At 48.6% G+C, this 57671-nt stretch carries 52 protein-coding genes (1 of these 52 cut by a window edge); 29 read left to right on the top strand and 23 right to left on the bottom strand.

What is annotated here, in order from left to right; genetic code table 11:
- Nucleotides 1-74 precede the first annotated feature (74 nt).
- Complete coding sequence (locus PN498_RS23095) at nucleotides 75-1508, bottom strand: MFS transporter (protein ID WP_272065771.1); 1434 nt, start codon at nucleotides 1506-1508, stop codon at nucleotides 75-77.
- A gap of 86 nt (nucleotides 1509-1594) precedes the next feature.
- On the bottom strand, nucleotides 1595-2611 hold the full coding sequence (locus PN498_RS23090; RefSeq protein ID WP_272065770.1) for a sirohydrochlorin chelatase: 1017 nt from the start codon (nucleotides 2609-2611) through the stop codon (nucleotides 1595-1597).
- Between the two features lie 793 nt (nucleotides 2612-3404).
- Here PN498_RS23090 and PN498_RS23085 point away from each other — a divergent pair.
- From PN498_RS23085 to PN498_RS23065, 5 genes are all read left to right on the top strand, one after another.
- Complete coding sequence (locus PN498_RS23085; protein ID WP_272065769.1) at nucleotides 3405-4163, top strand: DUF4114 domain-containing protein; 759 nt, start codon at nucleotides 3405-3407, stop codon at nucleotides 4161-4163.
- A 249-nt stretch (nucleotides 4164-4412) separates the two neighbouring features.
- Nucleotides 4413-5342, top strand: a complete 930-nt coding sequence (locus PN498_RS23080) for an ion transporter (RefSeq protein ID WP_272065768.1) — start codon at nucleotides 4413-4415, stop codon at nucleotides 5340-5342.
- A 44-nt stretch (nucleotides 5343-5386) separates the two neighbouring features.
- Nucleotides 5387-6031 (top strand): biotin transporter BioY, encoded by a 645-nt coding sequence (locus PN498_RS23075; RefSeq protein ID WP_272065767.1) that lies wholly within the window; start codon nucleotides 5387-5389, stop codon nucleotides 6029-6031.
- 5 nt (nucleotides 6032-6036) lie between these two features.
- Nucleotides 6037-6552 (top strand): signal peptidase II, encoded by a 516-nt coding sequence (lspA, locus tag PN498_RS23070; RefSeq protein ID WP_272065766.1) that lies wholly within the window; start codon nucleotides 6037-6039, stop codon nucleotides 6550-6552.
- Between the two features lie 127 nt (nucleotides 6553-6679).
- Nucleotides 6680-8941 carry a transglycosylase domain-containing protein gene (locus PN498_RS23065; RefSeq protein ID WP_272065765.1) on the top strand — a complete coding sequence of 754 codons (2262 nt, stop codon included), beginning with the start codon at nucleotides 6680-6682 and terminating at the stop codon, nucleotides 8939-8941.
- A gap of 6 nt (nucleotides 8942-8947) precedes the next feature.
- On the opposite strand, the gene PN498_RS23060 is transcribed toward PN498_RS23065, so the two are convergent.
- Nucleotides 8948-9379: a hypothetical protein gene (locus tag PN498_RS23060; RefSeq protein WP_272065764.1), complete on the bottom strand. Its 432-nt coding sequence runs from the start codon at nucleotides 9377-9379 to the stop codon at nucleotides 8948-8950.
- Nucleotides 9380-9703: 324 nt separating this feature from the next.
- On the opposite strand from PN498_RS23060, the gene PN498_RS23055 reads away from it, so the two are divergent.
- Genes PN498_RS23055 through PN498_RS23040 form a run of 4 tightly spaced genes read left to right on the top strand, consistent with a single transcriptional unit; the run spans nucleotide 9704 to nucleotide 13774 of the window.
- Nucleotides 9704-10303, top strand: a complete 600-nt coding sequence (locus PN498_RS23055; protein WP_272065763.1) for a DUF4129 domain-containing protein — start codon at nucleotides 9704-9706, stop codon at nucleotides 10301-10303.
- A complete protein-coding gene (locus PN498_RS23050; protein WP_272065762.1) occupies nucleotides 10300-11430 on the top strand; it encodes a DUF4350 domain-containing protein in 1131 nt (376 codons plus the stop codon). Before PN498_RS23055 ends, PN498_RS23050 begins: the two co-directional genes overlap by 4 nt.
- Before the next feature lie 41 nt (nucleotides 11431-11471).
- Nucleotides 11472-12422, top strand: coding sequence for an AAA family ATPase (locus PN498_RS23045; protein ID WP_272065761.1), 951 nt, complete (start codon nucleotides 11472-11474; stop codon nucleotides 12420-12422).
- A 29-nt stretch (nucleotides 12423-12451) separates the two neighbouring features.
- Nucleotides 12452-13774, top strand: coding sequence for a DUF58 domain-containing protein (locus tag PN498_RS23040; RefSeq protein ID WP_272065760.1), 1323 nt, complete (start codon nucleotides 12452-12454; stop codon nucleotides 13772-13774).
- Here PN498_RS23040 and PN498_RS23035 read toward each other — a convergent pair.
- Both PN498_RS23035 and PN498_RS23030 read right to left on the bottom strand, forming a co-directional pair.
- On the bottom strand, nucleotides 13741-13920 hold the full coding sequence (locus tag PN498_RS23035) for a hypothetical protein (protein ID WP_272065759.1): 180 nt from the start codon (nucleotides 13918-13920) through the stop codon (nucleotides 13741-13743). The genes PN498_RS23040 and PN498_RS23035 overlap by 34 nt on opposite strands.
- Nucleotides 13921-13964: 44 nt before the next feature.
- Nucleotides 13965-14705 carry a hypothetical protein gene (locus PN498_RS23030; protein ID WP_272065758.1) on the bottom strand — a complete coding sequence of 247 codons (741 nt, stop codon included), beginning with the start codon at nucleotides 14703-14705 and terminating at the stop codon, nucleotides 13965-13967.
- A 414-nt stretch (nucleotides 14706-15119) separates the two neighbouring features.
- On the opposite strand from PN498_RS23030, the gene dnaB reads away from it, so the two are divergent.
- A complete protein-coding gene (gene dnaB / locus PN498_RS23025) occupies nucleotides 15120-17957 on the top strand; it encodes a replicative DNA helicase (RefSeq protein WP_272065757.1) in 2838 nt (945 codons plus the stop codon).
- A 363-nt stretch (nucleotides 17958-18320) separates the two neighbouring features.
- On the opposite strand, the gene PN498_RS23020 is transcribed toward dnaB, so the two are convergent.
- A complete protein-coding gene (locus PN498_RS23020; protein WP_272065756.1) occupies nucleotides 18321-18512 on the bottom strand; it encodes a hypothetical protein in 192 nt (63 codons plus the stop codon).
- 381 nt (nucleotides 18513-18893) lie between these two features.
- Here PN498_RS23020 and PN498_RS23015 point away from each other — a divergent pair, with 381 nt between their 5' ends.
- The 8 genes from PN498_RS23015 (at nucleotide 18894) to PN498_RS22980 (ending at nucleotide 27916) form a co-directional block, all read left to right on the top strand.
- Nucleotides 18894-19355 (top strand): phosphate-starvation-inducible PsiE family protein, encoded by a 462-nt coding sequence (locus PN498_RS23015; RefSeq protein WP_272065755.1) that lies wholly within the window; start codon nucleotides 18894-18896, stop codon nucleotides 19353-19355.
- 187 nt (nucleotides 19356-19542) lie between these two features.
- On the top strand, nucleotides 19543-20145 hold the full coding sequence (locus tag PN498_RS23010) for a L,D-transpeptidase (RefSeq protein WP_272065754.1): 603 nt from the start codon (nucleotides 19543-19545) through the stop codon (nucleotides 20143-20145).
- Nucleotides 20146-20147: 2 nt separating this feature from the next.
- The gene (locus PN498_RS23005) at nucleotides 20148-20771 is read left to right on the top strand and encodes a L,D-transpeptidase (RefSeq protein ID WP_272065753.1); all 624 of its coding nucleotides are present in this window, start codon (nucleotides 20148-20150) and stop codon (nucleotides 20769-20771) included.
- Nucleotides 20772-21137: 366 nt separating this feature from the next.
- Entirely contained in the window at nucleotides 21138-22247 is a 1110-nt protein-coding gene (gene hetZ / locus PN498_RS23000; protein ID WP_272065752.1) for a heterocyst differentiation protein HetZ, read from the top strand.
- A 169-nt stretch (nucleotides 22248-22416) separates the two neighbouring features.
- Nucleotides 22417-23313 carry a hypothetical protein gene (locus tag PN498_RS22995; RefSeq protein ID WP_272065751.1) on the top strand — a complete coding sequence of 299 codons (897 nt, stop codon included), beginning with the start codon at nucleotides 22417-22419 and terminating at the stop codon, nucleotides 23311-23313.
- 284 nt (nucleotides 23314-23597) lie between these two features.
- Entirely contained in the window at nucleotides 23598-24962 is a 1365-nt protein-coding gene (locus PN498_RS22990) for an 8-oxoguanine deaminase (protein WP_272065750.1), read from the top strand.
- A gap of 63 nt (nucleotides 24963-25025) precedes the next feature.
- On the top strand, nucleotides 25026-26255 hold the full coding sequence (locus PN498_RS22985; RefSeq protein WP_272065749.1) for a glycoside hydrolase family 10 protein: 1230 nt from the start codon (nucleotides 25026-25028) through the stop codon (nucleotides 26253-26255).
- Nucleotides 26256-26647: 392 nt separating this feature from the next.
- Nucleotides 26648-27916, top strand: a complete 1269-nt coding sequence (locus PN498_RS22980) for a tetratricopeptide repeat protein (protein WP_272065748.1) — start codon at nucleotides 26648-26650, stop codon at nucleotides 27914-27916.
- 58 nt (nucleotides 27917-27974) lie between these two features.
- On the opposite strand, the gene PN498_RS22975 is transcribed toward PN498_RS22980, so the two are convergent.
- Together PN498_RS22975 and PN498_RS22970 are read right to left on the bottom strand one after the other, a co-directional pair.
- Nucleotides 27975-28805 (bottom strand): PRC-barrel domain-containing protein, encoded by an 831-nt coding sequence (locus PN498_RS22975; protein ID WP_272065747.1) that lies wholly within the window; start codon nucleotides 28803-28805, stop codon nucleotides 27975-27977.
- A 664-nt stretch (nucleotides 28806-29469) separates the two neighbouring features.
- Nucleotides 29470-30186, bottom strand: coding sequence for a hypothetical protein (locus tag PN498_RS22970; protein WP_272065746.1), 717 nt, complete (start codon nucleotides 30184-30186; stop codon nucleotides 29470-29472).
- Between the two features lie 153 nt (nucleotides 30187-30339).
- Here PN498_RS22970 and PN498_RS22965 point away from each other — a divergent pair, with 153 nt between their 5' ends.
- Nucleotides 30340-31374, top strand: a complete 1035-nt coding sequence (locus tag PN498_RS22965) for an S-layer homology domain-containing protein (RefSeq protein WP_272065745.1) — start codon at nucleotides 30340-30342, stop codon at nucleotides 31372-31374.
- Between the two features lie 104 nt (nucleotides 31375-31478).
- Here PN498_RS22965 and PN498_RS22960 read toward each other — a convergent pair whose 3' ends face one another.
- Both PN498_RS22960 and rpsF read right to left on the bottom strand, forming a co-directional pair.
- A complete protein-coding gene (locus PN498_RS22960) occupies nucleotides 31479-32021 on the bottom strand; it encodes an Npun_F5560 family protein (RefSeq protein ID WP_272065744.1) in 543 nt (180 codons plus the stop codon).
- Nucleotides 32022-32482: 461 nt separating this feature from the next.
- Nucleotides 32483-32860 (bottom strand): 30S ribosomal protein S6, encoded by a 378-nt coding sequence (gene rpsF, locus PN498_RS22955; protein WP_272065743.1) that lies wholly within the window; start codon nucleotides 32858-32860, stop codon nucleotides 32483-32485.
- A gap of 118 nt (nucleotides 32861-32978) precedes the next feature.
- Here rpsF and PN498_RS22950 point away from each other — a divergent pair, with 118 nt between their 5' ends.
- Nucleotides 32979-33800, top strand: a complete 822-nt coding sequence (locus tag PN498_RS22950) for a fumarylacetoacetate hydrolase family protein (protein WP_272065742.1) — start codon at nucleotides 32979-32981, stop codon at nucleotides 33798-33800.
- A 226-nt stretch (nucleotides 33801-34026) separates the two neighbouring features.
- Here PN498_RS22950 and PN498_RS22945 read toward each other — a convergent pair whose 3' ends face one another.
- The 3 genes from PN498_RS22945 to minC all read right to left on the bottom strand — a co-directional run bounded on the left by PN498_RS22945 (nucleotide 34027) and on the right by minC (nucleotide 35961).
- Nucleotides 34027-34530: a Tic20 family protein gene (locus PN498_RS22945; protein ID WP_272065741.1), complete on the bottom strand. Its 504-nt coding sequence runs from the start codon at nucleotides 34528-34530 to the stop codon at nucleotides 34027-34029.
- A 220-nt stretch (nucleotides 34531-34750) separates the two neighbouring features.
- Nucleotides 34751-34948, bottom strand: coding sequence for a hypothetical protein (locus PN498_RS22940; RefSeq protein WP_272065740.1), 198 nt, complete (start codon nucleotides 34946-34948; stop codon nucleotides 34751-34753).
- 173 nt (nucleotides 34949-35121) lie between these two features.
- Nucleotides 35122-35961: a septum site-determining protein MinC gene (gene minC, locus PN498_RS22935; protein WP_272065739.1), complete on the bottom strand. Its 840-nt coding sequence runs from the start codon at nucleotides 35959-35961 to the stop codon at nucleotides 35122-35124.
- Between the two features lie 222 nt (nucleotides 35962-36183).
- Between minC and tilS the strand changes: the two genes are divergently transcribed.
- The gene (gene tilS / locus PN498_RS22930; protein ID WP_272065738.1) at nucleotides 36184-37206 is read left to right on the top strand and encodes a tRNA lysidine(34) synthetase TilS; all 1023 of its coding nucleotides are present in this window, start codon (nucleotides 36184-36186) and stop codon (nucleotides 37204-37206) included.
- A 96-nt stretch (nucleotides 37207-37302) separates the two neighbouring features.
- On the top strand, nucleotides 37303-37941 hold the full coding sequence (locus PN498_RS22925) for a hypothetical protein (protein WP_272065737.1): 639 nt from the start codon (nucleotides 37303-37305) through the stop codon (nucleotides 37939-37941).
- A 79-nt stretch (nucleotides 37942-38020) separates the two neighbouring features.
- Here PN498_RS22925 and PN498_RS22920 read toward each other — a convergent pair whose 3' ends face one another.
- The 3 genes from PN498_RS22920 to trxA all read right to left on the bottom strand — a co-directional run bounded on the left by PN498_RS22920 (nucleotide 38021) and on the right by trxA (nucleotide 40869).
- On the bottom strand, nucleotides 38021-38953 hold the full coding sequence (locus PN498_RS22920; protein WP_272065736.1) for a nodulation protein NodZ: 933 nt from the start codon (nucleotides 38951-38953) through the stop codon (nucleotides 38021-38023).
- A gap of 321 nt (nucleotides 38954-39274) precedes the next feature.
- Nucleotides 39275-40375 carry an alkene reductase gene (locus PN498_RS22915; protein ID WP_272065735.1) on the bottom strand — a complete coding sequence of 367 codons (1101 nt, stop codon included), beginning with the start codon at nucleotides 40373-40375 and terminating at the stop codon, nucleotides 39275-39277.
- Nucleotides 40376-40542: 167 nt separating this feature from the next.
- The gene (trxA, locus tag PN498_RS22910; protein ID WP_272065734.1) at nucleotides 40543-40869 is read right to left on the bottom strand and encodes a thioredoxin; all 327 of its coding nucleotides are present in this window, start codon (nucleotides 40867-40869) and stop codon (nucleotides 40543-40545) included.
- 96 nt (nucleotides 40870-40965) lie between these two features.
- Between trxA and PN498_RS22905 the strand changes: the two genes are divergently transcribed.
- Both PN498_RS22905 and PN498_RS22900 read left to right on the top strand, forming a co-directional pair.
- Nucleotides 40966-41271: an ArsR/SmtB family transcription factor gene (locus PN498_RS22905; protein WP_272065733.1), complete on the top strand. Its 306-nt coding sequence runs from the start codon at nucleotides 40966-40968 to the stop codon at nucleotides 41269-41271.
- Between the two features lie 88 nt (nucleotides 41272-41359).
- Complete coding sequence (locus PN498_RS22900; protein WP_272065732.1) at nucleotides 41360-42124, top strand: SDR family NAD(P)-dependent oxidoreductase; 765 nt, start codon at nucleotides 41360-41362, stop codon at nucleotides 42122-42124.
- A gap of 419 nt (nucleotides 42125-42543) precedes the next feature.
- Here the strand turns inward: PN498_RS22900 and PN498_RS22895 are convergent, their stop codons facing one another.
- Complete coding sequence (locus PN498_RS22895; protein ID WP_272065731.1) at nucleotides 42544-42972, bottom strand: hypothetical protein; 429 nt, start codon at nucleotides 42970-42972, stop codon at nucleotides 42544-42546.
- 415 nt (nucleotides 42973-43387) lie between these two features.
- Complete coding sequence (locus tag PN498_RS22890; protein ID WP_272065730.1) at nucleotides 43388-44629, bottom strand: methionine gamma-lyase family protein; 1242 nt, start codon at nucleotides 44627-44629, stop codon at nucleotides 43388-43390.
- 80 nt (nucleotides 44630-44709) lie between these two features.
- Here PN498_RS22890 and PN498_RS22885 point away from each other — a divergent pair, with 80 nt between their 5' ends.
- Nucleotides 44710-45525, top strand: coding sequence for an acyl-CoA desaturase (locus PN498_RS22885; protein WP_272065729.1), 816 nt, complete (start codon nucleotides 44710-44712; stop codon nucleotides 45523-45525).
- Nucleotides 45526-45729: 204 nt separating this feature from the next.
- Here PN498_RS22885 and PN498_RS22880 read toward each other — a convergent pair whose 3' ends face one another.
- Together PN498_RS22880 and PN498_RS22875 are read right to left on the bottom strand one after the other, a co-directional pair.
- Nucleotides 45730-47859, bottom strand: coding sequence for a serine/threonine-protein kinase (locus PN498_RS22880; RefSeq protein WP_272065728.1), 2130 nt, complete (start codon nucleotides 47857-47859; stop codon nucleotides 45730-45732).
- A 445-nt stretch (nucleotides 47860-48304) separates the two neighbouring features.
- On the bottom strand, nucleotides 48305-50020 hold the full coding sequence (locus PN498_RS22875) for a sensor domain-containing protein (RefSeq protein ID WP_272065727.1): 1716 nt from the start codon (nucleotides 50018-50020) through the stop codon (nucleotides 48305-48307).
- Between the two features lie 455 nt (nucleotides 50021-50475).
- On the opposite strand from PN498_RS22875, the gene PN498_RS22870 reads away from it, so the two are divergent.
- Both PN498_RS22870 and PN498_RS22865 read left to right on the top strand, forming a co-directional pair.
- Nucleotides 50476-51213, top strand: a complete 738-nt coding sequence (locus PN498_RS22870) for an AzlC family ABC transporter permease (RefSeq protein WP_272065726.1) — start codon at nucleotides 50476-50478, stop codon at nucleotides 51211-51213.
- Entirely contained in the window at nucleotides 51210-51530 is a 321-nt protein-coding gene (locus PN498_RS22865; protein ID WP_272065725.1) for an AzlD domain-containing protein, read from the top strand. The genes PN498_RS22870 and PN498_RS22865 overlap by 4 nt, the downstream gene beginning before the upstream one ends.
- A 36-nt stretch (nucleotides 51531-51566) precedes the next feature.
- On the opposite strand, the gene PN498_RS22860 is transcribed toward PN498_RS22865, so the two are convergent.
- From PN498_RS22860 to PN498_RS22850, 3 genes are all read right to left on the bottom strand, one after another.
- Nucleotides 51567-52232 (bottom strand): glutathione S-transferase family protein, encoded by a 666-nt coding sequence (locus PN498_RS22860; protein WP_272065724.1) that lies wholly within the window; start codon nucleotides 52230-52232, stop codon nucleotides 51567-51569.
- 297 nt (nucleotides 52233-52529) lie between these two features.
- Entirely contained in the window at nucleotides 52530-54035 is a 1506-nt protein-coding gene (locus PN498_RS22855) for a carotenoid oxygenase family protein (RefSeq protein ID WP_272065723.1), read from the bottom strand.
- A gap of 93 nt (nucleotides 54036-54128) precedes the next feature.
- Nucleotides 54129-55559, bottom strand: a complete 1431-nt coding sequence (locus PN498_RS22850) for a folate/biopterin family MFS transporter (protein WP_272065722.1) — start codon at nucleotides 55557-55559, stop codon at nucleotides 54129-54131.
- 697 nt (nucleotides 55560-56256) lie between these two features.
- On the opposite strand from PN498_RS22850, the gene PN498_RS22845 reads away from it, so the two are divergent.
- Nucleotides 56257-56733 carry an Hsp20/alpha crystallin family protein gene (locus tag PN498_RS22845; RefSeq protein WP_272065721.1) on the top strand — a complete coding sequence of 159 codons (477 nt, stop codon included), beginning with the start codon at nucleotides 56257-56259 and terminating at the stop codon, nucleotides 56731-56733.
- Nucleotides 56734-56936: 203 nt separating this feature from the next.
- On the top strand, nucleotides 56937-57671 hold the 5' portion of the coding sequence (gene prfC / locus PN498_RS22840) for a peptide chain release factor 3 (RefSeq protein WP_272065720.1). 900 nt of this gene lie beyond the right edge of the window; the window shows 735 of its 1635 coding nt (coding positions 1-735); it begins with the start codon at nucleotides 56937-56939; its stop codon lies beyond the right edge, outside the window.

Raw genomic sequence — 57671 nt, 5'->3', positions numbered from 1 at the left:
CTGCTCCCTTAAGACACTGAGACATACTCAACCAAGCTGCACAGGGCTATATATCCTGCTTTCAAGATTTGGTTTCAGCGCTGGGGATTGCTGCTGGGGATGAGCAACAGCAGAACGGTGAGTGGAATGCCTGCACAGACATATAACCCCATACGATAGTTGCCAAAAAATTCGTTGAACATGGCTAGGAGAGACGGCCCGATCGCGCTAGCAATGACTAGCGTCATCATCTCGACGCCTGCGATCGCCCCTAGGTGTCGTCGCCCAAAGTAGCGGGGCATGGTCACTGTCGAGAGGGTACCGAAGCAGCCGCCTGTGAAACCGAGGCCGAGAATGGTGAGCAATCGCAACAGTGGATTATCCAAATGGGCCATACTCGCTACGCCCATTGCTTCGAACAGCATCATGGCCATGAACAACACCTTCAGGCGGATGCGATCTGACGCAATCCCAATGAGGTAGCCCGTTACGGTCGCTATTACACCGATAGGGAGAAAAATGGCTACAGTTTGTTTTTCCGGCAACCCAGCAGCAGCCCCAATATCAACAATGTGAAAGGTAATTCCTGTAATGGTCAACGCTTGGGATGCTAGCGCCAACGTAACGGACCAGAATGCTAATGTCTTTAAAGCTTCGCTGCGAGTGAAATCGTGGGCTGTTGAAAAGGAGCGTGGTTGGGCTGGAATGTCTTGAGAATGTTCTGTCGGTTCAACGGTAGAAGATGCAGGAACCTCTGCCAAAGATGCTAACCGACCATCCATGAGTAGCCCACATTCTTCTGGATTGTCTCGATAAAGTAGCCAGCCCAAGCTGCCCATTCCTATGCTGACTAAGGCGGCTAAACTCAACCATGCGCCCCGCCATCCCAAACCGTCAATAAAAAAGCTGAGCAATAAGGGAGCCGCTGAAAATCCGAAGGAGAGAAACACGCCCGCAGTACCGGAAGCTATGCCCCGACGGCGATCAAACCATTTACCAACGGTAGTGCGGCTCACTAAAGTCAACATGCCCTGGCCGCTAAACCGCAGACTAACGAAGCCAATGCACAGCAGAACAAAGGCAACGGGCAGGGATGAATTGAGAGAGAAGATTGCGCTAATTTCTTGGGCGAGGCGATCGCTCACACTCAAGTAGACCAGCGTTAGTCCTAACCCAATCGAAGAGACGATAACAACTATTCGTGCCCCAAACCGATCAATAAAAACACCTCCCAATGGCAAAAACAGTCCGCTTGTGAGAGTGCCGATGAGGTAGGCATTGCTAAGTGCTAACCGAGAAAGCCCAGTTGCTCTCAGGAGTGGGTCTGTGAACACGCTCACGCCGGCGGTTTGCCCGGGAATGCTCATGAGAATTCCTACGGTGGTAGCGATGAGAATCACCCAGCCGTAGAAGATGGGAAACTGAGCCGGTTGAAAGGGGAAATTGGGCTGCAAAACGCGGCTCTGATTGAGGCGATGCAGGGCGATCGCTATCAGCTTGGGCAATCGAAAAACAATGGAATTACGCAAAAAGGGTTAGTCCTGCTGAAGCGATCGTTGAAGTGGATAGCGTCAAACTCACATTCCCGCCTCTGGAGAGAAAGCTGTTCTACAGATTAGGGTACCTGCCAAGCGCGGTCATGATATTTGTCGGGTTCGGCGTAAGGATCCTCCGATAAATGAGGATGAGCATGGTGATGATGATCGGCGTGATGATGATGATCGTGATGATGCCCAGACTCGCCAGACTTATTGGCCGACAGGCGAAACTTGCACAGTTCACAGTTCATCGCAACTGTGCCCAGCTGAGTTTCGATTTCACGACGCCGCATCACGGCCATCAACTGAGGATGGATTCCCATTTCTGGTAAACAAACAATCTCAGTCTCAGGAAAAAGCAACTGCTGTTGGGCAGCGATCGCCTGAATTTTCTTCATCAGGACTCCTGTAAATAGGAAGTAAGGCAGCACAATGATACGTTTGGGCTGATAAAGACGCGATCGCCGAAATCCCTCTTCCAACCGAGGATGCGTGATGCCAATAAAGCACGTTTCAACAGTGTTGTAGCCACTGCCTTCCCATAGAAGACGGGCCAGCTTGTAGACATCTCCATTTGCATCAGGATCACTGGCCCCTCGTCCAACGAAGAGTAAAACGGTATCCTGACGTTTGATACGGCGTGAATTGTGGTCAGGATGATCAAGCTGAGCCAGGCGATCTCGCCACAAATCGAGGATCTCCGGCGCGAGTCCAAAATGACGACCATAGTGAAACCGCACATGAGGATGGCGTGATCTGGCGCGATCCAGCTCGTTGGTGACGTCAAATTTATTGTGACGAGCGGCAAACAGCAGGATAGGCAATACAGAGATATCGGTGTACCCTTCAGCGACACAACGCTCAACGCCGTCTTGAATCGTCGGTTCTGTCAGCTCTAGAAAACACGGGATAACGGGGCGAGCGGTATCCAATGCCTGATAAGCCGCCGCAAAATCTAACACGTTTTGGCGACCTTGGGCATCACGGCTGCCGTGACCAATGAGTAGGAGCGATCTCTGTTCCGGCAGCGGCGGTAAGGTTAAACGATAACCCGTATCAAGGGTGCTAGGGTCTTTCAGAATTAAAGCAGTCATTCAAATTTTCTCCAGTCCTGTGCATCGCAGGTGGTGAAGACACAACGTTACGAGTCGGCATTCTGACTTAAGCAGAGTTGAAACTCTAAATGGGCAAGTTTCAGCTTTGGCTATCACAGTTGCGGCACAGCGTCGGACTAGCAGGTAACTCCTGCGCACCGAACTTTCCCCACAGATAACGGCATCAATTTTGCTCTGCTATCTTAGCCTGGTCTTTGTATCAGTACGGATAAGTTATTAGACGTTAGTTGGGGAGCATGTCACCTTCAAAGCCTTTACCCTGCATGCCTCTTCCCTGTAATAAAAAGGGGGAATGTAGAACTTGACCTTCTCGTGAGGTTGGCCATGCAGGCCACTTGAAACCTAACAGGCTCCCCATCAGCTGTGATCAAGAAAGAGTCATTCAGATTGACTACTGATCAAAAGTCAACATATTTCAGCATATTTGATAATGGACGCATTTCAGTAATTATAACTAACGTTTAGACTAATTACCCCTTTTGCTGAGAACAAGTAAAGGTATTTTTACGTTCTTAGCTCCAGCGTTGATGTCGAAGATAAGCGATGTTATGTGATTATATCTACAACACATTTTAAGAACGTTTTAAACTCTATTTGAAAACAGTAGAAGTACCTTAATAAAATACTTTTAGGACAACCTGGATAAGTCTTTTAAGGACTATTCTTGTGAAAATAGAACCATTTCTGATTTTTTGAATAAGTTGAATCAAATCGCTTCGGTCTATTACATCAATAAGTTACTTTTTAGACATAGTTCAGTGAGAGTATCCCCATGAAAGTCAAATTTCTTAAGCACTTTTTTCTAGGCGCAGCACTTCTATCAACAAGCCTGATGGCGACAGAAGCTCAAGCATTTACATTTAACGTAACGGAAGCTCAGAACTTGAAAGAGCAAAATCAAGAGCTATTTCGCTTTTTTCGGAATTCCGTTAACCAGGAAAGAAATCACCTTGCAGAGAATCAGCTAACACCTTTAGATGCGAATGATTTGCTTTTCAACACAGCGAAGGGGGTAGAAGTCTATTTCATTCATGAGGGAGCCGGATACAAAAATCAGATTCTATTTTCTGCTGACGGTGCTGAGCCTGAAATTCTGTTTGAGAATGCTTCTAAAAGAGGCAGCGGTGGTTCTATGAGCTATGGAGAGGGCTTAGTAATCAATGACTTTGACGGGCTGCCAGAAATTGCTCAGTTCGATCTTTTTATTGCCTCTGATGGTTATCGCAATCCAAATGCTCGGAATAACCTATACGGAGCTGATGCTAGCAAAAATAGTGACGGCATTAACCACATCACAGCGTTCAGTCATGTTGATGAAAAAACAGGTGAGCGCTATACCTTCATGGGATTCGAAGACTTGCCAAATGGTGGCGATCGCGACTTCAACGATGTTGTCTTAGTTGTCAGAGGCGTCTCTGATAGCGCCGATGATCTGGTGGAGGTCCCTGAACCTGCTAGTACTACCGCAATGCTGGGTTTAGGAGCCGTCGGAGTGATGATTCGCCGTAAGCGCTCCAGCACACTAGCTTAAACAAGCTGCCTCACGGAGGCTGACTAGTAGAGGTCTAAACGTCAATTCAAGGATCCGCTATCGTAAAGTCTCTAAAAGGGTCAAGTTGTCTTAAGCAACTTGACCCTTTTGGGATGAAAGACGCTCAACCGTCATTTCGCTTTGTCCAAAACCACAACTGTTGTAAACCGAGCGAATGTTCATCTAGGATCGTTCCTAGGTAACATAGCGACATTGCGATGCCTGTTGCACAGCAACGTCAATTCACCAATGCCCTTGAAGCAAACGATCTCAGCCTATCTTGATGACACCAATCGAGCCAAGGGAGAATGGGTTACAGGCACGATCGCAGTTCTTATTTTTCTATCGGCTGTCATTTTTGTTGTAGAAACGTATGAAGTTCCTGATCAGCTGCGCTTAATTCTTAACGGTTTAGACTGGACAATTCTGAGCATTTTTGCGGTGGAGTATCTGCTCCGCATATGGATAGCAGAGCGCTGGTGGGCTTATGTCTTTAGTCCTTACGGATTAGTTGATCTGATTGCAATCTGCCCATTTGTCCTGGGATTCTTGGACATGCGCTTCGTGCGGTTGCTGCGCTGGCTCCGAGTCTTGAGGTTAGCGAGATTTTTGGGCGATCGCGCCATCCTAGGACGATTCACTGCGGCGGATACGCTGGCCGTTGTCCGCATTGTCTCTACCTTGTTTGCCATCATTTTTATTTATGCAGGGATTATTTTTCAGGTCGAGCAGCGCTACAATCCCGACACCTTCACGTCCTTTTTAGACGCTGCTTATTTCGCGGTCGTTACCATGACGACGGTGGGGTATGGCGATATTACGCCTGTGTCAGACGCAGGTCGGTTGTGTACGATTCTGATGATTCTGACGGGTATTGCTCTGATCCCCACTCAGCTTGGCAACCTGATTCGGCAGATCCTCAAAGTCTCTCAGTCGCTTCAGATCCCCTGCTCGAACTGTGGCTGGTCGGTACACGATCCGGATGCTCGCTTTTGTAAGCGATGTGGGGAATCACTGCCTGCTTTCGATGCAGCGCCTCAAATGTCTAAGAGCGATCGCCAGGACACGATTACATCGACCTCGATGCCGTTTGCGCCTAGACCAACGGTTGATCTTCCAGAATCGGCTTGGAGCAAGCCGACCAATTCACCAAGATCCTCTCCCCACGACGCTGATTAAAATCTCTGCATTTTCTCAACCTCTCCTACATAGGGCGATAGAATATGCCTTTTGCACTGGTGCAACAAGCGATGGATAAGCAACAGCGGGCATTATCTCCACTCGATTTAATATGGGCCTTAATTGGCTTGGTGCTCACCATCACGGCAACTTGGTTGGAAGCCTTCATCACCAATGCCCCTTGGGACTGGAATGCAACCGGAATTCAAATCTATTCGCTGGGCGTCAGTTTTCAAGTCGGAGCCGTTCTACTAACGGCCTGTGTCGGTGGCAAAAATGCAGCAGCTCTTGCCCAAATTGCCTATTTGACTCTAGGATTATTGTTCTTTCAGGTTTTTGGGTTGCCTATCTTTACGCAGGGAGGCGGACTTGGTTACGTGCGTGAGCCGAGTTTTGGCTATTTGGTCGGTTTTATTCCAGCAGCTTGGGTTTGTGGCTATCTTGCCTTTCAAGAAAGACCTAAACTAGAGACCTTGGCCTTTAGTGGTGTTTGTGGTCTAGGGATTGTCCACGGTTTCGGACTGTTGTATTTAGCGATCGCGTCCCTCGGGAGCTGGCTGGAACAAGTTGCCTTTCCCGCTTGGGATGCCATTTTTGCTTATTCGCTAGCGCCTTTGCCAGGGCAATTAATCATGGTGTGTGCTGTCTCTGTACTGGCGTATTTGCTGCGCCAAATCTTGTTTTATTAATGCTTATGAGGTTCAAAAACCCGCTTTTCTGGATTGCTGCAATCATTGGGCTAGTGCTAGATCAGCTCACCAAGCTTTGGGTTGTCAACAACTTTGAGCTTACGTTTCCCCCAGAAACCATTCCGCTCTGGCCTAGCGTTTTCCACTTTACTTATGTCACCAATACAGGGGCAGCTTTCAGCTTATTTAGTGATAACGGCGAATGGCTACGTTGGCTGTCGCTAATCGTTAGCTTAGCTTTGATCGCGTTGGGGCTATGGGTCCTTTTGGCAAACCGTTGGGAACAAGTCGGTTATGGGCTGATCCTGAGTGGTGCGTTGGGTAACGGCATCGATCGCTTTTTCAACGGCGAGGTCGTCGATTTTCTTGATTTTCGTTTGATCCGTTTTCCTATCTTTAATATTGCCGATGTTTGTATCAACATTGGGATTGCCTGCCTGATCATTGCAGCCTTCCGGGCTGCTGACGATAGCGGCAATGGCAACGGCAATGGCAAAAAGGTAGTGCGTCGCGACAGATAGCTTTTACAAAAATCGTTAGACCGCAAATATCTCTGTCACTCTCCTTTCCGTAACCAACTCGTTAGGATTAGTAGAATAGGGCCGAGTTGTTTGCTACAACAAAGCCAAGTTCCTTTATCGTGCGCGTATGAGTTCGTCTAAACCGCCGACACCGCCACGCACCTTTCTAGGTAACGTTACCCAGGCGTTTAAATCTGCTCAGCAGAACATTGATTTCTCGAAGATTGCTCTTAAGACTGGGGCTAAGCCTGCCCTTTTGGAAGTGAATTACCAGGGCAAAGTTGAGCAATTCCCGCTGCTGGGCGATCGCTACCTGCTAGGCCGCAGTTCCCAAAGTAGCGACATTGTTGTCGGCAGTCCAATTGTTAGCCAGGTTCATGCTTCCCTCACTCGTGACCCGAACCGTCCAGGTCGTCCTTTCGTTATTAAAGACAAGAAATCAACCAACGGCATTTATCGCGGCAAAAAAAGGCTGAACTATTGGGTTTTCCAGCACGGTGATGTATTAACGTTAGGGCCTGCTGACTTAGCTGACGGAGTCACCCTACGGTATGCAGAACCTCCGCCTTGGTATTTACAGGGACTGAAATATGGTCTTTATGGCTTTACAGGAATTACAGCGATTTTGGGGGCTTGGATTGTCGGCCTAGAATGGCCCAAAATTCCCATGCGTCCAATTCCTGACTCCGTGCAGGGGCCGGTGATTATTTATGCCGAAGAGGGCGGTGATGTGATCCCGCTACGACCCGAGCCGACCCAAGCTCACCAGGAAAAAAAGCGCATTGCTGATTATTCTGCCTTTTTACCGAAAGCGGTCGTTGCCTCAGAAGACACCCGCTATTACTGGCATCTTGGTGTTGATCCTATCGGTATTACCCGTGCCCTGGTGACTAACATTCGGGGGGGCGAGATTCGAGAAGGGGGCAGCACCATTACTCAACAGCTTGCCCGTAGTGTCTATCGCGAATATGTCGGTACCGATGACTCCGCTGGTCGCAAAATCCGAGAAGCGATCGTGGCGCTCAAGCTAGAAAGCTTTTACAGCAAAGACGATTTGTTATTGCTGTATCTCAATCGGGTCTATCTGGGGGGCAATCTCTACGGGTTTGAAGATGCTGCCCAGTTCTATTTCGGCAAATCTGCCAGTGATTTGACGCTCTCTGAGGCAGCTACTTTGGTGGGCATTCTGCCAGCTCCCAATGCGTTCAATCCTGTGCAAAACTACGAGGCAGCTGTGGACTACCGCGATCGCGTTCTAGATCGCATGACTGCGTTAGGCATGGTTAGCGCAGAAGACGCTCGGCGGGCCCGGCGATCTCGTATCGAGATTAGTCCCTCAGCGCGGGAAGAATTGCAAAGTATCCGTGCTCCCTATTTTTACACCTACATTTTCCAAGAGCTAGAAGCGGTTTTAGGAGAAGGGTTGGCTCGGGAAGGTAACTTCATCGTCGAAGCGACCCTTGACCTTGATATGCAGGCTGATGCTGAAAACGCGCTGACCTCGGATGTGCTGAGCAATGGTGCTGGTCTCAACTACAGTCAAGGAGCCGTCGTCACGTTAGATAGTCAGTCGTCAGAAATTCGGGCTTATGTCGGCGGTGTTGACTATCAGACCAGCCAGTTTGATCGCGTTTCCCAAGCGTTACGACAGCCTGGGTCTACCTTTAAGGTGTTTGCCTACGCTGCTGCTTTGGAAGACGATATTTCACCGGGTCAAAGCTTTGGCTGTGATGGTTTGAACTGGCGCGGGCAGTTTTTTGAGGGCTGTCGTTCAGGGGGCAGTCCTCTGGATATGTACAGTGGGTTAGCTCTCTCGGAAAACGTTGTGGCACTCCGTATCGCTCAAGAAGTCGGACTTGATTCTGTGGTGCGGCAGGCTCAGAGAATGGGCATTGAAAGTGATTTAAATCCCGCTCCGGGCTTGGTCCTAGGCGAGAGTGAGGTAACGCCGCTAGAGCTCACGGGAGCTTTTGGAGCGATCGCCAACGAAGGAATTTGGAATCCACCCCATGGCATTCGTCGTGTTTTGGACAGCAGCGATTGTACTGATCCCAATGATGCCAACAGTTGCCGTATCATCTATGAATTTGGACAAACGGGCAACACGAATCAACAAGTTATTTCCCCTGACGTTGCTCAAACATTGACTAACCTCATGCAGGGCGTTGTCCAGGGCGGTACCGGAGGCAATGCTTATCTCGGTTTAGGAGAAGCTGGCAAGACTGGAACGACCAACGACAACCGCGATCTCTGGTTTGTTGGCTTTGTCCCAAGTCAAGATTTGGTCACGGGGGTTTGGCTAGGCAATGATGACAACACCCCCACTGACGGCAGTAGTGGTCAAGCCGCTGAGCTATGGGGTAACTACATGGATGAGGTTGTGAGATAGCGTTCGTTAGCCCTCTTCGTCAACAGGGGGCAAGACTTCGACAGAGACGTTAACGGCTTCGTCAGAGCGATCGCTGCTGGTCACGTCTACAGCATTGACCTCAACCGTCCCTTCCGGTGTGAAACGCTCAAAACCGCTACGGGTGACTTGCAATTGAGTACGACAGTTAGGGCAAACGGTTTGAGCTTTATTTAACCCCGTTAAGGGCGTATCACAAACTGGGCAGTTGCCCTCTATCAAATTTCGGCTCAGCCACCAGCGAACACCGAAAAACAGCACAAAGGGTGCGACCGAGATCAGCACGAAGATGATAGCAATGGATTTAACCAGCCAACCTAGGCCAATGCTGCCCAAGAGGAGCGCGATCGCAATCAGCGTGAACCAGCAGCCCAACCCTGAAAAGTTAATTCGATAATTGTTTGACCCTTGTGAATACACAATCCTGCCCTCATGCCACGTCTTTGTCTTTTGCAGACAATCCCATCTCTAGAGGCGAAGTTCCTCAATGTTGTTCAACGTTGTAATCAATCGCTCTGTAATAGTGACTCTAGCCTAATCTACAGATTTGTCTTCTGTCCGGGGTGATGTCCGAACGCCTCTGTGATGAAACATAGCGTTGGATATTTTTCCTGAGTCTATAGGGTTTCAGTTTGGTACAAAGGGCGTGCTGTAGTCTTGCCATCATTCGGACCGGCGATTGCCGCAACTGCATCAAGAGACAATGGAGTAAATTAGGACAAAACCGGCCTTTACAACCCAGCTATGACTGTCGAATCCTCCATCCAAACCAATAGCCTGCCTTGGCAAGTTCGACAGGCGGGTAAAAATCTGTCGGAGTGGATTCAGCTGCAGCTATCATCAGGCGAACAAGAGACATCATCAACCCCACCTGACTTTGAACTACCCGTTTGGATCAGCGAGGCGCTGATTGGGCTATTTGCCATTGGCGCGATCATCTGGGTATCTTGGCTGATTGTGCAAGCAATTGAGCGATATCTTGAAAACCGCCAAGGGAATAGACCGTCTCAACCGGTGGTACAGCTCACGCCTGAGTTGGCCAATCAAAGTGTCAAGGAATGGTTGAAACAGGCACGACAGTTTGAGCAAGAGCGGAACTGGCGGGAGGCGTGTCGCGCACTCTATATGGCAGCGCTACAGATTTTGCACGATCGCGACTGGATTTCTCATCAAGTCAGTCGAACGGACGGCGAATATTTGCGGGAAATTCAGACTCTAAAACAACCGAGACCGGTTCAACTTCTGGTCAACACTCATGAGCGATCGCTGTTTGGAGGCGATACCCTAACTGCTGAGAACCTGAAGCGATGCCGTACCGCCTATGAGGAAATTGAAAAGCGATGAACGGCTCTTTATCTTTCTCCAACCGCTATATTCGCTTTGGTTTAGTTGCTGTGGTGCTGTTGTTCTTGGCAATCTTGGTGCTGGCACCTGCCACAGGGCAAAAAACGAGCGGTTCTACGTACAATCGTGCTCCTCAGGGATATTTGGGCTGGTATGCCTACATGGAAGCTGAAGGAAAACCCATCAAGCGCTGGCGGCGCCCCCTGACAGACCTGCTAGAACAACCTGCTTCAGAGGAGCCACAAACATTGCTGCAAGTTTATTCGGGAATGGTCAGCACCTATCGAGCCTGGGACGGTGAATGGCTGAGTGATTGGCTAGCTGCAGGCAACCGTTTTGTGGCCTTGGGGATCAATACGTGGATTGAAGATGTGCCTTTTACGACTAGCCAAGTGAGTCCATTTGGAGACGTTATTGTCAAAACTCGTCGGCGAGAACGGCTCCCCATTAACAGCGATCGCAATCTGCTGGGAGATGAATTTGGAGCGATCGTTTGGCAGGAAGAACGCAATGGCAATGCTGCTCAACTCTATGTAGCCGCCACGCCTCACCTCGCCGCCAACGCCTATCGCTATGCGCCTGGAAACTATGATTTTCTAGCAGACCTGGTGACCCAAGCCGGTGGCACCATCTGGGTTGACGAATACATACATGGTTACAAAGATGCTGACGTTGTTGTTGAAGAGGTTGTTAATAGCTGGGGAGCTTATCTAGCCGAAACGCCAATCAAAATTGCGCTAATTCAAATAGCGATTTTGCTGAGTATCTTTCTACTGGCACAAAATCGGCGCTTAGGAAATTTGACCCCCGTCAGAGAACCTAAGGTTGATAACAGTCAGGCTTACATTGATGCGCTTGCTGCGGTGTTGCACAAAGCCGAGAGCACCTCGTTCTTAGTCGATATGATTACAAAGGCGGAGCGATCGCGGTTACTCCAAGCTTTGGGCTTTAATAAGACGGGGGTTGAAGATGCCGCACTGCAAGCAGCGTGGACACAGCAAACTGGACAACCTGCTGAAGCGATCGCGCCACTACTCAAATCAACCCAGCAGCCTCAACTCACTGAATCCGCTCTCAATACCTGGTTAGAAACACTCCGACAAATCCGACAGACGCCAATCCAATAAGACCAACGTGTACTTTCCGCTATCTTATCAAGGCCGACATTATGAATGAGTTGCAAGAGCAGATCAAACAAATTGGGCAAACTCTCGGAAAAGTAGTTGTGGGCCAAGCAGATGTCATTGACCAGTTGCTGGTCGCACTCTTGGCAAACGGCCATGTCATTTTAGAAGGGGTCCCAGGCACGGGGAAGACACTGACGGTTAAAGTGTTGGCTCAGCTGATCCAGGCAGATTTTTGTCGCATTCAACTGACGCCCGACATTCTGCCATCTGACATTCTAGGAACCAATGTCTTTGATCTGAATACCCGTGACTTTACGCTCAAAAAAGGGCCTGTTTTTACGCAGGTTTTGTTAGCCGATGAGGTTAACCGGACGCCACCAAAAACTCAAGCGGCTCTGCTAGAGGCCATGGAAGAGCAACAGGTGACGCTAGATGGCACCCTGCATCCATTGCCGGACCTCTTTTGGGTCATTGCGACCCAAAACTCCCTAGAATTTGAAGGCACCTATCCTCTGCCTGAAGCACAACTTGACCGCTTCCTGTTCAAGCTTGTGATTAACTATCCTGATCCTCAATCAGAAAAGCAAATATTGAAAAATACTCAGGCCGGATTTGAAGCGAGGCGTGTCAATATTCGAAACTTTAAGCCGGTTATGGGAGAGAAGGCCGTTTTGGCAGCAAGGCAAGCAGCCCGCCAAATCAAAGCTGATGATGCAATCTTAGATTACCTCCTAGCGCTGACCCAAAAGACGCGCCAGTCCCCCGACTTATCTTTGGGAGCTTCTCCACGATCTACGGTCAGTTGGTTGCAGGCCAGTAAGGCCCATGCCTGGTTGCAAGGACAGACCTATGTGACGCCAGATAATGTTAAGGCCGTTGCCGCTCCGCTCTTGCGTCATCGTCTCATTTTGGGGCCTGAAGCTCAGCTTGATGGCCTAACTACGGACAAAGTTATTGTCTCTCTGCTGAAGCAAGTCGCTGTGCCCCGCTAATGCTCATACTTTGCACCTTAATCTAAACAATGAGTCCAACGTTGAAGCTATATGGACTACTGGCAGCTGGTGGAGCGATCGCCACTGCCATGAATGCACTGAGCGGTCCATCGGAAACATTTCTATCCTTCCCATTAGAGGCGATGTTGCTGTTTGACGGATTCGTGCTTCTAGTGGCGCTGATCGATTGGGCTCAGGTGAGTGATCAACAGCGTGCCAAGGTCCGGCGAGAGAAGTTGCCCCGGCTTTCCATTGGTCGCGACAATCCCGTCACGATTCATGTCTCGACCATGAAAGCAGCAACGCTACAGATCTTTGATCGCTATCCCAATGATTTCGATGAAGTACCCATGCCCTTGACAGTGCGGTTACCTGCCAAAACGTCTCAGGCGATTACTTATCAGGTTTTTCCCACTCATCGCGGAGAATATCCGTGGGGTGACTTACAGATTCGGCAACGGGGACCGTGGGGCTTAGTGTGGCGCAGTTGGACTGTTCCTGCTGCTCAAACCGTAGCGGTCTATCCTGATTTGGTAGGACTGCGATCGCTCTCTATTCAGCTCGCCATTCAATCTACGGGCAATGTTCGTCAGCGAAAGCGCATTGGCATTGGTACTGAGTTTGCTGAACTGCGAGAATATGCGATTGGAGATGATCCGCGCTTCATCGATTGGAAAGCAACTGCACGTCGTAGTGCTCCCCTAATTCGGGTTTTAGAACCCGAACGGGAACAATCGCTAATTGTGCTGCTCGACCGGGGGCGGCTGATGACTGCCAATGTCAGGGGGCTGTCTCGCTTCGACTGGGGACTGAACGCAACACTGTCTCTGGCGCTCGCTGGGCTACATCGAGGCGATCGTGTAGGGGTAGGCGTCTTTGATCGAGAAATGCATACCTGGATGAGTCCCACCGGTGGAAAACAGCATTTGCAGCGCCTGATAGAGAAGCTGACGCCCATTCAACCTGCGCTATTGGAGTCCGATTATCTAGGGGCCGTTACTCAAGTGGCAACGCAGCAGCTCCGTCGTGCCTTAGTTGTTGTCATTACCGATATCGTAGACAAAACTGCATCTGCGGAACTATTAACGGCTCTCACTCGGTTGAAAGCTCGTCATTTGCCATTTTGTGTAACTTTGCGCGACCCTCAGGTAGACCAGCAAGCCCACCAGTTCACTGACGATGTTGCCGATGCCTATAATCGCGCGGTTGCTTTGGATTTGTTGGAACAACGGCAGGTTGCTTTTGCTGAACTCAAGCAGGGAGGCGTGCTGGTGCTAGATGCCCCTGCCGATCAAATTACTGAACCGTTAGTCGAAGACTACTTGCGAATCAAAGCTCGGAATCGTCTTTGAAGGGACACCTGCAAAAAGGCAAGGAACGCGATCGCGTTCCTTGCCTTGACAGCGACGCTAGCCGTTATGGCTGTCGTCAGTTCCGTCAGGACAAGACGGCGAGCCATCTGGCTATGGGCTAAGCGCTCGGATGCGATTAAGTGCACAAGCCTAGATGGCTAAGCTATGTACGCAAAAAGGGGTTGGCATACTAGCGCTGTGGCGTTTCTCGGTTGTTGGGAGACTGAGAATCTGGCGAGATTACGCCATCCGTCTCATCCATATCCTCAGACTCATCCACCATGCCATCAGTAGTACTATCGTCGGGTTCAGCCCGATTGTTAGGAGACTGACTATCCGGTGAAATTACACCATCAGTCATATCGGGAGACTCCATGTCGTCCATCATGGGATCAGCAGCAGGCTGATCGGGAATGTCCCGATTATTAGGAGACTGACTATCCGGTGAGATAATGCCGTCAGTGGGGCTAGAATTCTCAGTTGAGCCTTCGTAAGGATTGATTTCACCCGTTTCTCTGAAAATTTCGAACGCCTCTTCGTAGGTCATAGGACGACGCTGAGCTGTTCCGCTACCGGGAACTGCTCGGTTATTGGGAGACTGGCTATCTGGGGAGATGATGCCGTCAGTCAGAGAAGAATCCTCTTCCATCATCATTTCACTATCGGATTCAAGTGCTCCCTCATCAGGAATCTCTCGGTTATTGGGAGACTGACTATCAGGGGAGATGATGCCGTCAGTTCCCTCTGGCTCATCCATCATCTCGCTATCAGAATCAGATACGCCCTCTCCAGGGACCTCCCGGTTGTTAGGAGACTGGCTATCTGGGGAAATGACGCCTTCGGTAGGCTCTTGATGCATTTCAGCACGAGCGACAGTTCCCACAGTGAGCGCTAGCGTTGCTGACAAAGAACAAACGATAAAGCGTTTCATAAAAACTCCATAAAGAACAAACAGCAAACTCATCCACAGACTGGCGTTGCTCCAATAATGTTTCTGAGGACTCTTTGCATCTCACAAGAGCCTTAAGCACTGTCATGGAGTGCTCAATTTAGCTGACGTTCATCAGACTAAAAGAAAGTCAGCGATCATCAATTAACCCTAAGGAAGGGACATCTTTCATCCATAGGTTATAGATTGGTTAAAGTTCCTTTCCTTTAAGCTAAAGGGCTTTGACCTAGATACCACACTCGATTTTCATCTTCCTTAATCTAGGATGAGAAAGATCTGAAATTTTAGTGAAATGAGTTCTCTGGGGACTACTAGGTCATATGAGGGAAAAAGGCATCCCATTTGATCGGGCAATCAGCTACGGTAGTAAAACCGTTCTTTATTGCCAAGAGGCTGATGGTCCAGAATCTCGATTTCCAGGGCTATAGCGATCGCCTACCTCCCCAAAATGTAGAAGCTGAAGAAGCCATTTTAGGCGGCATTTTGCTTGACCCAGAAGCCATGGGACGGGTGATGGAGATTCTAAATCCTGATGCCTTCTACATCAGTGCACATAAAACCATTTATCGGGCCGCGATCGATCTGCATACTAAGGGCCTGCCGACTGACCTAATGACGGTCACTATTTGGCTGAAGGACCGAGAGCTATTAGACAAAGTGGGTGGGCAAAGCCGAATTGCTCAACTGGTCGACCGCACCGTCAGCGCTGCCAATATTGATCGCTATGCTGCCTTAGTGATGGAAAAATTCATGCGGCGGCGGCTAATCCAAATTGGGGGTGAAATTTCTCAATTGGGCTTCGAAGCTGACCAACCGCTGGAAGTTTCTCTGGATGAGGCTGAACAGAAGCTCTTTGCCATCACCCAAGACCGTCCCCAGCAGGCCCTTACCTCTACAGCAGACATCTTGATCGAAACGTTTGCTGAGATCGAGGAACGAGCAGAGGGAATCGTTTTACCTGGTATCCCCTGTGGTTTCTATGATTTGGACGCCATGACCCAAGGTTTCCAACGCTCTGATCTGATCATTGCAGCCGGTAGACCATCAATGGGCAAATGCTTGAGTGCGGATACTAAAATCCTGCTGGCGGACGGCAGCCTCAAGACTATTGAGGAAATTTATCAAGCTCAAACAGCAGACCTGTTAACGCTACAAGCAAATTGGCGGTTTGTTAGAACTCGACCTAGTGCGTACATTGATGATGGCCTCAAGCCCGTCTATCGGGTTAGAACTGGCACAGGGCGAGTGATTGAAACAACGCTGAGTCATCCTTATCTAACCATTGAGGGCTGGCGATCGCTCAGTCAACTTCAGGTTGGACAAAAAATTGCAGTGCCTCGCTGCCTACCTATTTTCGGAACGGAGACACTACCAAACCATCAGATTAAGCTGTTAGCTTATCTGATAGGTGATGGGTGTCTCACCCAAACCGCACCTCAATTCACGAATGCAAACCCTTTAATTCAGGCAGATTTCTGCGAAGCAGCAAGCTTGTTTCCAGGTGTGAAAATCCGGCAGGAGGATTCAGGTGGTAAAAGAACCCTAACCCTTCACGTTACTGCCAGCAATAGCAGTGTACAGATCCAGCGCCGCCAGTTCGGCAAAATCCTGCATCGATCTATCCAGAATTCTGGCTATTCCGCACGATGGCTTGCACAGCAATTGCAAGTTAGTCCCAGCTTGGTGACGCTGTGGCAGCAAGGTGAGTGTGCCCCCAATCCATCGGTTTTCAACACGCTCTGTCAGTTGTTGAACATAGAATCCAAAGTGCTTGCCCCTGGAGGGCTTGCGACAATTCGCTGGATGAGTCAAAACACAATGACTCTTTGGTTGCAGCATATGGATCTCTGGGGTAAGTCGGCGCATCAAAAGGAGGTCCCTGCACAACTGTTTAAGTTGCAAAAATCGCAGATTGCTCTTTTCCTCAATCGTCTTTTTGCGACAGACGGATGGGCTACGGTGTTGGCAAGTGGTCAAGTGCAGGTCGGATTTGCCTCCGTCAGCGAGGTGTTGATCAGACAAGTACAGCATCTCCTCCTGCGATTTGGCATCATTGCTCGTCTCAAACATCGCTCAATCAAGTATCAAAATAGCCGTCGATCAGCATGGCAATTAGATATCACAGACGCACAGTCTATTAAGTTTTTCATCTGTGAGATCGGTATTTTTGGTAAAGAGTTGGCACTTCAAAAAGCTGCGGATGCACTTGCTGAGCGTCGCTATCAGACCAATCGTGATCTAGTGCCTGTTGAGATTTGGCGGCGAATTCAATCAGCAAAAGGGACCGAAACCTGGAAGTCCCTAGCGACTAGGGCAGGCTTGTTGAACACGAGCAATATTCATGTTGGGAAACGGGCTCTTAGTCGCAATCGTCTCTTTGCTCTGGCAACGGCCCTGGATGATCCTGAACTTCAAGCGATCGCCACTAGTGACATCTACTGGGATGAAATTCTTGAAATTACAGCCTTAGGTAATCGACAAGTCTATGACCTAACTATTCCTGAGACTCACAACTTTGTGGCTAATGATATTTGTGTCCACAACACAGCATTCGTTCTGAATATCGCGCGGAATATCGCCAATACGCAGAAATTACCGGTTGCTATTTTCAGCTTGGAGATGTCGAAGCAGCAGTTGGTCTATCGTCTCCTGTCTAGCGAGTTAGCGCTAGAAACCAGTCGCCTCCGCACGGGTCGCCTTAATCCTAATGAATGGACCATTTTGGGTGAAGGGATTAATCAGCTCTCAGAAATGCCGGTTTTCATCGATGATACGCCCAATATTTCAGTTAATGAGATGCGCTCAAAAACTCGGCGCTTGCAAGCTGAACAGGGCGGTGCTTTGGGCTTAATCCTGATTGATTATTTGCAATTGATGGAGGGCAGCAGCGACAACCGAGTCCAGGAATTGTCAAAGATTACGCGATCGCTCAAAGGACTTGCCCGCGAGCTCAACGTTCCTATTATTTCACTCTCGCAGCTCAGCCGAGGCGTCGAATCCCGCACCAACAAACGCCCTATGATGTCGGATTTGAGGGAATCCGGCAGCATTGAACAGGATGCAGATGTCATTATGATGCTGTATCGCGAGGAGTACTACGATCCTGATACGCCTGATCGCGGCATTGCAGAAATCATCATCACCAAACACCGGAACGGTCCCACGGGAACGGTCAAGCTGCTGTTTGAACCACAGTACACACGCTTTCGAAACTTGGCTCAGCCACCGGGATAAGTCGCTGGAGAGTGAGCATTACGGGACTAAGGCGCGTCAAGGAATTTAGGTAACCCATACACTACGACAGCAATATCCTCGTTATTCAAAACACTGGGAAAGCTTATCCGCCTTGGTTTTGAATTTTGTAGAGCTTTGCTTTTCTCGTTCGCCTTTAGTGTTCTCGAAGAGTAAAGTGTTTTTCATTTTGAATTCCGCGCAGCGGTACTAATGATGTTGCTCACGCTACAAGCCGTTTTGAATTCTGGGCTGTGAACTGACATTCAAATCTGTTTAATCAAGAGTGTCGCCAAGACGTTTAGCCGTTGCAGCTTCGTTGGGACAAGACGGCGAGCCATTATCGAATATGAGGTTCTCCGACAGCTATTTATTGATAGAGTCTGCGATCGCAGTTTCAGGCTGTTTCTCTACAGATAAACTGGACTGCGCCCAGCCAAAAGAGCTTTCGAGCAGCCCTGCTGACAGACTAGGGTGGGGCATTGTGTCAGCTAAGAGAAGCGTTACAACCAACGCCAGTACTAAACGACCGATTTTGACTTCTTTTAGAATTTGCATAGTTTTGTCCTTTAGGGCTTCAGCGAACTGCACCTCATATCGCAAAGATATGTCGCCCTAAGGCTCTAAAGAAGGGACAAATTCGCCAACCCGAATGCTATTTTCTGCAAGTGTCTATCTACTAAACTGTTTAGTTAAATTATACAGCCTTTGAACCTGCAAGATGCCCTGAAACGGCTAATCCTAAAACTGTCCTCGCCTCATTTGCAAGGTCGTTTTAACGGAATGGGTAACGGCTATATCCAGCTATATCAGCAGCTTGAGAAACAGCATTGATAGTGTTGATGCAGAGGAATGCACTTCGCTAGGGCTGACAGACAGAGACTTTACCAACGGCAGGTCATCTTCTATGCTCACAGACATACTTTTGGATGAGGTAGCATGGCCCGTCAACACAATTCTTGGCTCAGGCGACTGACTTACAACTTGAAGGATGAGATCTTTCTCAAGCGACTCGGACAAGTAGAGAGTATTGTCTCAAAAGTTCTTTCGATCGCGATGGTTTTCGTCATTCTGGTTACCGTTGTTGATCTGGGAATTGTGCTGTATCGCGCCCTCTTCGTCGTAGATACAAATGGCTTCTTCAAAACGATTTTGACAGAAATCTTTGGCCTCTTTCTCAGTGTGCTCATTGCATTGGAGATTTTGGAGAACATCACCGCCTACATCCGCAAGCATGTCGTGCAGGTCGAGTTAGTGATTGCCACCGCTCTAACCGCCGTGGGTCGAAAATTGATTATTCTGGACCTGGAGAAAGTGCCCGGTGTTAGTCTGATTGGTCTAGCGATCGCGATCTTTGCCCTTGCTGTCAGTTACCTGATCGTGCGGTCGGTGCATCGATGATCTTGGACGTCATGCAATGACGGTTTTCTAGAGGGGTTAGCCAACGTGTATAGGGGTTTGGAACTGTCTGGTAGTAATCGACAACAACGATGGCTATTGATGCGAATAGAGCTAATTATTAACTTTGATAGAATATTGGCGTCAATTTTGCTTGAGTATGACGTATTTCTAAGTGGTAGGAGGTGACGTGGCTTTAAAGGCTTGGCATCATCGGTGGATAGGAGTAAGTTTACTGCTAGTTGGGGTGCCCTTACCTGCGATCTCGCAAGTCCAAACGCCTCCGTTAACGGCTAATCCCGTCAAGGTCGGTGTGGAATATACGCCTGAGCGGACTGTCGCTGTTGACAATAATGCCTACGTTCTTGGTCAACAGTCCGACTATCTGCCTGAGGCTGTGCCGAAAGCGGATCGAATTGTCCTACGCCTAAGTGATCGGCGCGTCTACGTTTATGATGACGAACGGGTTTTGGACAGTTTTCCGGTTGCTATTGGTGCACCCGAGACTCCAACGCCTGTGGGAGAATTTGAGATTTCCCAGATGATTGTTGACCCTGCGTGGCAGAGCCCTTGGACAGGAGAGGTCTTTGCACCCGGAGCTAACAGTGCCTTGGGACTACGATGGATTGGCTTCACCGAACTTCCCAATGGCGTTATTGGATTTCACGGCACGCCCACCGTTTCTTCCATCGGTAGGGCAGTTTCCAATGGCTGCGTTCGTCTCACTAACGAAGACGTATTAGCACTCTATGCTTACGTTGAGGTTGGAATGACAGTTGTTGTTGAGCCATGACTATGTTGAATTGTAGCCTCAAGGATCTGGCCACTTCTGGTGGTGTGAGAGTGATAGCAACCATCGCCTTGCTAACCATCAGTGGATTTATCTCGGCTAATTCTGTTCAGGCTTCGTCCCCTACCGAACCGGTTGAACTATCGAATCTAGACAAGCCGCTCGATTTCGTCGGTAATTCTGCAGCAGCCTCGGACGCAATTAGCGTTCCCTCTCTCTATCTGCCAGAGCCGTCTCAACAGATATCGCGCTTAGTTCTGCGGCTGTCTGAACGACGACTATACGCTTACCAAGGCGATCGCGAAATCGCAACCTATCCGGTTGCGGTTGGCCGAGATGATTGGGAAACCCCGGTGGGAGAGTTTACCGTTTTCCAGCTTCAGCAGCATCCGGCTTGGGAACATCCGATGACAGGGGAAATCGTGCCTCCCGGTCCTGACAATCCATTAGGCTCACGATGGATCGGGTTTTGGACCGACGGCACTAATGCCATTGGGTTTCATGGCACCCCTCACGAACATTTGATTGGAGAAGCAGTTTCCCATGGCTGTGTTCGCCTTCGCAATGCCGACGTCATCGAACTCTACGAACGTGTTGGACTCGGGACTCAGGTGGTAGTCCTTCCCTAAGGGTTATCAATTGAGTGAGCAATCTGCAAGCCTCTCCGAAATTCACCTGAAGTGGAGAGTACTCTACCAGCTCGTGACTTGCGTAAGATCTCTGACCTGATAGTGCTTTTAAGATCACTAAGCTAATAGCCAGATTTAACGTTCCGTGACAAAGATTGGGGTGTTGCAAAGTTTACTACCGATGCATAGAGTGATCGCATAATCGCTTCAAGCCCGCTGTCGCAGGATGTTGACAAAAAAATCTGACGAAATCTCTAAATGTATAGATGACTTTCAATCCGCTGAGTCAGCAAAAAATGCGTCAGCAAAAAGTTTCTTGTGTTAGTGTTTTAAGGATCATCTCCATCGGGGTTGTTCTTCCGAAGCGTGGAAGCATTATCAGATAAACTTTACAAAGAGCTTAAGCAGGCTACCCGAGCTTCTGATCAGGGCTGTCTAGCAACCGCTCAGCGTTTGAGTGAAGAGGTGCAGCGAATCTGTACCCAGAGTCAGCGCATTCAAGATTCTGGCGAGATTGAAACCTGGGCAAACAACCTAGGTATGCACCGTTTGAATCAATGTTTGAAATATTACCGTCTGGGATCGTTGAAAGGACGGGTAGAGCTGCACAGCACGTTGAGCGCGATCGTGTACCGCTACATCACGCTGCCTCATACTCAAGCGAGCTATCAAGCTCGTCTCAATCTGATCGAAGACTTTCTGCAAAACTTCTATCTTGAATCCCTCAATGCGTTCCGACGTGAAAACGATACTCCTCCCAGTTTTCAGCCGCGAACGTTGCTTGAGCTAGCAGAGTACATGGCGTTTACTGAGCGATACGGCAAGCGGCGTATTCCACTTCCAGGTCGTCGTAGTCAGCAGCTCATTATTTTGCGGGCTCAGACCTTTGCAAAGCAGCAGCCGCCTGAAGCAACTGTTGATATCGAACAGGCCGCTGAAGGAAGTGGTGCCGATTCTGATGAAGCTAGAGATTCATTGCCGACCCGCCGTTTGCGAGAGGAACTGGTAGCTCAACAGGATGACCTTCCTGAGGAAGTTTTGCGTAACCGTGTCATTGAAGCACTCTTGTCCTACCTCAAAGAACGTAATCAAGAAGATTGTGCCGAGTACTTTACTTTGCGCTTGTTGGACTTGCCTACCACGGAAATTGAGGCGCTTCTGAAGTTGACGCCGCGTCAGCGAGATTATTTGCAGCAACGCTTTAAATATCATCTGGTTCGCTTTGCGCTCTCTCACCATTGGGACCTGGTGCACGAATGGTTAGAGGCTGACTTAGAACGTAATTTAGGACTTGCGCCTCAGCAGTGGGATGCTTTGCATCAGTCAGTGAGTGAGGTGCAAGCTAAGCTCTTGCAGCTGAAGCAAGACGGCATGGAAGATGCTGAAATTGCCAAAACGCTGGGTCTAACACCCACTCAATTACAGAAGCAGTGGACTAAACTACTGGAGCAGGCTTGGGAAATTCGCAATCTTTGATTTGAATCGTCCGGAGGGGGGCACGGGACTAATGAAAAGTGACGCAGATACGATTCGGAGTTTTCTACTTGCGCTCCTTGAGCACTTTAGCCGGACAGATTCCTCACCATCAGGGAAGGTTGACGATTCAGACGGAATACCCTCAAAAGTAGAACAATCTCCCCAGACAGTGAATTCCTCTCTTTTTACCTCGGAAGGTTCCCCCAATCTTTCGGAAGACGAGGCATTGTCAACCTTCATCAATAGTGTGTCGATTGAAATGCCCTCAATTTCTCAACTTGGAGAGTTACCTGCCGTGCAAGACCATTTTCAAACTGTATTGAAGCGTCGTCTCCAGATTGAAATCAGCCAAAACCCGCCACTTTTTCCTTGGGAGTCCAATTTAACAGACTATCCTGCTGAGCTTTCTGCAGATGGTCCTTTGCCTTGGATGAGCCAATTGCGATCGCTCCCTCTACCCACTTCCTTGCCTGAAGATATTCTGACTGGATTACTCAATCGCTGCCAGGAACTCGTAGCAGAAACCTTGCAGCCCGGTATTCAGTTAGTCAAGGCAGTAGAAACGCTGTTTCCAGATCAACCTCAAGCCATGGAGCAAATTGCCGGGTTGGTTCTCGCTAATGCAACCGTTCGGGGAACAGCAACTCGCGATATGGAGGGTTTGAAGGCTGCTTTTCCTGATGGCTATGAGGGCGCGAATCCCCAACAGCAAGTCACGTTGACGATGCTAGCGGCGAAAGACATCTTAGATGCTCTGATGCTGACGCTATCGCGAAATGCCCCTTCTATAGAGCGCGAATGGCAAACAACAGAAGGGAACATGAAGCTATCAGCTCAGTATCAATCGGGTACACCGGGCGAGATTCGTATCTCAGCTGAGATGCCACAAGCTGGTCAACTTAGCTTGCCCAGTGTGGGCCAAACAGTAGCTCAAAATCGCCCAGGCGAACTCACGCTAACGTTGCCAGCTCCTGCTCCTAACGTTATCTATCCTCTGGAAGTTCACTTGGCTGAAGCGGATGCAATGCCTCTGACTTTTGCAATCCGCTGGATTGATAAAGAGTAGTCATTTTCTTTCTCTCCTGTGGCGTTTGGCTGTAGTCCTAGGCAGCCTTTCCGAAATGGGGAAGGCTGTTTTTTTGGGCCTATAACTGTAGTCATCGCCTGTCTTGCCCCAATGGAATTGGCGACCGCTATATAGCGGCATGCTTGCATCGAGCACACTCCATTCCCTGTTTCCCTAAGACACTGAGATGTACTTGACCAAGCTGCACAGGGCTATAATTCCTGCGATCGCGCTCCGGATGGGTGCGAAATGCGGTGTACGACTGGTGAGTGAGGAGAAATTGCGTGGCGACCCTGTTAGTAAACAATATCCATACCTTGGCGACGTTTGACGACGAACAGCGTGAAATTCGTCAGGGTGCTTTATTCGTGCGTGACAACGTGATAGAGCGGGTTGGTACGACGGATGAACTGCCAAACACCGCTGATGAAATCCTTGATTTGGACGATCGCCACCTTGTCTTACCCGGTTTAGTCAATACCCATCATCATTTTTTCCAGACGCTCACCCGAGCTGTGCCTTTAGCTCAGAACCAAGAGCTATTTCGTTGGCTCCAGCGGCTGTATCCCATCTGGTCGAACCTAACAGCGGATAGCTTGCAGATCGCAGCGCAAATTGCCGCTGCCGAACTCATTCTCTCTGGCTGTACTACAGCTAGCGATCACCACTACATTTACCCCAATGACTGCACCTTAGATGATGAAATCCAAGCAGTGCAGGAAACAGGGCTTCGGTTTCATGCCAGTCGGGGCAGTATGAGCATTGGCGAAAGTAATGGGGGGTTGCCGCCGGATGAGTTTGTCGAATCAGAGGCGTTCATCCTTAAGGATTCTCAGCGACTCATCGAGCAGTACCACGACAATGATCGCTACGCAATGCTGCGCGTTGTGGTTGCCCCTTGTTCGCCCTTTGCCGTTTCTCAAGACTTGATGCGTGAATCAGCGGCTCTAGCTCGCTCCTACCCAGGCATCCGGCTGCACACTCATTTGGCAGAAAACGTCAGCGATATTGAATACAGCTTAGAAAAGTTTGGGCAAATTCCAGGCGAGTATGCCGAGTCTCTCGGATGGCTAGGTGATGATGTTTGGCACGCCCACTGCGTCAAGCTCAGCGATCGCTTCATCGACAGATTTGGCTCCACAGGCACAGGGGTCGCCCATTGTCCCTGTAGCAATATGCGTCTTGCTAGCGGCATTGCTCCCATTCGTCAAATGCTGAATCACAATGTTCCCGTGGGACTGGGGGTTGATGGCTCGGCCTCAAATGATGGCAGTCATCTCATGGAGGAAGCGAGATTAGCGATGTTAGCGGCACGGGTGCGTGATGAAGATCCCGGAGCGTTAACGGCCAGAGATGCGCTATTGATCGCAACGCGAGGGGGCGCTAAAGTGCTGGGCCGAGATGACATTGGGGTATTAGCTCCCGGTATGGCAGCCGACTTCATCGCCATTAATTTAGACCGTCTTTCGTTCGCTGGGGCCTTACATGATCCCGTTGCAGCGTTGCTGTTCTGTCATGTAGACAAAGTTGACTACAGCTTTATTAACGGACGGCGAGTCGTTGATCAGGGCAGGCTCACAACCCTAGATCTCCCTAAATTGCTAGAGGCCCATAATCGAGCTGCTTTGACCTTGGTCAAGGACTACTAGCTATCCATGAATACCCTCAAGTTCCCCCAAGCACCGTTGTCAGTCTGAGGATACGCGATCGCAATGCAACGCTTGTATTATCTAAGTCTCACAGTTTTGACTGCTTTCCTGATCTGGATGAGTCAGGGCTACTTGGGGACAGTGAACCGAACAGCTCAGGCGATCACGCCTACTGAAATCCGAGGTGTTTGGCTAACCAACGTTGACAGTCAGGTTCTGTTTTCAAGCGACGCCGTTGCAGCAACATTGCAGCAACTGGCTGACTACCATTTCAACACCGTCTATCCAGCGGTGTGGAGTTGGGGCTATACCCTTTTTCCCAGCACTGTGGCAAAACGAGTCACAGGCTATCAGCAGGGACTTTACCCCGACCTAGAAGATGAAGGACGCAACGAAGCTTTGGAAAATGCGCAGGGCGATCGCGACATGCTTTTGGAAGTCATTGAGCAGGCCCACAGCACAGGCTTGAGCGTCATTCCTTGGTTTGAGTTTGGCTTCATGACTCCAGCTAATTCACCATTGGCGGAACGTCATCCTGAATGGTTGACCCAAAAACAGGGATCTTTGCCAGCTGCCCGTCTTTATCAACAGGGAAGGCATACTCGACAATGGCTCAATCCTTTTCATCCGGAGGTGCAGCAATTTATCCTCGACCTGATTGCAGAACTAGTCTCGAACTACGAGGTCGACGGGTTACAGTTGGACGATCATTTTGGCTTACCCGCAGATTTTGGCTACGACCCCTACACGATTGGGCTGTATCGACGAGAGCACAACGGACAAGCACCGCCCTCCAATCCTTACAATGCGGAATGGACTCGCTGGCGGGCTAATAAAATCACTGAGTTTATGCGTCGTATCTTTTGGCTAGTAAAAGATACGCGACCCGATGCCATCCTATCTGTTTCCCCCAACCCGGCGGATACTGCCTATGTCAACACTTTGCAAGATTGGCATCGGTGGCGCGTCGAAGGCTATATCGAAGAACTCATTATTCAGGCTTACCGTAACAACATGACTCAGTTTCGAGCTGTCCTCAGTCGCCCTGAGTTACAGGAAGCACGTCTGCATATTCCCACAGGAGTAGGCATCTTGAGCGGTTTGAAGAATCAACCTGTTGCAGTGTCGTTGATTCAGCAGCAGGTGCAGGCTGCACGAGACATGGGTTTTGGAGGCGTCTCGTTTTTCTTTTACGACACGCTGTGGACTGTGGCACCGGGGGAAAATGACAGCGATCGCGCTAGCACTATTCAGCAACTCTTTACAGAACCAAGAGTCCGTACTCGTCTTTGATCATGAGGTTTGAGTGATCATGAGATTTGAGTGAATTTTTGATAGAGAAATAGCGACCTTAAATGAAGATTACGTAAATCTAGCGGGGTGAGATTTCGGTAATTATTCTTCGTCAGACTACGCTAAAAGGTGAATCAGGACTCAGTAACGCTTGCAGGAATATACTAAATGGTCCGGATATCCCCTGTATTTTTTGTAATAAAGACTTTAAGTATACGGTCCAATTGAGTTGATATGACGGCTTCACTCTTAGAAACAGTTTTTATAGAGTAATGCCATACTTACAGCATAGTAAATAGATAAATGTCTTACTTTTTAGAAGTATTGCGTTTTGTCCATCTGATTAACTGTAAGCAGCATGGGGATGGTTCTAGGGAAGTTGGGGTTCCGCCATGCATTGGAAAACACTGCTAAATGAAGCTATTGACCGGGCAAGACGAGGAGACTTGATCGAAGCAATAGCGCTGTTTGATCAAGCAATTAGACTAGAGCCTGGATATAGTAAAGCGTATTACAACCGAGCTTGCGCTCTCAGTGATGTTGGGCGCACGTCTGAGGCGATCGCTGACTTTACTGAAGCGATCCGGCTGAACCCTACGTATGTCAATGCCTATCTCAATCGAGGTAACTTGCATCGTAAGCTCGGTGATTATATTGCTGCGATGGCTGATTTTGAAGCAGCTTTACAGTTAGAACCAACCTCAGCCAAAGCTTACGGCAGCCGAGGCTTAACCTACTTAGCTCAAACATCTTATAAGGCTGCTATTGGAGACTTGAACCAGGCGATTGCGTATTCTCCAAAGTTTGCCAAAGTTTATTTATGGCGGGGCTGTGCCTACCTACAGCTAGAAGATTATTCGCAGGCCATTACTGATTTTGATACTGCATTGACCTACAAGCCAACTTTGGCTGACGCCTTCCATAGTCGCGGGTTGGCCTATATGCATCAGGGCAATCTTTATCAGGCGATCGCGGACATGAACCAAGCTGTTAGCCTCAATCCTGATTTTGTGGAAGCCTATAGCAATCGCGGTTTATTACGGCACAAACTGGGTGATACTGACGGAGCTGTTGAAGACTATCAGACCGTGATGACGCTGACCGCAGAGCTGACATCGGGTTCTCCGAATGCGACACCTGCCACGATTCAGTCAGCGGAGAAGCAAGCAGACTCCGGCATGACTCAGACCTACGAGAAAACTGCAACCTCTGCACCACAGCTAGCAGAAATTTACAACCACCGTGGTCATCTCCGAGCAGAGTTGGGAGACACTACAGGTGCGATTTCCGACTACACTCAAGCCCTCTCTATTGATCCAGATAAAGCCAAAACCTATAACAGTCGCGGACTACTCCACGTTCAATCCGGTGCCTTCAACCTGGCAATTCAGGACTTTGATGCCGCCATTCAGCGCAATCCAACCTCTGCATCTGCCTATAACAATCGCGGCAATGCTCATTATCAAGCAGGCGATGCAGCTTCCGCGCTTAAGGACTTCAGTCAGGCTCTCAAGTTAGATCCCAATTGCACTGAAGCTTACATCAGTCGCGCTCAGGCCAGAGCCGCAGTCAACGATTCCGAAGGTGCCTTGCAGGATTATCAAAAGGCGCTCCGTCTTAAGGAGCAAAACTTCAACAGCTCTATTCCGCTGTCTAAATAAACAATTTTGCTCAGGGGTGTATCCCCAGAAGCCAGGCGAGAGGCTGCTCGTCTAGGCTTCAAGCATCCTCATCGGGCCAGATTTCTTCAGAATCAACATCGATAGTCGTACCGGGAACCTTTGGCTGCGGAGAATTTGGCGGGTTCTGCAAGTTGGAAGCAGCATCGGCAAAGCGATCATTGACCTGCGATCGCAACTGTTTGCTACGCTGCCGCACCTGCCCAAAAACCTGCCCAAACTGCGTTTTTGCTTGTTCACCTAGTTTTCGAGCCTGCTCTTGAGCTTGCCCGGCAACCTCTCTGGCACCGTCAACTGCTCCCTTGACGTCTTGACGAGTCTGCCTGACGTCCTGGTGTAGGGCATCGACAACTCGATCCTGAATGCCGGGCACGAATTGAGGTGCATTATCAAGTGCCGTCTGACGTACCATAATGCGTTTCTTCCCCGCACTGACAACGGCTTCTGGCTGGAAAGTATAGAGACCTTCTGTCAGCCCTTGCCATCCAGGAAAGGCAAATACATATTGAGTAATTGCTCCGGTTGTCAAGTCAAGCCGGTAATCGACTAGGGTCGCTACGTTGTTACCCGAATCAGACCAAATGGCCTGACTTTCGAGCACTAAACCTTCATCAAAGCGCTCTGAAATGACATTGCCACTGCGCCGTACCAAAATGCTGTCCTGTCCGACGGACTCGACTTGAACCCACATCACTGGGGTACTACTGAGGCTTAATAGCCCTTTGCGGCACAAAAATCCTTCGACCTGATGGTGTTGGACATCAACTACGAATTGCGTCAGGTTGCCGAGTTCTTCAGTAGTTTCAATGTCAATGACTAGCCGACCATGTAGTTGACTTTGCCGAATTGGCCCATTCTCAGCTTCAGTCATTGCAGACTCCAGGATGTATCCCTTTTATGGTAGAGCAGAAAACAGGCAGATGGGCTACGAGCATCGCTATGCTAGAAACACAGTGAATGTAGGTAAGTAGGGGCAGATTAAGAGAACAAGATGTTAGCCTATGGCTGATCTTTGAGACGGCTGATGGGGATAACTGTGTCGCTACCAATAGGCGTGGACGGTATTTAAATTTTTACCGCTTAATGCCTGAATCCAAATTGGCTCCTATAAAAAGGGTAGAACACGCCCGAGGAACTTGTGCCATCACGAGGCCAAACGCCTGCTACCCTTTCTCTGCCTTGTCTAGATAGCTGAGGTCTCCCGTCAGGAGAGCGAGGCGAACAAGGTTGGCAATTGCAACACCATTCGCAGAAGGGACAGCGCTGTCTTGATACGTCCGTTTAAGAACGAGCAGGCGATCGCTTTGGTCTGAGGCGGCATTGTATAGCTGTCGCCAGTTCCGTTAGGACAAGACGGCGAGCCATCTGACCTATGCTAAGCACCCAGATGCTATTGAGAATGCACAAGCCTAGATGGTTACAGCTATAACTACCGCCAGCATCCGAACGATCCATTCTTATGGAAAAAATTGGCGTTTAGATCAGCAAGGCGATTTGGCATGAAAGACCTCAGCGCATCTTGCACAATCTAGCGCTTAGACACATCCATCAGGCCAAGTGACTGCTGGAAACTGACCGGTACGATATTGTACGACCTTACCTTCAGCGTCTGTTTCAAATACCAAACGATACAGAGACAATTCTGGATCGTTGGGAACAAACGTTAAAAACTTACCCTGGGTATAGGAATTAGGTGTAACCTCAAGCTGATCAGAATAGTGTTCGAAGAGTGTTTCCTCGGTATCTCCAATGATGACGCCGCTGACAGTTGCCAAAGAACTACCCGACCAAACATCAACTCGGATGATCCGGTCGTCTACAACCATAAAGCCCAAGGACTGGGAAGGCGTTTTAGGCTGATAGTAGGAACACTCACCCGTAACGTTTCTGGCCAAAGGGACTACAGGTAGATTCATCGCGTCCGCAGCTTCTTGAACCGTCATGCCAATCTGAACGGGGCCAACGCCGGTCAGTCTGACAGTAGATTCTGCAAACACATCTTCCGGTTCAAACGCCTCGACATTGCTGGCAGCGATCGCCTGCTTCATTGTTGAAAAGTGCGCCAAAGGTTGGGCAGCGATTTTGAGAAACTTGAAGGTCTTGCGAACAGGCGTTTGTGCGTGTTCGTCACGAGAGGTAACTCGTGGTTCGGAGGCCGTGCGGCCAGGAGCTGATGGATAGTGAACTGCCGTCAAACTCAATACAAACGCACTCAAGACCGTGACCGAGCCGATTAGAGAAAGTCTCTTCATAGGAGTTTCAGCACAATACGGGTTTTACATCTACGAAAAGGGAACATTAAACTTTTTTAACTGATCGTGAGAGTCTTGACCAGTCCACAGTGAAAAATTTCTGTAAAAATATCGTCAATATGACGCTCTACAATCCTAAGCGAGGAGCTTGAAGTGTTTACTCCCAACCCCAATCGGCGACCATCGGGATCACCTCAAAAAGACGACGACTGGGTTGCCGTTCTGGTTGCCCTAGGAGTCATTGGTGGTGCTGTCGGTTGGATCCTAGCGGGAGGAGATTTTTTATGGGGAGGTGAAACATTGAATAGCGCGCTGACTTCGGCCACTAATTCTGCTACTACGGAGACCTCTCCCTCACAGCCTGGGTTAGACCAGCCTAACACTATTAGTAGGAATGATATGCCTGATCCACCAGGGGTGGCTGACGCCAATATGCCGTCTAACGAGAACGCAACTCAGTCTGCCGCCGTTCCTTCAGTAACGTCAGCTGGGAAGGCTCCTGCTAACGCGCCTACCCAGTCGCAGCCCCCTTCCTCGAATGGTTCACTAACGGTTCCCACTCCTAGAATCCCCGACAGTGAAAACAACATGGCTTTACCTGTTATTCGGGCACCGCTGACATTTGCGGACGTTCCTGAAGGATATTGGGCTAAACCCTACATTGATGCGCTGACAGCACGTGGCGTACTTAACGGTCTCCCTAATGGCACCTATGCTCCTAAGCGCCCTATGACCCGAGCCGAATTCGCCGCTCAGATAGCCAACGCTTTTGATATTGAATCTCAAACAATCAGCAAAACGTTTAAAGACGTTCCAGAAGGGTATTGGGCTGCCGATACCATTGATGAAGCTGTTACCACTGGCTTCATGACAGGATATCCTGAGAATACTTTTCAGCCTAAGAAAACAGTTCCTCGATTGGAAGTCCTTACTGCCTTGGCGACCGGGCTTTCTTTACCGCAAGCAACGACTCCTAGCGCTCTTTTGCAATCCTATTCAGATCAAGCTGCTATTCCTGCTTGGGCGAGGGAACAAGTAGCTTCTACGGTAGCGGTTGACATTATTAGGCCATCATCAACAGCAAACGATACCGCTTTGCGTCCTAGAGAGCCTGCGACTCGGGCAGAAGTTGCCGTTTTAATTTACAACGCTTTGGCTTATATGGGCCAAGTTGAGCCTATTCCATGAGATATTAATTGCCTCATCGCTCATCAGAGGCTCATACACCACAAGCCCGGATAGGTACCTACCTATCCGGGCTTGAAAACCATAGTCAAGATTGCTGGCAGGAATTAGTTCGTCAATCCAGGAAGGCTAACCGTATCTCCAGCAAAACTGGGTAGGTCAAGCTGCTGCGATCGCCGCGCTCGTACAGCAAGACGATAGCTCACGCTTTGCAATTCAGCCTGCAAGCGTCGGTTTTCATTTTGCAACGTCTTGACCCTATCGCGTACGCTGCCCATACGATCTTCAAATTTCTGTCGATAAACTTTGGGCAGTTCTTGGACAACTTGCTCCAGCATACGAGTGCGATCCGTCAGTTCTTGCACAGTTTGCCGCAACTGCACCACTTCCCCATTGCGCTCTTCCAGTTGGCCTTGATAGAACGTCACCTGCTGCTCTACCCCTTGTAGCTGCTCTCGCAGTGCTCGAACCTCAGCCTGATACTGTTCAGAGGATTCATTAGTAGCAGGCACCACACCCGCGTTTCCTTTCACAAGGCGAAAAAGCTCACGCGAGAGCTGCTGAACCAACTCATCTCGCATTTGTAGCTCTTCTTGGAGGCGAGCAACCTCAGCTTGATTGGTGGAGTAGGAGGAATTTATCACTTGCATTACCCCGTTAATTCCAAATCCCAAAAGTCTTGATCAACGTACTACCCGTAACTCGTGCACCGATTCTGTTGCCAATCCGAAAAATGCTATGACCAAGGCCCTCACTACTCTCTCAACTTTAGAAAAAAGATCTTGAAGGTGCCCAAAAGACCATAAGGCAAGCGTTTCAAATTGATTTGCTGATACTTTAGCACTTCATTCAATAAATGCCACTGATTTTACAAAATATAGCCATCCCAGATGATTTCTGGGGGTGAGAGGGTTGTCCAAGGAAAACTCTATTCAAAATCTAAACAGGATCGCTTTAACTCTCATTTTCTCAAGAACTTGAGGGCTAGAAACCTAGAGCAAGGAAACTAGGGTCTGAATTCAAGCTACTCACAGCTCATGGATTAACCGTTACGGTGTCGAATCGACATGGCCAATTCGACACCGTGGAAACAGATTCAGAAGCGCTAACGTTAAGCCGCTCCTGGAGGGGGGGCAGAGCTGCCCTCAACCGGTTCAGGAGCAGGCATGTCGCCACTAGCCTCAGAAAAATCTTCTGTTAAAGCTTGCTTGACTGTTAAGTAGCGGAGCACACTTTCGCTCAAGCGCATTGCTCGCTCCATAGCGGCGACAACGTGGCCCGGCCCCTGATAATTCATTTGAATATAGATGCCTTCCCGGTGATTTTGAATTTCGTAAGCTAGACGACGCTTACCCCGGTGCTGAGTTTCCAAAATCGTTGAGCCTTGTTCTTGCAAAATCTCCTGATATTTCGCAATCTCAGCATCTACAACCTCTTCGGTAATATCAGGTCGAAGAATGTACATCGTTTCGTACATCAAATTTTTCATGAAGATTCTCCTTGTGGACAAATGGCCTTTCCCGGTATAACTGGCGTCAGACGCTATTACTTTAGGCGGCTGACCAAAAGGCAAGGATCTACAATCATATCAGTATTTCAAGGAATCTATGGCGCAGCGCTACGTTCGAGTTCAATCGCAGTCAGGGCAACTGCACTATGGTCTGCTCCAGTCTGACCGTAGCGTACAGGTATTAGATGCACCTCCTTGGCTACAAGGCGAACTAACAGACGCTGTTCTTGAAGCTGATACTTACCAGCTACTGGCTCCCTGTGCTCCCTCCAAAATTATTGCGGTAGGCAAAAACTACGCTAAGCATGCGGCTGAGATGGGCGGCGATGTTCCTCAAGAACCGTTACTTTTTATGAAACCGTCTACAGCCGTCGTTTCAACAGCAGCTTCTATCTTGTATCCACCTCAATCACAGCGTGTCGACTATGAAGGAGAATTGGCATTAATCATTGGAGAACATTGCCTTGACTGTGATGCTGATATGGCGCGGGACAAAATTTGGGGTTACACCATTGCCAATGATGTCACTGCTCGTGATTTGCAGGCCCGCGATCGCCAATGGATTCGGGCTAAAGGCTTCGATTCGTTCTGTCCATTGGGACCTTGGATCGTCCGCGAACTTAATCCAGAAGCTCGCATTCAGACCTATCTGAATGAAAAGCCTGATCCGGTTCAGGTTGGGGAAATCAGCGATATGGTGTTCCAGCCAGAAGTCTTAGTCGCTTACATCAGCCAGGTGATGACGCTCTTGCCGGGGGATGTCGTGCTGACGGGAACCCCAGAGGGGGTTGGCCCTCTAGCAATTGGCGATCGCGTACGGATTGAGATCGAAGGGATTGGCTCTCTCGAAAATGACGTACAGCCCCGGCCTGTTCCAACTCAACTCCTGTCTACAGAAGCAATGGAGTCAGAAGGGTGACAACCCCCTTCAAAAGACCACTGACAATCTAGAAAAAGGACTTTGGTGTATCGACTGCCCTTTAACCACATGCTTATGCCTAAGGCTTTTCGGCTGTAACTAAAGCTGGCTTTAGCAACAGGAACTTATTTAAGTATCAACTTTGAGCTTTGGATTTGCCGATGACTCAATCATTCAAAACTCAAAACTGAGAACTTAAAATTCATTCCTTAGCAACCAACTGTCCCTATCGGACTCGCATATAAACCGCTTCAGAAATAGCTGGAATTTCCGCATACTGACCGCGAATTGTTTGCACCAGGGCATAGCCAACAGCAGTCAGAATACCCAGTAAGACCACGTTCAAAATGGTGTCGACAAATAGCCCTGTACCCAAAGCTGGCACCAAAACCATATCGAGGATGATTTGACCCAAGATCAACACGATGTCCAACAGAATGGCTTGCATCGTGTTGAAACGAATGAAGTGGCTGATATTGGTGTTTTGGACAACCAGGGTTAAGAGAAGAATGAAAACGATGAGTCCTGCAAAGGGAAAGCCAGCGTAGAGATTGATAACAGGAGCCAAAAACTCAGGAATTATTCTCAACGGCGGAAACTGAGCAAACACACCAATTCCTGCTCTTTGAGCAAAAAACATTCCCAAGATGGAAACTTCCACAAGGGGAAGAAGATAGGGCAAACAGGCAAAGAATCTATCCTGTGCCGTTGTGGTGCCACGCCAAGTCATTGAGAACGCCTCGTCTTAAAAACAGTTATCGATTATTTCCATGCTAACTGAGAAAAAGCATGAGGGTGTCAAGACTTTACGACTTTCTTGTGTTTTGTGTCGCCCGGCCTACTATTGCCATGGGATTGCAGACCTTTTCAAGGCAATAAAGCTAAACCAAAAACCATCTCAGCACAGTGTTGGCAACTGCACCACGACAGCCTAGATGACGGTTCGCCATTCAATTGATGTCTGCGATCGTAAATCCCATCTGACATTCGTATTGCTGGGGTTGCCCTTCTTGCAGCTTCGTCAACGAACGCCCACAGGTGAGACGCCCTCCTCGAAAACGAGGTTCGCCTTGCTGATCCGCCATCAAGCAATTCTTGCAAACTACTGTGTGAGACAGCAGCTGGTCATTCATCATGACAACCAACATAAAAGATGACCTCCGAACGTAATCGAGCCTAAAGGATCGAAGAGGCACCTCTATCTTAGGTCAGCGGTACCTGTGAATTGTGTGCAAAAATACACACCTTAACGCTGACTTAATTCGGTTTAATAGGAATCCATAGGAACGGTCTGGACCTGTTGACCTTGGAAAATCATGCTTTAATGCTTAGCTAACCAACGCGCAAAGTCCTGAGCCGGTGCAATGCGAATGCCGCTGCCACCGATGTAAGCGACCTCGGGTAGGTACTCAGCAGGGGGCGTTTCAGGCGGACGGGCCACCTTATCAGCGATGCGTAGCTGGGTTGGCTGCATATGCAGTGCCATAATCCGACAGTCGACATTTCCTTTTGATCCGGCGTGTGCCAACCCCTTAAGTCGGCCCCAAATGACAATATCGCCTTCGGCAACGATTTGTCCGCCCGGATTAACATCGCCTAGGATGACGACAGTCCCAGCATGACGAATTTCTACGCCAGAGCGAATTGTGCTTTGCAAATAAAGAGGCTCGTCCAGGGGAGTGCCTGATCGGGGCGAGGGCTGATTAAGATGGGCTACTGGCGTATGCTGCTCGACTGAATAGCCGGCTGTAGCGGCGGCAACTGCCGTTTGGCGGCGTCGGGTGTAGACGCGCTTAAGCTGCAAATCAGCTAAAGCTAGAGCATCAGCAATTTCCTGCAGTTGACGAGCATCGACTAGGCGATCGCGGGTCAAAAGATAAACAACGGTTTGCGGCTGCCAGAATCGTTCTCCGGCAGACAGCCGATGTTTCAACTGTTCCCAAACCTCTCCCCAAGGTATTGCAGCAGGGCCATTGGCCGGTTCAGGGGGCAACATCAGCAGCAGTTTGCCGCCTTGACTTTTGAAGCGGACCTGAAGGGTCGGATCGGTTTCTGAATTGGGCAGCTCCGTGGCCGTCTCAGAGGGTGCAGTGTTCGAGTTAAGGGAGGTGGAATCCAAGCTCATGGCCGAAGTCAGCGTCGGATGCGTCAATCTAGTCATGCCATCTTAGACCAGGATGTCTGAGCTGACCATCAGAATTCACCCGTTCTTCTGTTAAGTTTGAGCTGACTCACGGTATCGTTCTGATTGGCCACAGAGGGTAATCGAACTTAGTTGGAATGATGGCATTGGGCTGTAGCTCTAGCGTCCGAGGTGCTTTTATCACCTGGTTGATGGGCGCTACCTGTATGGGTTTTGAGGAAGACACTAAAGGCAAAACCGATGGCTGTTTGGAGTGGTTGGCATGCTCGTGTTCATCGAACCTTGCGATCGCGCACCTCACCCTCAGCCTTTGGCAAGCACCAACTGCTACTGCCGAAGGGATGCCGAATCTTAGTAGCCGTTTCTGGGGGACAAGATTCCCAATGTTTGCTGCGTCTTCTCATTGATCTGCAATCCAAGTGGGGGTGGCAGCTGCAGGCGGTTCACTGCAATCACCGTTGGCGGACGGACGCTAATGACAATGCAGATTTCGTTGCTCAAGTCTTACAGCGTTGGCATATTCCCTACACGCTTGAAACAGCGGAACAGCCCCCCAAGAGTGAAGCAGCAGCCAGGCAATGGCGATATCAGGTGTTTGAAAAGATTGCCAACCAAACGGGCTACACCCATATCGTCACTGGACATACGGCGAGCGATCGCGCCGAAACTCTTCTCTATAACCTAGTGCGAGGAAGCGGTGCGGATGGACTGCAAGCCCTTGCTTGGCGGCGATCGCTGAGCGACACAGCCCCTGACATTTCTCTAGTCCGTCCTTTGTTAGACATCACGCGCGCCGAAACCGCTCAGTTCTGCCAAGTCTTTAATATTCCCGTTTGGCAAGATACGACCAACAACGATCGCAGCTATGCCCGCAATCGCTTGCGCCTAGATGTCCTGCCGCTTTTGCGCAATCACTTCAATCCCAAATTGGATACAACACTGGCTCACACGGCTGAACTCCTCGCTGCCGATGTCAATTATCTTGAAGCAGAGGCCGCTCGACTAGCCCAAAGCTGTATTGACAATAATGCTATTCAGCGGCGATCGCTACGAACGGCTCCAGTGGCCCTGCAACGGCGCGTGATTCGGCAGTTTCTACGGCAGCACCTATCAACTAGCCCACAGTTTGAGCATATTGAAAAAGTAGTCGTCTTACTTAACGCGGCTAACCGCAGTCAGTCAGATCCATTTCCTGGGGGCGCAATCGCGATCGTCAAGGATCCCTGGATCTTGCTGCAGGATGTTTCTACAGGGATAGAATAAATAGGGAACAGGAGGACCGCCGTACTCAGTTGTGCAGCGCCTGTCATCACCCTCATCCCGGTATACTGGCCTGGGAGTATAGGAGCACAGAGTATTTTGGGCGTAGATCTGCGTAGCTACGTATATATCGACAGCTTGCAACCGCAACACGCCGCTTACATGGGCACGGTTTCTATTGGTTTCTTGCCGCTGCCTGGCGATACATCATTATGGTTAGAGATCTCTCCAGGCATTGAAATCAATCGCCTCATGGATATTGCTCTCAAGGCCGCAGTCGTACGACCTGCCGTATTGATGGTTGAGCGTTTGTACGGCAATTTAGAGATTCATTCTGGTAGTCAGGCAGAAGTTCGTGCTGCAGGACAAGCCATGTTGGATGCGATTGGCGTTAATCGTCGGGAATGTCTGCGTCCTCGGGTGATTTCGAGCCAAGTCATTCGCAATTTAGATGCCCATCATGTCCAGCTTATCAACCGGAATCGTCGTGGGAATATGATTGTCGCCGGACAAACCCTTTATGTATTTGAAGTTGAGCCGGCGGCATATGCCTCCCTAGCCGCCAATGAAGCCGAAAAAGCAGCCTTGATCAACATCTTGCAAATCAACGCTATCGGGAGTTTTGGGCGCTTGTATTTGGGTGGAGAAGAGCGTGATATTCTGGCTGCACAGCGCGCGGTCCTATCAGTCATGGAAAACCTGCCAGGGCGCGATCTCGAAGATTTTCGCAATGAATGATTATGTTCGTCATTGTCCTGCGAATGCTCAAGCTCATTTTTGGCCCATCTGCTAACTGAGTCGGGATCGATTCTCCAAATCAGTGTTTCAGAGACTGCAAGACTGTTTTGGATTTACGCTGTAGGCGTCTCCATACAGAGTCTTCAATTTCCACATCAAATATCTCTTTCGGGTTTGCTTTACTGAGCAAAGAAGCGACATATCCAAACGAGGATTGGGACGAAAAGATCAGGCTGCTGCATTCAGAAAGTAGAAACAGGTCGGTGAGTGCTTCTACGCCATTTTGGTAACGGTCAGGACAGCGATCCCAATTTTGATGCATTCGCTCTCCGTCAGGCGGAAACCATTTGTGAGCAGTCACAACTTTAGGAAAACGACCTTGAAAGTCACCCATCACTTTCTGAGAATCGGTAGCCAGAAAAATAACAGGATCTGAATGCTTATCAACAACCTTCTGAACCTTAGCTAAGATTTTTTCTAAAGGTATTTTAATATCGGTATATCGGACATGAACACCAATGACTTGATTAGAGAAATGGCTGTCCTTAAAATTTTGAATAGATTGATTAATAGCATCAACTAAATGTAGCTTTGTCTCAAGAATTGATCTGAGGATTTCCCGATTTGTTTTCTGCTTGAGTACAGAAAAATCATTTTGAAATAAAGGCCGTAGACTATTGATTTTATGGGTATAGGCACAGAAGACGAGGATATCTGCTGCATAATCCACTTTGGACGGATCAAAGGACATATCTGCAAATCCCTTGAGTTTGAGTTGGGACTGGAGATTGCCTAGCGTAACATCTAAATTGCCTTGCCAAAGTTCAGGATAGATAGAAGGGTTATCAGGCAGTTCATCAACAGAGGCCGCTGTTGGGCAATTAAAGAATTTAGAGAAAGCATTTTCTCCCGCTTCAGAATAGCTGCGATCGCGCCAATCAATAACGACTTCTCGATTTGCTATCTCACCATATAGAATTGCCGTGCAGGCTGCCAGAATGCGATTTCCCATTCCAGAAGTTCCTTTGCAGACAACGAATTTTTTGGCGGTATGGGTCATGATGTAAAACTGGGCTTTAGAATCTCGTTGGATTACCGAAATTCTGTTGTCATCAAAGATCTTCCCTCAGCACAAACTTCTGCACTTTACCGTCATCGCATATCGTCGTGGTGGCTTTATCATGCAATCCCGGATCGATGTGAGGTTCTTGAACCTCATAAGATTTGGGATTTTAGAGCAAGCTTTACGCTAGCGATCACAGTCAACTGAAGATTTGCCCCAAGGTGGCAGTGCTCATCCTACAAGTTGCCCAGTTTTACAGTCACATCATCTCTAAGCTGCAATTTCGGTTTCCTGAAGAAAGGGATAGTCGGTATAGCCTTCTTCGCCACCACCATAAAAGGTTTCAGCGTTTGGTTCGTTGAGAGGCGCGTTCAACTTGAAGCGCTTGGGTAGATCTGGATTGGCAATAAAGAGTTTGCCGTAAGAAACCAAATCGGCCTCACCAGCAGCGATCGCAGCATTGCCCTTGGCCTGATCATAGTCCCAGTTCACCATCAATTTACCGTTGTAAAGCGGGCGAAACTCCTTAGTCGGAATGGGAGTCCCACCATGGCGGAGGTCAGCCTCGCTGGGTTCCAGTAAATGTAGATAGGTCAGATCAAAATCGTTCAGCGCTTCGATGACGTATCCAAAAGTTGCTCTAGGGTCGGAGTCACTCATATCGTTGAATGTGCTGCTGGGGGAAAGACGGACCCCAACTCGATCAGCACCCCAGATATCAACCACGGCCTGCGTTACTTCTAGTAAGAGACGAGCTCGATTTTCTACAGGTCCGCCATAGGCATCGGTACGGTGGTTGGTTCCATCCCGTAGGAACTGATCTAGCAGATAGCCATTAGCGCCGTGGACCTCAACGCCATCAAATCCAGCGGCAAGCGCATTTTCAGCGCCGTGACGATACTGTTCGATTAGGCCAGGAATCTCGTCAAGTTCGATAGCCCGAGGCGTGACGAAAGGCTGCATTCCTTCATAGGTCATCGCTTCGCCTGCAGGAGCGATCGCGCTGGGGGCGATCGGCAAAGCGCCGCCATGAAACGAAGGATGGGAAACACGACCGACATGCCAAAGCTGTAGAAAGATATGTCCGCCCTGCTCGTGCACACTGTCAGTCACACGACGCCAGGCCGCTGTCTGATCGGCAGAATGAATACCCGGCGTTGCAGGATAACCAACCCCATGAGGCGACACTTGGGTCGCTTCAGTAATGATCAACCCAGCAGAAGCCCGTTGAGTGTAATGAGTAACGTGCATATCCAATGGCACATTGCCCTCTCCAGCTCGATTGCGCGTGAGAGGAGCCATCACAATGCGATTGGGGAGTTCGTAGCGTCCCAATTGAATCGGCGCAAATAGATCTTTGGTTTCAGTCATAGGGTGCAAGCTCCATTGTGGACTTTAGCGATAGCAATTCTTGATTGGCTGGGACTTCGAAGAGACAGGAAATTGGATGTTAGGGCGCATGGTGTGCGCCCTAACAAGCTGTGTCCCTCCAGGCAACCGTTTATCTCAGTGGGAAGGTGCAAGATTGCGATTGAGCTCTATCCCAAATGCTGATTCAGCGTTTGAGATAACGTCGCTTTAGGAACAGCCCCAACGACTTGGTCAACCGCTTGTCCGGCTTTGAAAACGATCAGCGTAGGGATGCTACGAATGCCGTACCGAGAAGCAATACCCGGTTGTTCGTCAGTGTTAACTTTGACAACTCTGACGCGGCCCTCGTAATCCTTGGCGACCTCATCGACTACGCCAGAGACCAAACGACAAGGACCACACCACGGTGCCCAGAAATCAACCAGTACCGGGAGAGGACTCTCCAGTACTTCAGTTTTGAAAGTCGTTTGAGTAATTTCTGCAACAGCGGACATGATGGATACCTCCGCTCAATTTAGTAGAGTGTTTATTCAATTGTTCGAAAAAATCGAATAAACAAAATATAGCTCGCCATATGCGATAATGCAACTATGAAATTAATTCATCATCCAAACAAAGCGGATATCTCTTTGGAGAGCGTGTTATACGCATTGGGTGATCCGGTTCGGCTAGAAATTGTGAAACGATTGGCAGCTGAGTCGGAGTTGCCTTGCGCTGCAATCGATGTTTCGATCGCGAGATCCACTCTCTCCCACCACTTCAAAATTTTGAGGGAATGTGGAGTGATTCACTGTCGTAAACAAGGGACTCAACATATGAATTCTTTGCGCAGGGAGGATTTGAGCGATCGCTTTCCCGGATTACTAGAGACCATCTTGAGAGCGGCAGATGGGTAGACAGTGAGGTTTTGTGTCTCAATAGCTTTAGTATCTGAGTAAGAAGCTTTGGGAAGAGCTGCTGACGATAAGCTGTTGAGCAAGCTACATGATGTTTGGAGACCAGTTGCAGAAAGGAACTGCGCTAGTTGTTGGGGCCAGTCAGGGCATTGGACTGGAGTTTGTCAAACAACTGCTGAAGGATGATCGTATTGAGCAGGTTTTTGCAACCTATCGCAATTCAAAGTCGGCGACAGACCTGTTCGCCTTTGAGGACAATGCTAAACTCAGATGCTTGCAGGCTGAGGCAACTCGGGAAGCAGACATTGCGCAAGTGGCTGCTGACATCGCCGCTCAGCGGGAGTCCTTACACCTCATGGTTAACTGTGTGGGGGTGTTGCATCACGGCGAGCTTCAGCCCGAAAAAAGTTTGCGCCAAATTGAAGCCGAACGACTGCTGAACTATTTTCAGATCAACAGTATTCCAACGGTTTTACTGGCAAAACAGCTACAGCCGCTATTGAAGAAAAGCGATCGCAGTGTATTTGCCACAATCTCTGCCAAGATCGGCAGCATTGAGGACAATCGTTTAGGGGGATGGTATGGCTATCGAGCGTCTAAAGCCGCTTTGAACATGTTTTTGAAAAACATTGCGATCGAATATAGTCGAAAAAATCCACAGACTACTGTTGTTGCGCTTCATCCAGGGACGACTAATACCCGCTTATCTAAGCCGTTTCAGCGCAATGTTCCACCTGAAAAGCTGTTTCCTGTTGAGCGTACGGTGACTCAACTGCTGGATATTATTGATCGGCTAACGGAGAGGGATAATGGCTCATTCTTCTCGTGGGATGGGAGTCGTCTGCCTTGGTAGGGCACTTCATTAAACCTTCAAACCCTGTCCTGTTAGTGATTAACCGTTTATGGGCAATCTTTGAATGTCATCACAAGAACTGCGAAGCTTAACCCTTGCGAATTGAATCGTTTGAGCGTTAAGGCTTCGTTTCCTCTTCTCTCAAACATCTTCTCCTAATTAAACAGACAGCACACTTCGCAATCCCTAGCGTTTACCTCTAGGGATTTTTTGTAGGCGAATTCGGCCTTGGGGAAGACATATTGCCCTGCACAGCTCGATTAAGTTCATTGCAGTATCTTAAGCGAGTAGGGAACGGGGCGAGTAGGGAATGGGGAACAGAGAATGAGGTGTGCTTGATTCAAATGCATGCTGCTATAGCTCTAGCCATTGATAGTTTTAGCCATCTAGGCTGGTGCACCTAAACAGTATCCAGGTGTTTAGCGCATCGCCTGATGGCTCGCCGTCTTGTCGTAACGGAGTTGGCGACGGCCATAAGGTGTGAAAAGATGAGAACTCGTCAAGCGACTGCGGGTCAAGCTTGCGCTGGTTAGGTCACTGTGACCTAGCTTATGTGCCGTTTCAGCGTCAAATGTGAGATAGCTTGCACGCGATGTCTGCTTGATATTGGCTGCTGAAGAAGGATTGACCGTCTTTGCAGAGGGTACTGGGTTCCCCTCGATACTGACTTTGGGCATATCTGCTGCCGCCGCTTGGTGAAGAGAGTCAATCCCGACTGCGGTTAGAAAAACGACAACGCCTAGCACCAAAACTAAGCGCAATGTTAAGCGATGCCAAAGTGCCACCCATCCATCGTGTTGGTTTGGGCTCTCAACTATGTCGTTTTTAGAACCAATACCGAAAGACATTGCAACCATCCCTGGAGCAGAATCACGCTTTAGATAAAAGTCACCCTCGGGTCACTCTATGGAAAGCAGCTAACTTCTTAAATGTTTACACTGCTACATTATCAGACTTGTTTAAGTAACAGAAGGTAGAAAACTATTAATTTTCTACAAATCTCAATTGAGGTAGCTTTAGTTATCTAGGTTTGTGCACTCCAGAGCACCCGAGTGCTAAGTGCCGAGTGCCGAGCAGATGGCTCACCGTTTTGTCCCAACGGAACTGGCAACGGCCATAGCTTTTGACAGAAGCGGTTAGAGCGGGAATTTATTCAGGTATCCACTTTGAGCTTTTTTGAACTTTGGATGCACTGATAGATTAGTCCTCCAAAACTCAAAACTGAGGACTTGAAATTCACTCATTTCTTAGCAGCTCTAGCCATTAGACGTTCTCGTGAATCAGATTGATTGCTTCGACGGCAGCGTCTAATGCGATCGCCACATGAGTCCAATGAGTACCTCCCTGACAATAAACGATATAAGGTTCGCGTAAGGGGCCATCGGCAGATAGTTCCGAGGTGCTGCCGTCAATAAAAGTGCCGCCCGCCATCACTAATTCACTTTCGTACCCTGGCATTCCGGCAGGAATCGGTTCTACATAGGAATCAATGGGGGAGTTTTGTTGAACCGCTTTACAGAAGGCAATTAGCTTTTCTGAAGAGCCTAGTTTGATGGCTTGGATGACATCGCGTTGGCGATCGCCGGCAGGAGGATTGACAGGATAGCCAAGCTGGCTCAACGTGTGGGCCAGCAAAGCATTACCCTTCATTGCCTCCCCTACCATTTGTGGTGCTAGGAATAACCCTTGAAAGAAAAGTCGGTTTTGATTGAGGCTAGAACCGCCACTGCCGCCGATTCCCGGTGCTGTTAAACGACACAGCGCCTGTTCGACCCATTCTGCTCGCCCGGCGAGATAACCTCCTGTCGTCGCAATTGTGCCCCCCGGATTCTTAATCAAGGACCCTGCCATCAGGTCAGCGCCCACGGCTGTGGGTTCTCGCTCCTCTACAAATTCGCCGTAGCAGTTATCAACGAAGCAAATCGTGTCAGGATTCTGCTGTTTGACAATGCGGACGATGCGTTCGATATCGGCGATCGTGAGGCTGCGTCGCCAACTGTAACCGCACGATCGCTGGATTAAAACCATGCGAGTGTGACTATGAATAGCGCTTTTCAGGCTCTCCCAGTCCACGCTTCCGTTTATAGTGAGGGGAAGCTCTCTGTAGGAAATTCCAAAGTCCTTCAAAGATCCTTGTCGATCACCCCGAAGTCCAATCACTTCTTCTAATGTGTCGTAGGGTGAGCCTGCTACGGCTAACAGTTCGTCTTGAGGACGCAAAACGCCATACAGCGCACATGCGATCGCGTGAGTGCCCGAGACAAACTGTACCCGGACTGCTGCCGCCTCTGCCTGCATGACATCGGCAAAGACGTGATCCAACACGTCTCTTCCTGAGTCGTCATGCCCATAGCCGGACACACTAGCGAAATGATGACTTCCGACTTTGTGCTCCCGCATAGCTGCAAGTACTCTACTTAGATTTGTCTTGACTTGGATGTCAATCTCCCAAAAGATCTGAGAGAGAGCAACCTCAGATAGTTGAAAATTGTCTGGGGATTTCATAGGAGACTTGCTTTCTACATTCGTAGAGTTCATTCTCCTATGGGTCTAGTTTTTTCCTGTCCAAAACTTGAGAAATTCGAATGACAGTTGCACGTAGTTTTGAAAAGCCAAGCTTTAACTGGCCGACTGCCATTTTTATGGTGGTTATCCATGGGCTGGCACTGCTCGCATTTATTCCCGGTAACACAACTTGGGGGGCTGTCGGCGTTGCCCTAGTTCTACACTGGATAACAGGTTGTTTAGGTATTACTCTCGGGTGGCACCGTCTCATTGCCCACAGAAGTTTTCAAGTCCCCAAGTGGCTAGAGTATTTCTTCGTGACCTGTGGTGCTTTAGCTTGTCAGCATGGCCCAATTGTCTGGATTGGTCTTCATCGTCATCATCATCGCTATTCTGACCAGCCCAGCGATCATCACGATGCAGGCAAAGGATTTTGGTGGAGCCATATGGGTTGGTTGCTTAGAGAGGTGCCTGCCCAAGCTGAGATTGACAAGTTCACCCGCGACATTGCCGACGACCCTGTGTATAACTTTTTTGAAAAATACTTTTTAGCCTTGCAGCTACCCCTGGCAGTTGTCCTATACCTGACGGGCGGCTGGGCATTTGTGATTTGGGGTATTTTTGTGCGCCTAGTCGTGGTCTATCACTGCACCTGGTTTGTCAACAGCGCCACTCATAAGTTTGGCTATCGCACCTTCAAAACGGACGATACGTCGACCAACTGCTGGTGGGTCGCTTTAGTCACCTATGGAGAAGGCTGGCACAACAACCACCACGCTTATCAACATTCAGCCCGGCATGGTCTGAAATGGTGGGAGTTTGATATCACCTGGATTCATATTCGTTTGTTACAAAGCTTGGGACTGGCACACAAAGTCAAAGTTGTGGATTCATGAGCTACTCATCAAATCGAAAAGTAGTGATGTAGTATCGCTAAAAATGTAGGTTGGTTTGAGGCCTAAGAAAACCCTGCGAAACGATATGCGGTCTGGGTCTAGGCATGGAGAAGGCAAGGTCTAAACTCCGTTCAATACCAACCTACCTCTTTAAATGAGTCACTTCATTTTTAAGCCAATTCAGCGGAATTCTGTAACCACACGTTAATTGGAATTCACTGACCAAGTTTTGATAGCCGGATTTTCACGACTAGCCGTCAATAGTTGCCTATCGGACGGCAGAATGATGTGATCGACAGGCATATCAAACCCGGTGTAGACCGCTAGTAACTCTCCAGAAGCAACTTTCCAGGCTCTGACCGTTTCGTCAGCGCTGCCGCTGGTGACGATCTGTCCGTCTCGGCTTATGGTCAGAACGTTGACGTAACTGTCATGCCCAAGTAAAGTTTCCAAAATTTCGCCCCTTTCAAGATCCCACCGCTTTAGGGTATTGTCTGCACTGGCGCTAAACAAGAATCGACCATCGGGACTAACGGCGATTTCATTGACGAAACTAGCGTGACCTTCCAATAGCTTCGTCTGTTCTCCAGTCTGTAAATTCCACTGACGAATCGTTCGATCTGTCCCGCCACTAATGATGTATTGTCCATCGCTAGTGACTGCAAGGGTATTCACGGCACCACTGTGACCCTCTAGCGTTCGCATGATTGCTTGGCTATCGATATCCCAGACTTTGATAGTGCCGTCGGAGCCACCACTCACTAGCATCTGGCCATCTGGATTCCGAACGAGCGCATTGATAGGGCCTGAATGACCAGGAAACTCGGCAATTTTATCGCCTGTTTCCATACTCCAGGCAACCATAGAACCATTGGCACTACCGCTATAAAGGGTCTGTTCATCAGGACTAACGGCGATCGCATTGACAAATGTTCTGTGCCCTACAAAGGTCTGCAACTCGGTACCCGTACTCAGATCCCAAAGCCGAATCGTACTATCTGCACTGGCACTCAAAAACCGTCGTCTGTCTGACAGGAGCTTTAGAGCATTCACTGAATTGCCGTGAGCGGAAAAGGTGCGAAGCAGTTCTGCACGAATCTCAGGCGCGTCTTCATCAGCAGGCACATCCGGCGGAATAACCTCAGGCGTCGAGTTTTCCAGTGAAGACGAAACCAAGGCCCGATGACGACCTAAAATGCCTAATCCGACAAAAGCGATCGCGGCAACCACCACTCCCCCTGCGATTAGCCAAGTCCAATAGGTCACGCTGGAGGTCGGACTGGCTACGGCAGCGTTCGATTTCAGCGCTGCATCGGGCTGCTTTTGACGAGACCGCTGGAGACTATTGGCTGAACTCGCGCTATTTATGGGAGGTGTTGTTTCGGCAAAGAGTGCACCCGCATCGTTTTCGGGTGACGCTTGCTCTAGCGACAATTGGTAAAGCCGATCCAGAATTTCCTGGGCTGTTTTAGGACGATCAATAACCCGAGGTGAAATCAAGCTATCAAGCAGAGCAGCAAAACCCTCAGACAGGGGAAGCGCATAGGATCTCCAGTTGAAGCTATTGAACAGCGGATCATAGAGCGCCGTATCATTAGGCGATCGCCCTGTTAACAGATAAATGATCGTTCGCCCCAAGGCATAAAAATCAGACTGAGGAACGGCCTGGCCTTGTTCTTGCTCGGGTGGCGTATATCCGGCAGAGCTGATGGTCGTAACGCCTAAACTACCGATCTGAGCCAAGTAGGTCTGACTCATTTCCCGTGCTGCCCCAAAATCAACTAGTACTAATTGACCACTAGAACGCAGCATAACGTTGTCGGGCTTGATATCACGGTGAAAATAATTATGTTGGTGTACGCGCCGCAGGATTTCTGTCAGCTGAGAGAGCCATCGAAATGCTTGTCGCTCGCCGATAGGGTGATTGCCCTGCTGCTGCATCCACTGCAATAGATTAGGCCCATCTATTTTTTCCATGACGATACAGTGCAGTGGAATCTCACTGCCTTTGGGACGATAGGTGAAATAACCATCCTGTTCTACAAAGGGGACTCCAGCATGATTGAGTTGACTTAAAACATCCGCTTCTTTGCGAAACAGGGTTAAAACCTTCGGATTTTCACTGCGATCGCGCTTCAGAACTTTAAGGATTTTAGGAATGTCCTGCTGATATGCTTCGTAGACCGTACCAAAACCACTATTGTTGCTGAGCAAGCGCATGACTCGATATCGCCCCTGCAACAGCAGCCCTGAACCACAAGCGTGACAGGTAACGCTGTGGCCATTGTTCGGATGAGCAGGTTGAGGACAATCAGGATTGATGCAAAGGCTCATAGATTATTCACAAAATGGAAGATGCGTCCCTACTTTAAGGATGAACTACTGAGAGACCCTAATCACAATTTAGAAAGAAGACGTTAGAAAATGCGAATAGCACAATCCAGAACAGCTGACTCTAAACAGGAGCAATTCAAAAATAGACTAGCAACACTGAGCCTACTGATACATGAAACCGAAAGTCCTTGCCGAGTATAGCTGAAGAGCTTGAAACTTTAGCACCTTTTAATACTGTTTAAGTCCCAAGTCCACTGGGCTTTGCTGAAATAGCTAAACCGGATCCATCAATCTGCTTTAGATCTCAACAGTTTCATTTGACGAATTAGCCTATATCCAAATCTTTTTGCATATCTCATTTTATGCTGTCAAAACCTAGATTGCTACTGTTATTCCCGCTTTGCCACCAGCAATAACGGCTAGAAAAAATCCAAATACGTCTCTCCTAGTTATCCGCTTTGTTTAAGCTTGAGCAATTGTTGACTTGTTGCTTTATCAGGGCTTCCACAGCAGATGACTTCAAGGGTCTTGAGAATAAGTATCCCTGCCCTGATTCGCATCTTAGAGCTTTGATTTGAGCGAAATGTTTTTGAGTCTCGATGCCTTCGGCTACTACTTCTAATCCTAAATTCCAAGCTAGCCGAACCATAGACTGTAAAATCTCCAGCTTTTCGAAGTCAGAATCAGCATTTTCCAAAAAGGAGCGATCAATCTTTAAAGTGTCGAACGGAAACCTATGAAGATAGCTCAATGAAGAATATCCGGTTCCAAAATCGTCAATTGAAAGTTTAATGCCCATCTTTCTGATTGCTTCTAAAATTTCAACAATGGAAGATGAATTTTCAATTAAAACGCTTTCAGTGATCTCGATGACTAGGCTTTTAGGAGAAAGATTAACTATTTGCAAGACATTTGAAATCTCTTCAAGAATACTGTTTTGAGAAAACTGTTTGCTAGACATATTAACACTGACAAATAGTTGCTGAGCTTCAGGAATTGTCATTTGCCACTGCTTCAGTTGACGACATGATTCTTCGAGTACCCATAGTCCTAAGGGAATAATCAATCCTGTCTTTTCGGCCAGCGGAATGAATCTAGAGGGCGGCAAGAGTCCTTTTTCAGGATGCTGCCATCTCACTAAGGACTCTACTCCAATAATGGTTTTATGTCTCACTGAGAAAATAGGCTGATACTCTAAAAAAAGCTCTCTATTGGCGATCGCTTTCTCAAGGGCAATTTCTAAATAGAGGGTGTTGCTGATATCGGTTTGATTAGGATCTTCAAAGACACAATATTGCTTACTAGGAGACTGTTTTGACTCTTGCATAGCGCTCTCTGCCTGCCTTAGAAGAGTCTCGGCATCTAAGCAACAATGACTTCCAAGACTGATGCCGATGTCAACTGATCCGCTGTAATCGACTGTCCTGGTCTCGGAGAGTGTTAACAACGAGGTATGAATATCTTGAGCGATCGCCGTGACTTGTGAATATGAAATAACATCTTCAACTAAGATCAAAAACTCATTCTCTCTGATTCTAGAAAGAGTATGCTCAGGTTCTAGAACCTGTTTAAGCCCATCAATAACCTCTAGCAAGCGTTTATCATTTTGCGGACATGGATACTGTTTATGGGAGGTATTACGGTGCTGAACTGACAAAGACAGAATGGCGATACGTATGTTATTGCGTTGGGTTCGAATTAATGCATGTTTGACTCGATCTACAAACATTGCATGATTCACTAAACCGATTTCGTTGCTATAGGATAGTGCCTCGGACTCTTGGAACGATGTCTTTTTATAGTGAGTGATGTCGTGAATGATTAGCATACCTCCCTTGAAGTTCGTTTCAGGGAGGATAAATGGATGACCCGTTATAGTTAACCATCTATCCTCTTCCAGGTAGGATGCTCTCAATAAAAACTCGCGATCGCAAAAGCTTTTATTCAATAAAACTTCTTCAAAGGGAGGTGAGAATATTGGTGATTGACTATCAGCATTCACTTTGCACAAACAGGCAGAAGAGGTTCTTTCAAATAAAACTGAAAGCTCATCTCCGAACAGCATGTGCGATGCTTTATTCGCAAAAACAATTTTTGATTGGTGATCCGCAATTACAACAGCATTACAACAGTCTCTAAAGAGGTTGGCGAATGCATCCATTTTGACAACTCACAGGTCGAGATATAGGAGAGGTAAGACTCAGATAAATAGCGACTATTCGTCTTAAGATATGAGCTTCATTCTTTTAGAAATGTCAAACGTTTAGATTCGGTGTTTCGCGTACGGTCATAATTCCCTATGCCCACTAAAAAAACACAGAAAACTCAAGACTGTTTAATAATCGTGTCCGTAGATTGATGGGTTTGAGATCATTAAGTATCTGAACATCACGTGTGGAGTCGTCTTTAAAGGAAGCTAAAGATTGACTGCGACTTCACACTATTTCATCAAGATTGGGCTCGTCAGGTTTTCCCATGTTTTTGTTACAAAACAACGTCCCAGAATCTGCTGAAGCATCAATAAGCCTGTTGCTCTTTAAACGAAAAAACGTTCAAGACAACAGATGACTGGGTCCAATACCCTGGAGCGTAGTAATTGATTGAACTGACAACCTAATGACAACCGCGACAGATCGATTCCAGCCGATTTCCCCTTGGCAAGAGTTTTGGGCAGGCGTACGGCAAACGATTCCACTCATTATCGGTGCCATTCCATTTGGGGTCATTTTCGGTACCCTTGCGCAAACCAATGGCCTGTCTTTTGCTGCTGCTCTGGCAATGTCAGCCTGTGTATTTGCGGGTTCATCACAGTTTATTGCCCTGGGGTTGCTAGGTACAGGTTCACCTATCGGCATCATTATTTTGACAACTTTTGTGGTCAACTTGCGACATTTACTCTATGCCATTGGGTTGGTGCCTTACCTCAAATCCCTGACTCAAATATGGAGGATTGTTCTAGGCTTCTGGCTCACCGACGAGACCTTTATGGTAGCTATCCAACGCTATCGCTGCAGCGATAGCTCTTCTCAAAAGCACTGGTTCCAATTAGGTTCAGCCCTAGCAATGTACAGTAATTGGCAGCTTTGTACATTAGTGGGTCTCACCTTAGGGCAAAGACTACCCAACGCTGCAAATTGGGGCTTGGATTTTGCGATGGTTGCGACCTTCATTGGGATGACGATTCCCTACCTCACGACACGTCCAATGTTAGCGACAGTCGTCGTATCAGGCGGATGCGCTCTGATAGCGCGATCGCTACCTCATCAGCTAGGCATTATGGTGGCTGCAATTGTTGGCATTAGTGTTGGCGTCATCTTGGAAAATTACTTACAGACAGGAGATGTTGTCTCATGAACTGGGCTGAAATCGTCTTAATTAGCGGCATGACATTAGTCACGTTCTCCACTCGCTATCTCGTTTTAGCAATGAGTGGTAAATTTCAACTCTCACAACGTTTGCTTCAAGCGTTAAACTATGTCCCTCCCGCTGTTTTAACCGCCATCATTGTCCCAGCAGTTCTCGTGGAGGGGGATACCCTGTCTCTTGGGCTGACTAATCCTCGTTTAGTGGGTGCGATCGCTGCTCTAGTAGTTGGTTTCTGGCGCAAAAATCTACTACTCACCATTGTGGTTGGCATGGGGGCTTTTCTACTGTGGCAAGCTATCGTGTAGACGTTTTGCCTAGTCTTTGGGCAAGTGCATGCACCCTCAAGATCGATTGGCGTGAGCATCAATGAAGGGAAGAGTTTCTTCCTCAGCGACGGCATCCTGTGTCCAGTCCTGAATCGCATCTAGCTCTTGCACCAACGTGACAAACTGCTGTGCTTCAGGAATCAACTCAATGCCATACGTCACAAACCGTAAAGCAACCGGAGCATACATAACATCTGCGATCGAAAAATCACCGCAGAGCCAAGGTCCACCATAACGTTGAAAGCAGTCTTGCCATAGCGTTTCGACTCGCTCTATTTCGGATCGCGTTGTGCTTGAAAAATCATCCCGCGATCGCTGCTGACATAGGCGTAGATTTTGCGGCAGTTCTTCACGGATCGCCATAAATCCTGAATGCATTTCAGTCGCAATTGATCGAGCATGAGCTTGGGCAACGCGATCGCCCGGCCAACCGACGATGTCAGAATAATTCTCCCGAACATACTCCATGATGGCGAGGGAGTCCCAGACGGCAATATCACCATCAAGCAGCACAGGAACCTTCCCCGCTGGAGTATATCGTTTGATTTCTGTCTCCCACTGCTCGGTAAACAAAGCTAAGCGAATTTCTTCAAAATCCACATTGCTCTGCTTGAGAAAAAGCCATGCTCTTAGGGACCAAGAGGAGTAATTTTTGTTGCCGATAATCAGTTTTAGAGACACCGCGCTGGTTCCCTGCAAAGAACATTGAATTTATCCCAGAACCCACAATAGAGCCGTAGTCACTCAGCTTGAGACATTGTGAACACGAGATAGTTCACTGTGAAAGATTGATAGCTTTAGCGATTCAGGCTTGTGCATTAAATAGCATTCGGGTGCTTAGCGCACATTGCCTGATGGCTCGCCGTATTGTCCTAACGGATTTGGCGACGGCTATGGTTCATCCTTCTGTCATCTACTGTCTGTCTTTTGGCTGTATCTTCGGGAGTTTTGACAGATTACCGCCTCTGACCGTTCCTATCAAGCGGCTGTTGGCCCAAAGTAAGTGGATGTAAAGCTACCGTGCAAACCGTAGGGAACATGGTGCTTAAGTTTCAGGCGGGCAATGGGACCATTTTGAATGTTCTTAGCATCCAGAATGATCAAGTCAGAGCACTGTCGCGCAGCATTATAAGTTAAGCAAAGAACCCAGCCATCATCCTCTACTGTTCCATCAGGACGAGGCACAAATATCGGTTCACCCATAAATCCGCGAGGGGCCTCACTCCAAACGTGCTCTTCACCCGTTTCAAAATCTTTCTTCAAAAGCGCTTGCAGGGGCGCATTACCGCTGGGTCTGTGAGCCGCGCCAATATACAAATACCGATAAGGCTGTCCTACCTGCTGAGGATGCAGGGTTGGGAACTCACAGCAGCGCGAAATTAAGCAGCTTGCATCATCAACAGCTTCGGTGTCTAGATCGAGGGTGAAGCGCCATAGCTGTCCTTCCGGTACTTTAGAAAAGTCAACGTCTTGATACGTTGTTCCCTCATCCAGTGTGGGAAAGCCCTGATACACAATCGAATCGACAAATACCTTGCCGGCTTGCTCAAATGCATTTGCATGGTGGAAAACGAACCCAGCAGGAGCATCTATAAATTGAACGGGAGTCTCTCCATTCCGAGGAATGACGATAATCTTTGTGGCAGCCTTCGGATTGAGTTGAATGCATTCTCCAGCCCCCTTCATGCCTAGAACAAAGGGAAACGGATTAAAGCTGACTGGATTTTGAAAGAAAACGACATAGTTTGGCGTGACCACGAAGTCGTGCATGAAGGCGAAGCCAGGAACACTGCGATGGTAGGATTTCACGCAGTTTCCAGAGATATCGAACTCGTGGATTGTGATGGTGCTGGACAAACCTGTCTTAATCGAAAAATTGACTAGGCGAGGTTCTTGGCCCTGATCGGGATTACCCGGGTCAATTTTAGGATGAGCTGCAAATGCATCTCCGGGTTGCAGAAGACCATCAAGATAGTCAAGTCCAATGGTCTCCAGCGTCTCAGGATCCAGACGATGAGGTTCAGCTGCTTCCCATAGTGCTAAAAGCTTATGGCCCCAGTAGATGATGTGAGTATTGGCAATATTCTTCAGCCGCAGGTCGAACATATTGGCCCACAATCCCCCAATCTTTTGGGTGCCAAAAACGCCGCGATACAGAGGCTTACCTGCTTCTTGCTCTGCTACATATCCTTCAGTTCGCACAAAGCGATTGCGGTAATACGCCTTGCCATCCTTGAACGCAATGCTACTGATCATGCCGTCCCCATCAAAAGGATGTCGGATCGGATGACCACCAATATCTAACAGTCCCGGACCATTGCGAAACAATGTTCCTTCCAGAGCAGTAGGAATCTCGCCTTCAATGTCATCAATCCAATAGGCGTATTCTTCTGGTTGAGAGCGATAGCCACTACGCCAGTCATCTATTTGGAAGGAAGGGCTTGAAGTAGCTTCAGCACTGTGGGGAGAAGGCAACGTTTGCATAGGTCTATGAATCAGCAATATAGGGCATGAAACGGCAATTGGACAAAAAGAGTGGATGTGAGATAAGGAATTCTCTGTCAACAGCGATCGCGTCTACGACGATTCAGCTTCAACAGCGCCTATTGGAACCGCGATCGGTTCTTTGACCTTGAAATTAGAGGATATTTCAGGGGTTTCAGCAGCCGGTAACGATTCGTAGATCGTCTCCTCATTCGGTCCTTGAGACGAAGCCTTGGGTAACAGGAACAACAGCGGTAAAGGCAAGAGAGTAGACAAGTTTGTCAACGTGACTAACAGCCAAAGATTTTCAAAATTAGTTTCAGTGACGCCTAGCCAATGCGTCAGTATTGCACCTAACTCATGGGAAAGCAGACCCGCTAAATTTAGGATTGACATCAATAAAGCGAAGAGAGTTGCTTCTACCCCAGAGGGACAAATCCGAGCAGACAGAACTAGCAAGGGCATAAATGAAATTTCGCCCATCACAGTCAAAATAAGGCTGTCACCCAAGCTAAACCATTCATCTGGGATACCCAGCGATCGATTGGTGTGGGTCACGAGCAGCAACATGGTGAACCCAAGTACTGTCGAGAGGATAGTTGACCAGGCAAAAATACTTCTAAAAGGAACCGATTTCAGAAATCGCTGAAAGATCCAAATTCCAATCAGAGCAGCAATGCTCGTCACTAATCGTACTCGCCCTAAAAACTCAGGCTGAAACCCCAAGTCATTAGTTGTAAAGAAGAAGAAAGCCGATTCTGCTGTGGGTGTGGCTTGCCACAGAAAGATGAAGAGCGCTGGCATCCAAATCACTTTTTGAGTAATCGCCCCCTTAAGCTGCTTAATCTGCCCGCCAATAACTTGCCAAGTAGAGGTTTCAGTCACAGGATCTTCTGCAATTAACCAAGCGACCAAAGAAACGATGAGTGGAAAGGCTGCGGTAATACCAAAGACATATCGGGTGCCAACATACTCCAGTAACAAGCCGCCTAGATAGGCAGTAATCACTCCGCCGACTGCCGAAGCTCCCCAAGCCAATGACTGTAGCGATCCGGCCTCACTCTGAGATTCATTGCGAGCACGCTCAACGACGAGGGAATCCACAATGACATCCCCGATCGCTACCGACAAAGAGCTCAGCGTGATAGCTGCAATAGCAGCCCAAGCTGTATTAACCAAGGTGGCTAGAGCTAGCCACGAAACCGCTCCTAGGAGTCCTGATAGGACTAGATAGGGCCGACGTCGATAACCCAAAATGGGAAATCCGTCCGAAAAGAACCCTAGCAAAGGCTTCACCGTCCACGGAATGGAAGCGATGCCCGTTAGCGCAGCAACTTCGGCTGGGGTCAGTCCCAGGTCATCTTTGAGGAAGAAACTAACTGCCAAGCGAGCCAGGCCTAGAATGCCCTGGACAAAATACACCAGCAAAATTGCAGCAAGTTCTAGAGACAACTCTTGCCCAAACAGCACTCGCCTCTCAACGAACTGCTTAAGCTTGCCTTGATTGATAGAAAATACAGTCATGAAGACGGATTGTTAGGTCAACGATCTGCTGAAACAGTAGGTCGATTCGGAATATTGCGGTTTGTTAATTCTCTACATCATAAACACTTCCTTGAAAACAGACAGCGACTTCTACCTGCCGGGTGAGGTATGGCTGTCGTTAGCTCAGTTATGACAAGACGGCGAGCCATCTGGCTATGCGCTCAGCACCTGGATGCCATTGGGTGCATAAGCCTAGATGATTCAAGCTATAAGACGTGGTGGAGCTAGAGAAGCGAAGGTATCAGGAAACGAGGGTTGAGCTACAGCCAACATAAATAAGGCAGGGGGTTAAACAGCTAGTACCGCTACGCGGAATTCAAAATTCAAAATTCAAAACCAAAGCAGAAATAAGGCAGGGGGTTAAACAGCTAGTACCGCTACGTGGAATTCAAAATTCAAAATTCAAAGTTCAAAACCAAGGCAGATAAGCTTTCCGAGCGTTTCATAGGGTGAGCCTACTTCTGCCGTAGTGTACTAGCCCTCAATTTCATCGTGTATCCCTCGTTTTCGACCTTTACAGGATGATTACGGTTAACCCAATCGTGTGAGGTTCGGCGTAAAACTTCGACATCCCGGTGGGGTTCTTGACACTGTTTTTCCTAAGTTCAAATCTGCATCATATAAGTCATAGAGAGCTTGAGAAGACAACGCTCAACTGAGACTTAGGAGATATCAAATGATTGTTCGTTACTGGCACCCTTTCCAAGAAGTTGAAACGCTTCGTCGTCAGCTAGATTCTGTATTTAACGAAGTTGGTAGTGCTATCGAGAGGGCCCCTTTTGCCTGGACTCCAGCAGTTCGTTTGACTGAAGACAGCGATCGCTATCAATTAACCGTTCAACTATCTGGCATTGAGTCCGACGCCATTGATGTACAGGCCACTCGTGAAGCAATCGTCATTTCTGGTGAGCGTAAGCGGTCTGACGTGGCCGAAGGTGAGCGTATCCTACACGACGATATGAACTATGGTGAGTTTCGTCGCGTGATCAACTTGCCTAAACCCATTCAAAATGACGCTGTTGAAGCAAACTTTGACAACGGTTTGCTGACGTTGACGCTTCCTAAAGTTGAAGATGTTCGCAACAAAGTTGTGAAGGTCAACTTGGGTCAACATGACAACACAGCTGAGGAACTACCCCAAGCTGACGCTTAGTTAGCAGTTCAGTAGGTTAGTCAGTCATGATGCAGGGGCAGCGATCGCTGCCCTTTTTTGCTGTTTCCTGAGGTTGGAAGCGCAAAAACATCGAAAGACGCTTGTCTGTTTGAGCCTTACGCACTTTGGAAAAGGTCAGACGCTTCACGTAAAATAAAGGAACAACCTGACAATTGCCCGACCCCTATTTTTATTGAGCATTTATGGCAACATCTTTGGTCTCTCCAGCAGCGTTAAATTCAGAGGTTGAGAAGCGGCGAAACTTCGCGATTATTTCTCACCCGGATGCGGGTAAAACAACCCTGACAGAAAAGCTGTTGCTTTATGGAGGTGCCATTCACGAAGCAGGGGCAGTGAAAGCTCGACGCGCTCAGCGCCATGCGACATCTGACTGGATGGAGATGGAGCAACAGCGGGGTATTTCTATTACCTCAACGGTGCTGCAATTTGACTACCATGACTATCGCATCAATTTACTAGATACGCCGGGTCACCAAGACTTCAGTGAAGACACCTATCGAACATTGGCGGCAGCCGACAATGCCGTCATGTTAGAAGATGCGGCCAAGGGACTAGAGCCTCAAACTCGCAAGTTATTTGAGGTTTGTCGAATGCGATCGCTCCCCATCTTCACATTCTTCAACAAGATGGATCGTCCCGCTAGAGAACCTTTAGAGCTGTTGGACGAAATTGAGCAGGAATTGGGCTTGCAGACCTATGCGGTGAATTGGCCCATCGGCATGGGCGAACAATTTCGAGGCGTGTTTGATCGTCGGACAAAGCAATTTCATTTGTTTGAGCGGACAGCTCACGGTAGTAAGGAAGCCTCCAAAGTCATTGTAGATTTGGGTGATCCTCGCATTGAAGAGTTAGTTGATCAATCGCTCTACTATCAGTTCAAAGAGGAACTGGAGATGATTGAAGAACTCGGCCCGGCT

Origin of the sequence: Oscillatoria sp. CS-180 (assembly GCF_028330965.1) — a bacterium.
In the GTDB taxonomy this organism is placed as follows: Bacteria; Cyanobacteriota; Cyanobacteriia; order Phormidesmidales; family Phormidesmidaceae; genus Halomicronema.
The sequence above is the reverse complement of the archived record's forward strand: the minus strand, read 5'-3'. Positions and strand labels throughout refer to the sequence as shown.

Excerpts from the sequence above, each read along its gene's own strand:
- PN498_RS23055 (WP_272065763.1), top strand. The coding sequence starts at position 9,704 with ATGACTGTCGAATCCTCCATCCAAACCAATAGCCTGCCTTGGCAAGTT.
- trxA (WP_272065734.1), bottom strand. The coding sequence starts at position 40,869 with ATGTCCGCTGTTGCAGAAATTACTCAAACGACTTTCAAAACTGAAGTA.
- PN498_RS22890 (WP_272065730.1), bottom strand. The coding sequence starts at position 44,629 with ATGAAATCCCCAGACAATTTTCAACTATCTGAGGTTGCTCTCTCTCAG.
- PN498_RS23050 (WP_272065762.1), top strand. The coding sequence starts at position 10,300 with ATGAACGGCTCTTTATCTTTCTCCAACCGCTATATTCGCTTTGGTTTA.
- PN498_RS22855 (WP_272065723.1), bottom strand. The coding sequence starts at position 54,035 with ATGCAAACGTTGCCTTCTCCCCACAGTGCTGAAGCTACTTCAAGCCCT.
- dnaB (WP_272065757.1), top strand. The coding sequence starts at position 15,120 with ATGGTCCAGAATCTCGATTTCCAGGGCTATAGCGATCGCCTACCTCCC.
- PN498_RS22885 (WP_272065729.1), top strand. The coding sequence starts at position 44,710 with ATGACAGTTGCACGTAGTTTTGAAAAGCCAAGCTTTAACTGGCCGACT.
- PN498_RS22915 (WP_272065735.1), bottom strand. The coding sequence starts at position 40,375 with ATGACTGAAACCAAAGATCTATTTGCGCCGATTCAATTGGGACGCTAC.
- PN498_RS22945 (WP_272065741.1), bottom strand. The coding sequence starts at position 34,530 with ATGACTTGGCGTGGCACCACAACGGCACAGGATAGATTCTTTGCCTGT.
- PN498_RS22895 (WP_272065731.1), bottom strand. The coding sequence starts at position 42,972 with ATGTCTTTCGGTATTGGTTCTAAAAACGACATAGTTGAGAGCCCAAAC.
- PN498_RS23005 (WP_272065753.1), top strand. The coding sequence starts at position 20,148 with ATGTTGAATTGTAGCCTCAAGGATCTGGCCACTTCTGGTGGTGTGAGA.
- PN498_RS23075 (WP_272065767.1), top strand. The coding sequence starts at position 5,387 with ATGCCTTTTGCACTGGTGCAACAAGCGATGGATAAGCAACAGCGGGCA.
- PN498_RS22975 (WP_272065747.1), bottom strand. The coding sequence starts at position 28,805 with ATGACTGAAGCTGAGAATGGGCCAATTCGGCAAAGTCAACTACATGGT.
- PN498_RS22920 (WP_272065736.1), bottom strand. The coding sequence starts at position 38,953 with ATGGGAAATCGCATTCTGGCAGCCTGCACGGCAATTCTATATGGTGAG.
- PN498_RS22850 (WP_272065722.1), bottom strand. The coding sequence starts at position 55,559 with ATGACTGTATTTTCTATCAATCAAGGCAAGCTTAAGCAGTTCGTTGAG.
- PN498_RS22905 (WP_272065733.1), top strand. The coding sequence starts at position 40,966 with ATGAAATTAATTCATCATCCAAACAAAGCGGATATCTCTTTGGAGAGC.
- PN498_RS22875 (WP_272065727.1), bottom strand. The coding sequence starts at position 50,020 with ATGGATGCATTCGCCAACCTCTTTAGAGACTGTTGTAATGCTGTTGTA.
- tilS (WP_272065738.1), top strand. The coding sequence starts at position 36,184 with ATGGCTGTTTGGAGTGGTTGGCATGCTCGTGTTCATCGAACCTTGCGA.
- PN498_RS23090 (WP_272065770.1), bottom strand. The coding sequence starts at position 2,611 with ATGACTGCTTTAATTCTGAAAGACCCTAGCACCCTTGATACGGGTTAT.
- PN498_RS23085 (WP_272065769.1), top strand. The coding sequence starts at position 3,405 with ATGAAAGTCAAATTTCTTAAGCACTTTTTTCTAGGCGCAGCACTTCTA.
- PN498_RS23015 (WP_272065755.1), top strand. The coding sequence starts at position 18,894 with ATGGCCCGTCAACACAATTCTTGGCTCAGGCGACTGACTTACAACTTG.
- PN498_RS23045 (WP_272065761.1), top strand. The coding sequence starts at position 11,472 with ATGAATGAGTTGCAAGAGCAGATCAAACAAATTGGGCAAACTCTCGGA.
- PN498_RS22870 (WP_272065726.1), top strand. The coding sequence starts at position 50,476 with ATGACAACCGCGACAGATCGATTCCAGCCGATTTCCCCTTGGCAAGAG.
- PN498_RS22985 (WP_272065749.1), top strand. The coding sequence starts at position 25,026 with ATGCAACGCTTGTATTATCTAAGTCTCACAGTTTTGACTGCTTTCCTG.
- PN498_RS23030 (WP_272065758.1), bottom strand. The coding sequence starts at position 14,705 with ATGAAACGCTTTATCGTTTGTTCTTTGTCAGCAACGCTAGCGCTCACT.
- PN498_RS22970 (WP_272065746.1), bottom strand. The coding sequence starts at position 30,186 with ATGAAGAGACTTTCTCTAATCGGCTCGGTCACGGTCTTGAGTGCGTTT.
- PN498_RS22950 (WP_272065742.1), top strand. The coding sequence starts at position 32,979 with ATGGCGCAGCGCTACGTTCGAGTTCAATCGCAGTCAGGGCAACTGCAC.
- minC (WP_272065739.1), bottom strand. The coding sequence starts at position 35,961 with ATGACTAGATTGACGCATCCGACGCTGACTTCGGCCATGAGCTTGGAT.
- PN498_RS22900 (WP_272065732.1), top strand. The coding sequence starts at position 41,360 with ATGATGTTTGGAGACCAGTTGCAGAAAGGAACTGCGCTAGTTGTTGGG.
- PN498_RS23080 (WP_272065768.1), top strand. The coding sequence starts at position 4,413 with ATGCCCTTGAAGCAAACGATCTCAGCCTATCTTGATGACACCAATCGA.
- PN498_RS22845 (WP_272065721.1), top strand. The coding sequence starts at position 56,257 with ATGATTGTTCGTTACTGGCACCCTTTCCAAGAAGTTGAAACGCTTCGT.
- rpsF (WP_272065743.1), bottom strand. The coding sequence starts at position 32,860 with ATGAAAAATTTGATGTACGAAACGATGTACATTCTTCGACCTGATATT.
- PN498_RS22865 (WP_272065725.1), top strand. The coding sequence starts at position 51,210 with ATGAACTGGGCTGAAATCGTCTTAATTAGCGGCATGACATTAGTCACG.
- PN498_RS23040 (WP_272065760.1), top strand. The coding sequence starts at position 12,452 with ATGAGTCCAACGTTGAAGCTATATGGACTACTGGCAGCTGGTGGAGCG.
- PN498_RS22960 (WP_272065744.1), bottom strand. The coding sequence starts at position 32,021 with ATGCAAGTGATAAATTCCTCCTACTCCACCAATCAAGCTGAGGTTGCT.
- PN498_RS22940 (WP_272065740.1), bottom strand. The coding sequence starts at position 34,948 with ATGTTGGTTGTCATGATGAATGACCAGCTGCTGTCTCACACAGTAGTT.
- lspA (WP_272065766.1), top strand. The coding sequence starts at position 6,037 with ATGAGGTTCAAAAACCCGCTTTTCTGGATTGCTGCAATCATTGGGCTA.
- PN498_RS23020 (WP_272065756.1), bottom strand. The coding sequence starts at position 18,512 with ATGCAAATTCTAAAAGAAGTCAAAATCGGTCGTTTAGTACTGGCGTTG.
- PN498_RS23065 (WP_272065765.1), top strand. The coding sequence starts at position 6,680 with ATGAGTTCGTCTAAACCGCCGACACCGCCACGCACCTTTCTAGGTAAC.
- PN498_RS22880 (WP_272065728.1), bottom strand. The coding sequence starts at position 47,859 with ATGAGCCTTTGCATCAATCCTGATTGTCCTCAACCTGCTCATCCGAAC.
- PN498_RS22980 (WP_272065748.1), top strand. The coding sequence starts at position 26,648 with ATGCATTGGAAAACACTGCTAAATGAAGCTATTGACCGGGCAAGACGA.